Below are 56,458 nucleotides of genomic sequence, written 5' to 3' on the forward strand. Positions count from 1 at the left end.
ACCGCCATCTTCCAATACATCAACGGCTTCTATAACCCGCGCCGTCGGCACTCAGCATTGGGAGGCAAAAGCCCCTTGGCCTTCGAACGTCAAGTGGCCTAAACGAGGACTGGGAGCGGCACAAATACGTGACAAGACCACTTCATATTCGGCCGCACACAGGGCGCGGGCGATCTGGCGCCATTCGTCCGAGCCGATCTGTGCAGTCAGGTTCCCGGACCTGCGAAAGCGCTCTATGCTTGTCCCTCTAAGCCCTGACAGTTCTTCGTCGTTCAACCTGCCCGCCATCGCCTCGCGCAGGCTCTGCACGTGCATGTCGTCTACAGAGCCAGTCGAATACCGAACGTCATTCCGCAGTTCATCATCGAAGGTAAGGCGCTGGCGGTAATGGCTCAGTGCGATCTGATCAGGGGCCAATGGATAGCGGGCTGGGGCGGCTGGTATGTTCGACGGGGATGCCTTGCGCTCAGCTTGGGCGATCTGGTGCTGTAGCTGTGCCACCGCGCCGGGCAGCAACTTGATGGCAGTCCTGCGGTCGGGGCCAAGAGGTGCCCTTAGCTCAGACTTGCCCACTACGCAGCGCAGGTCTTTCGGCACCACCAGCCGGGCAAAGAATCTACCATCGCGGTTCAAGAGGTAACGTTGTGCGCCAGCCATAACAGACCTGTTTTGTAACAGCAGAACGTAATTGCCCCAGCAAAACAAGGCGTTTCTTTATTTTGCTGGGGAATAGATGGTGGGCGATAACGGATTTGAACCGCTGACATCTTCGATGTGAACGAAGCGCTCTACCGCTGAGCTAATCGCCCCATGGCAGCGTCTTAGACGGCTTCGTCCACCTCTGCAAGAGCCTCTTTTGGCTGTTTTGGCTTTGGCGTTCCGGTGCCGCGCACCTTGAGCGTCATCATCGAGCGGCCTTCCCGGTCGACCGATTTTGCCACCCGCACCTTGCCCACGCCCGGCAGGTTCAGCTCTTGCCCCTTGGCCAGCGCATCGCCCAGGGCGGTCAGGGTTGCCTCGACGATTTCCTTCACGCCCTTTTTCTTGCCGCCTGTCGTCTCGGTCACCCGGGTGACCAGTTCGCGCAGTTTCAGCGCGGCGGCACGGTCTGTGCCGCTGTCGCTGGCGTGGGCCATTTCCACGGCAGGGGCGATGTCGTTGGCGGCCTGCGCAGGCTTTGGCGCGAGTTTTGGTTTTGGCGCAGGAATGCCCTTCGGACCCGGTTTGGCGGTGGGCGTGCTGGACATAGAAAACTCCCGTCTGACAGATGTGCCTATTGATTTTGTCTCAGATTAGCCATGTTCGGATGCGGATGTCACTGACAAACGCGCGCAGCCCGCTGGGCATCCGCCAAATGCCCCGCTGGCACTAAAAAAGCGCCCCCGTCCGGGGGCGCTTTGATGTGTCAGTGGCAGAGTTCAGCGCTTAATGCGCGGTCTGCGCCGGATGAGGCAATTCCCCTGCCCGGCGGGCCGCGGCGGCGGCTTCTTCTGCCGCCTCGTCCCATTCGATCGGTTCCGGCTGGCGCACCAGCGCCGCCGCCAGCACTTCGCGGACATGGCTGACGGGGATGATCTTCAGCCCCTGTTTCACATTGTCCGGGATCTCGGCCAGATCCTTTTCGTTTTCCTGCGGGATCAGCACGGTCTTGATGCCGCCGCGCAGGGCCGCCAGCAGTTTTTCTTTCAACCCGCCGATCGGCATCGCGTTGCCGCGCAAGGACACCTCACCCGTCATCGCAATGTCGCGCCGCACCGGAATGCCGGTCAGGACCGACACGATAGAGGTCACCATCGCCAGACCGGCCGATGGCCCGTCCTTCGGCGTGGCCCCGTCCGGGACGTGAACGTGAATGTCCATCGTCTCAAACTTCGGCGGCTTCACCCCGATCTGCGGGCTGATCGAGCGGACATAGGACGCCGCCGCGTCGATGGATTCCTTCATCACATCGCCCAGCTTGCCGGTGGTCTTCATCCGCCCTTTGCCGGGCAGTTTCAGCGCCTCGATGTGCAGCAGATCGCCGCCGACGCTGGTCCATGCCAGGCCTGTCACCACGCCGACCTGATCTTCCAGCTCGGCCAGACCATAGCGATGGCGCTGCACGCCCAGGTATTCTTCGACCTTGGCGGCATCCACGCTGACCGATTTGGTCTTGGCCTTCAGGATATCGGTCACCGCCTTGCGGGCGAGTTTCGCGATTTCCCGCTCAAGGCTGCGCACCCCGGCCTCGCGGGTGTAGTAGCGGATCACATGGGTCAGGGCTGCATCATCGACGCTGAACTCACCCTTTTTCAGCCCGTTGGCCGCGATCTGCTTGGGCAGCAAGTGCTGCCGCGCAATCTCGCGTTTTTCATCTTCGGTGTAGCCGGCCAGCGGAATGATCTCCATCCGGTCCATCAGCGGGCCGGGCATGTTGTAGCTGTTGGCTGTGGTGATGAACATGACGTTGGACAGGTCGTATTCCACCTCAAGATAGTGGTCGACGAAGGTGCCGTTCTGTTCCGGGTCCAGCACCTCCAGCAAGGCACTTGCCGGATCTCCCCGGAAATCCTGGCCCATCTTGTCAATTTCATCCAGCAGGATCAACGGGTTGTTGGTCTTGGCCTTTTTCAGGCTTTGGATGATCTTGCCCGGCATCGACCCGATATAGGTCCGCCGGTGGCCGCGGATTTCAGACTCGTCGCGCACGCCGCCCAAGGAAATGCGGATGAATTCGCGCCCCGTCGCCTTGGCCACCGACCGGCCAAGCGAAGTTTTGCCCACGCCCGGAGGGCCGACAAGGCACAGGATCGGGCCTTTCAGCTTGGTCGAGCGCGCCTGCACCGCCAGATATTCGACGATGCGCTCTTTGACCTTATCCAGCCCGTGGTGGTCGGCATCCAGCACCTTTTGCGCCGCGCCAAGGTCTTTCTTGACGCGCGATTTCACGCCCCATGGCACGCCAAGCAGCCAGTCCAGATAGTTGCGCACGACGGTCGCCTCGGCGCTCATCGGGCTCATGGATTTGAGCTTCTTGACCTCGGCATCGGCCTTTTCGCGGGCCTCTTTCGACAGTTTGGTGGCGGCGATCCGCGTCTCCAGTTCGGCGATCTCGTTCTGGCCTTCTTCGCCATCGCCCAGCTCGCGCTGAATCGCCTTCATCTGTTCGTTCAGGTAGTATTCGCGCTGCGTCTTTTCCATCTGGGTCTTGACGCGCGATTTGATCTTTTTCTCGACCTGCAGCACGCTCATTTCGCCCTGCATGTGGCCGTAGACCTTTTCCAGCCGCTCGGACACATCCAGCGTTTCCAAGAGCGCCTGTTTCTGGGCGACTTCCACCCCCAGATGGCCCGACACAAGGTCAGCCAGCCGTGCAGGTTCGCGGGTTTCCGAAACGGCGGACAGCGCCTCTTCGGGGATGTTTTTCTTGATCTTGGCGTAGCGCTCAAACTCATCCGCCACCGCGCGCAGCATCGCTTCCACCGCCGAGGCATCGCCGGGGGTTTCCGACAAAGGCGCGGCAGAGGCCTCAAAGAAGCTGGGGTTTTCGACAAATTCGGTGATCTTCACCCGGGTCTTGCCCTCAACAAGCACCTTCACGGTGCCATCGGGCAATTTCAGCAGTTGCAGCACATTGGCCAGCACCCCGACGCGGTAGATACCATCGGTCGACGGGTCATCGACGGTGGGATCGATCTGGCTGGACAGCAGGATCTGCTTGTCGTCCTGCATCACCTCTTCCAGCGCCCGCACGGATTTTTCGCGGCCGACAAACAGCGGCACGATCATATGCGGGAAGACCACGATATCGCGCAGCGGCAGAACCGGGTAGCTGGTGGAAAGTTGCTCGCTCATCTCATTATCCTTATCACGGCAGGAAGGTCACGGCCCCGTCCATCGGCAGCATCCCGACCTTCCCCTGGCTCCTCTATCTGGGGAGTCTGCGGGGGGGTGTCAACCAGGGCAGCCGTCTGGCCGGGACAGGCCATCCGTTTGCCGGGATGATGCGCCGTGCCGCCTGCGCGGGCAAGCCGAAATCCGAGTCCGATCCGCACGGTCAGCGTGCAGTTCTGCGGTGCGTTTCTGCGGTGCGGTCAGGTCTTTGTGATGCCCCCGGCTGGCTGGCTCAGGTGCGGCTGAACCCGGCTTTCAGGATCAGCTCGCCCACTTCGCCAGCCTCGGCCCCGTCCAGAATACCGGCAATCGCCAGCTCTATCCGGGTGATGCAGGACGGGCAGACCGTATAGCGGACCAGTGGCGGATGCCGGACGCCGGGCAGGGTCGGATCTATCCACGGTCCGTCCGGCGCATGCACCAGACCGCAGACCGAACATTTCCGGCTTTGCGCCGCCGGATCAAAGCTCCACGCCCCCATCGGCGGGTCCAGCCGGATCGCATCGCGCAGCTCGTGCACCATGATCACCCGGCCATCCTTCATTGGCTTGATCGTCAGGCGGAACCGGCGCAGCTCTTCCGGGCCGTCGCAGCGGTAATCCATCCGCAGGCTGCCCTGGGTGTCAATCACAGCCGCCACCATTTGCTGAACCGTGCCCGCCGTCGCGTTGTCGGTGATGTAATCGGTCAGCCGGGTTGCCAGAACATCATTGGCAAGGATCGACGTTCCCCCATTGCGCAGGGCAAAATCGTCCCAGTCCCCGCCTACCCAGAGGATGCGAAGCGACGAGTCGACCACGCAGAAACAATGCAGAAATTTCAAGCCACTTGTCCGTATTTGCAGGGCGCTGCACCGTTATCCTAGCAGCCTCCTGCAAAAAATGCGCGTGGAAGTTTACAGTTTGAGCACTTTTTGCATGCCATGGCATGCGGCCAGCCCGCTGGCTTTGCCGCCATCCGGTCAAAACAGTCAGACCGGGTCGATATCCCCCATCGCCCGCTGCGCGTGAAACTCCGCGACAAACCCTGAAAGCGTTCCGGCAGCAATTGCATCGCGCAGGCCCTGCATCAGCTCCTGATAATAATGCAGGTTGTGCCAGGTCAGCAGCATGCCCGAAATCATCTCCTGCGCCTTGAACACATGGTGCAGATAGGCCCGGCTGTAGCTGCGGCAGGCCGGGCAGGTGCAATCCTCGTCCAGCGGGCGCGGATCATCCATATGGCGCGCGTTCTTGATGTTGACCTGCCCGCGCCGGGTCCAGGCCTGCCCGGTGCGGCCCGAGCGGGAGGGCAGCACGCAATCCATCATGTCGATGCCGCGTTCCACAGCACCCACGATGTCATCGGGCTTGCCCACCCCCATCAGATAGCGCGGCTTGTCTTCGGGCAGGAACCCCGGCGCATAGTCGAGCACGCCGAACATCGCCTCCTGCCCCTCGCCCACCGCAAGGCCCCCGACGGCATAGCCATCAAACCCGATCGCCGTAAGCGCAGCTGCCGATTCCTCGCGCAGCGCGCGGGTAACCCCGCCCTGCATGATGCCGAACAGCGCATGGCCCGGCCGGTCGCCAAAGGCATCGCGTGACCGTTGCGCCCAGCGCATCGACAGCGCCATCGACTTTGCCACCTCGGCGTCCGTGGCGGGCAGGGCCGGACATTCGTCGAAACACATCACGATGTCAGAGCCCAGCAGCTTTTGAATCTCCATGCTGCGTTCGGGCGACAGCATATGTTTGGATCCGTCGATATGGCTGGAAAACCGCACGCCTTCTTCGGTGAGCTTGCGCAGGGAGGCAAGGCTCATCACCTGAAACCCGCCGGAATCGGTCAGGATCGGGCGCTCCCAGTTCATAAACTGGTGCAGCCCCCCCAGACGCGCAATCCGCTCTGCCGTGGGGCGCAGCATCAGGTGATAGGTGTTGCCCAGCACAATATCGGCCCCCGTCGCGCGCACCGAGTCGGGCAGCATCGCCTTGACCGTGGCCGCCGTGCCCACCGGCATGAAGGCGGGCGTGCGGATGTCGCCGCGCGGGGTGCTGATCACACCCTTGCGGGCCCTGCCATCGGTCGCCTCAACCGTAAATCCGAACTGCTGCGCCATAGCCCTGCCCATTCTGCCTGTGATCAGCGGCCCGAATACCCGATCCCTGCGGGAATCCAAGGGCCGGGTCTGTGACACGCAACGGCAAAGCCGAAAAATGGTGCGAATTTTAGCAATCGCAGCGCTGTTAAGACGACGGCAAGCCCGCTGGCGTTAAGTGCTTTCAACCGCCCGTGTACCCGGGATTAAATGGAGGATACCATGATGCGCCGTCTTGCCACCCTGCTCTGTGCCCTGCCCGTCTTTGCCCTGCCCGCTTATGCACTCGACTCCGGCTATCCCGAAGCCAAAGCCCGCGAGTTTGTTTCGGAAGCGTTGAAAACCTGGGCATCCCACCCGGTCCTGATCTCTGCCGTGCAGGCGCAGAACCAGCGCCACGCCACCATTACGCAAAGCGAAATTGATGCGCTGGACGCAACCTGGATGGCAGAACTTGGCAAATCGCTGCAACCCACCATCAGCGGGGTGCTGAACACGGATGCGTCAAAGCTTCTGCGCGATCAGGTCACCGAAGCGGGCGGCCAGATCACCGAGGTGTTCGTGATGGATGCAGTCGGCCTCAACGTCGCCGCATCCGACGCCACCTCTGATTATTGGCAGGGCGATGAAGCGAAGTTTCAGCAAACCTTTCCCAAGGGCCCCGACGCGATTCACATCAGCGATGTTGAATTCGACGAAAGCAGCCAGGTCTTTCAGGTTCAGATCTCGTTTCCGCTGACCGATCCTGTCGATGGCCGGGTCATCGGGGCCGTCACCGTCGCCCTGAACGCAGAACACCTCTGAACGCTGCCCCCAGATCTTTTCCTGTCGCCGCATCCAAGGATGGTCCCGATGCCCAAGACCTTTTCGCTTTCCACGCTGTTCCTTCTGCGGTCGATTTTCCTCAAGGCGACCGCAATCACCGCGCTGACCGTCGCAGTCGTTGTCACAAGCTCGATCTACAAAAGCACTCACGATAAAACGACGATGCTGCATGACGCGTTGCAGGAAATGGCGGGAACCGTCACCAATATGACCGGGCACAGCGCCGGCGGGGTTTTGCGGTTCAACAAACCCGAAGCGGCAAAGGTGATGGAACAGGAACTGTTCGATCTGGTCGGCGAAGATCTCCTGGAAATTGTCACCCTGCGGATGGATGGCAGCCTTTTCTCGCAAGCCATTCTGCCGGGCAGCGGCAGCCCCGATGATGCCACCGTCAGGCTTGGCAATGAGCTGCTGACGAAAATCAACCTCTGGACCGCGCAAAACCGTGATCCGACCCATGAAGAAGAGCTTCTGTTTGACCAAACGGGCCTGATCGCCGCGCACCCGGTCTATTTCGGGGCCGACTTGGACGTGGTCGGGGTGGTCGTCACCCGCTGGTCAAACGCAAAGCTGCTTGCCAACGTGGCGGCGACGACGCTGGACGGGATTGTCACCGGGGCAGTCATCTTTGCTGTCATGCTCGTCGTCGCCGCCCTCCTGTTCCGCCGCTTCATCTCTAGCCCGCTGCGCAACCTGAATGACGCGGTGGGCAAAGTCGCCGCCGGGACCTATGCGATCGACGTGCCGGGCCAGGGCGCTCAGGATGAAATCGGCGACATATCGCGCGCGCTTGAAAAGTTCCGTTCCGATCTGGCCGCCTCGGTCGACATCACGCGGGAGGGCATGTTCAAGGGATCGGGGTTTGAAGGGGCCTCTGCCGCGCTGATGATCACCGACGCCGATTTCCGGCTGTTGTTCGCCAATGCGGCCGCGCAAACCCTGATGACCACCCATCTGGCGGCGGGCACCGGCACCCTGCTGGGCCGCACCGCCACCAGCCTGGACCCCGCACTTTCCGGCCTGTCCGGCCTGTCCGCCGCTGGCTTGCCGCAACGCATCGGCTTTTCCCGCGGCCGTGAAATGTTTGAGGTCTCTGTCGCCGCCGTCCGCGATGCCGCCGGCACCCTGACCGGCTATGTGCTCGAATGGCGCGTCACCACACAAGACCGTCGCAACGCCGCCGTGCTCACCGCCATTGATGCCGGGCAATTGCGGGCTGAACTGTCCGGAAACGGCGTCATCGAATCCGCAAATGACCGCTTTGCCAGCCTGCTCTCGCACTCAACACAGTCGGTGGTCGGGCAGGATTGCCGGTCGATCCTTACGATGGATGACCCCACCGCCGGTGATCTCTGGGCGCGGCTCAAATCCGGCGAGACGCAGAACGGCCTGCTGCGCCTGTCGCTGCCCAATGGCACCAGCGCCTTGCTCAACACTAGGCTGACCCCGGTCAAGGATGACAAGGATAATGTGCAGTCCTACCTTCTGCTCGCCACCGATGTCACCCGCGAACTGACCAGTCAGCGCGAGGCGGAAACCCAGCGGCGCGTCATGGAAGCGGCCCAGACCCAGGTTGTCGATTCGCTGCGCGCAGCCCTTGCCCAACTGTCCAACGGTGACCTGACCGCCACCCTGGGCGACCGCTTTGATGAACGCTACGAAGGCCTGCGCGCCGATTTCAACGAAGCAACCGACCGCCTGCGCGCCGCGATGTCCGATGTGGTCGAAAGCTCGGCCGCCATCCGGGGCGAAGTGGGCGATATCAGCAGCGCCGCCGACAACCTCAGCCGCCGCACCGAGCAACAGGCCGCCACGCTGGAGGAAACCTCTGCCGCGCTGGATCAGATGACCTCATCGGTCAAATCCACCGCCGAAGTGGCGCGCCACGCCAACGCCAAGGTCGAAGAGGCCAAGCTCAACGCCGAAACCTCGGGCCGTGTGGTGCGCGAAGCGGTCTCGGCGATGGGCGAGATTGAACAAAGCTCGTCCAAGATTTCGCGCATCACCTCGGTGATCGATGAAATCGCGTTTCAGACCAATCTGCTGGCGCTCAACGCCGGGGTCGAAGCCGCCCGCGCAGGCGAAGCGGGGCGTGGCTTTGCCGTCGTCGCCTCGGAAGTGCGCGATCTGGCCCAACGCTCATCCGAGGCCGCCCGCGAAATCGCCGGGCTGATCACCGCCTCTTCCGATCAGGTCAAGCGCGGTGTCAGCCTGGTGGGAGAAGCGGGCCGCAGCCTGACCGGCATCCAGTCCGCAGTAGGAGAGGTGCACAGCCTGGTGTCAGAAATCGCAAGCTCGGCCAAGGAACAATCCAATGGCATCACCGAGTTGAACACCGCCGTCAAACATCTGGATCAGGTCACGCAGCAAAACGCCGCGATGTTTGAAGAAACCTCTGCTGCGTCGCAATCGCTGAACCGGGCTGCTGGTGCCCTGGCCGAAACCACCGCGCGCTTTACCCTGCACGCCGCCAACCGGCGCGACTCTTCCTCTGGTCAGATGGCAAGCCGCACGGCCCAATCCTGGGGCACGCCCCGGGCAGAAAGCAAACCTGCCCCGGGCACCTTCCAGTCCTCCCGCACCCCACCCGCGCGGGCATCCTCGCGTGCGGCACAAGGTGGCGCAGCCGCAGAGCGCGACAGCTGGGAAGACTTCTGACTCAAAAATGCCGGACCCGACCCCGGGTCCGGCATAATGCACCCGGCCCGCGCGGAGAACCGCGCAGGCACCAATGGGCGGCTTCGTCAGTCCTTGGCGCGACCGACATAGGAATAGTCATCGGTGTTGATCTCCACCCGCGTGCCCGCGCCGATATGCGGCGGCACCATGACCCGCAGGCCATTTGAACAGATCGCGGGCTTGTATGACGAAGATGCCGTCTGGCCCTTGACCACGGGTTCAGTCTCGGCAATCTCGACAATCACCCGCTGCGGCAGTTCGATGGCGATGCAGACGCCTTCATAGGTCCGCAGATAGACCTTGATGCCATCGGTCAGGAACACCTTGTCATCGCCAATCACATCCGGTGACACCGCGATCTGCTCAAACGTCGCGGGTTCCATGAAGTGATAGCCTTCGCCGTCTTCATACAGGAAATCATACTCACGCTCATCCACCGTGGCCTTTTCGACCATTTCGGTGGTGCGCCAACGTTCTGCGACCTTCACCCCATCCGAAATCCGGCGCATGTCGACGCTGGTGGTGGGCGTGCCTTTGCCGGGGTGGAAGTTTTCGGCCTTCAGAACGGCATAGAGCTTGCCATCCATTTCAACAACATTGCCCTTACGCAGCGAGGATGCGATGACTTTCACGGTCAGGATTTCCTTGTGATTTATGCGGCCGAAGGATAGCCCCGGCACCGATTGACTGCGCGCCTACCCCATCTGAACGCAAATTTCAACGCAAGGGGCGCAAAAAGACGGCAAGAGGGCCAAGCATGTCCGGTTCAGACACCTGGTGGTCCGCCACCCGCCACGCCGACCGCCGGCCGCTGCTGCTGGCGCGCAACCGGATTCAGGCGCAGATCCGCGGCCATCTGGCGGAGGATGGCTTTACAGAGGTGGACCCGGCCTGCCTGCAGACCAGCCCCGGAAATGAGACCCACCTGCACGCCTTTGGCACCAAAGCCATCGGTAACGATGGCGGCGCGCGCGCCATGTATCTGCACACCAGCCCGGAATTCGCGATGAAAAAGCTGCTGGCGGCGGGAGAGATGCGGATTCATGCCTTTGCCCATGTCTGGCGCAACCGCGAACGCGGGGCGCTGCACAGCCCGGAATTTTGTATGCTGGAATGGTACCGGGTGGGGCAGGAATATACGGCGCTGATGCACGATTGTACCGCTTTCCTGCGGCTGGCCGCACGGGCGGCGGGGGCGGAGCGTTTGCGGTTTCGCAATGCCACCTGCGACCCGTTCCTTGAGCCGGAGCGGTTGTCGGTGGCCGATGCGATGCAACGCCACGCGTCTGTCGATCTGCTGGGCACGCTGGCCCCCGATGGCAGCGCCGACCGCGATGCGCTTGCCGGTCAGGCGGTGGCCACGGGGGTACGCGTGGCGGCGGATGACACATGGTCTGACATTTTCAGCCGCCTGCTGTCCGACAAGGTCGAGCCGCATCTGGGCCATGGCCGCCCCACCCTGCTCGACCGTTATCCGGTGGCAGAGGCCGCGCTTGCCCGCCCCTGCGCCGACAACCCGCGCGAGGCGGAACGGTTTGAGCTTTATGCCTGCGGCGTCGAACTTGCCAATGGCTTTGGCGAGCTGACCGACCCCGTTGAACAGCGCCGCCGTTTTGCCGCCGAGATGGATGAAAAGGCCCGCATCTATGGCGAGCGCTACCCTTTGGATGAAGATTTCCTTGCCGCCCTCGCCCATATGCCGCCCGCCAGCGGCTGCGCTTTGGGCTTTGACCGGCTGGTGATGCTGGCCACCGGCGCCCCGCGTATTGACGATGTGCTCTGGGTGCCGGTGGGGTAGCACCGCCTCAGATCACGCCGATCCCACGCAGGATCACCGTTTTCACCGTCTCGGTCGCCTCGTGCCATTGCGCATCGCTCAGGGGCCTGCCGCCGTTCAGCGTCTCGATCTGATGGCCGAAATCGGCGTAATGCTGGGTCATCGCCCAGAGCATATAGAGCAGATGGCGCGGATCGACCGGGGCCATTTTGCCCTGATCCACCCAAGCTTGGATCACCGCCATCCGCCCCTCCGTCCAATCGCGCAGCGTGGTTTCCAGATAATCCTGAATGACCGGCGCACCATGCATCACCTCGGACGCCCAGACCTTGGAGCCGAACGGATGGCGGCGCGAGATCGCCATCTTGGCCTCGATATAGCCGCCGATGCCTTCTACCGGGCCGGGGGCATCGTCAAAGGTGTCGGCGGCATGCAGCCAGATCTCGAAGATATTGCGCACCACCTGCCGGTACAGCGCCTCTTTGGTGGGGAAGTAGTAATGCAGATTGGCCTTGGGCAGCCCGGCCATATCGGCGATCAGCTGCATCGTCGCCCCGCCATAGCCTGCTTCGGCAAACACCTTTTCTGCCGCATCCAATATCACACGCTCATTCTCGCGCCGGATTTCGGTGCGTTTGGCCCTTGGAATGTGCGAAACTTGTGCGTTCGGTGTCATCGTCCCGTTGGAAATTATGTTGACCGGATGGTCAGGTTGTGGTGCGCTTGAGCTTGACCATACGGTCGGACAACGAGTCGCGGCAAGGGTGCAAAGACACCTTCGCAAACAGGGAGAGCCAGCTGATGCCAGCACCCGGAGAAAACCTCCGCATCAATTCCGAACGGCTGTGGGACAGCCTGATGCAGATGGCGCAAATCGGCCCCGGCATCGCGGGGGGCAACAACCGCCAGACCCTGACCGACGCTGATAACGAAGGCCGCCACCTGTTTGCCGGGTGGTGCAAGGCTGCCGGAATGACCATGGGCGTGGATACCATGGGCAATATGTTTGCCACCCGTGCAGGCACTGACGACGCGGCCCTGCCCGTCTATATGGGCAGCCATCTGGATACCCAGCCAACGGGCGGCAAATACGATGGTGTGCTGGGCGTGCTGGGTGCGCTGGAGGTGGTGCGCACGATGAACGATCTGGGGATCAAGACCCGCCACCCGATCGTGGTCACCAACTGGACGAATGAGGAAGGCACCCGCTTTGCCCCCGCCATGCTGGCCTCTGGCGTCTTTGCCGGGATGCACAGCCAGGATTACGCCTATGCCCGCACGGATGCCGACGGCAAGGCGTTCGGCGACGAGCTGGCCCGCATCGGCTGGGTCGGCGACGAGCCGGTTGGCGCACGCAAGATGCACGCCATGCTGGAACTGCACATCGAGCAAGGCCCGATTCTGGAGGCGGAGGGCAAGCAGGTCGGCGTGGTCACCCATGGGCAAGGCCTGTGGTGGCTGGAAATCACCCTGACCGGGCGCGATGCCCATACCGGCAGCACGCCGATGGCGATGCGGGTCAACGCGGGCCTTGGCATGGCGCGGATCACCGAACGGGTGCATCAGATTGCGATGAGCCACCAGCCGAATGCCGTGGGGGCGGTCGGGCATTGCAATCTGTACCCGAATTCCCGCAACGTGATCCCCGGAAAAGCAGTGTTCACCGTCGATATCCGCAGCCCCGATCAGGCCAAGCTGGATGCGATGAAGGCCGAGGTGATGCGCGCGGCGCAATCGGTCGCGGCAGAGCTGGGTCTGGGCTGTGAGATCGGGGATGTCGGCCATTTCGACCCGGTCACCTTTGATGCCGGGCTGGTGACGACGGTCCGGCAAGCGGCGGAAAAGCTTGGCTATTCCCACATGGATATCGTCTCGGGTGCCGGGCATGATGCCTGCTGGATCAACCGGGTGGCCCCGACGGTGATGATCATGTGCCCCTGTGTCGACGGGCTGTCGCATAATGAGGCGGAAGAGATTTCGCCGGACTGGGCGGCAGCGGGGACGGACGTGCTGCTGCATGCGGTACTTGAGGTGGCTGAGGTGGTATCCTGAGGCTGGCCCCGGGACTCTGCCCCGGACCCCCGCGGGATATTTTTGGACTGAAAATGTGAGGAGCGGAGCGATGGCGTCGACGGTGATCAAGGGCGGGACGGTGGTGACGGCGGATCTGTCTTACGCGGCGGATGTGTTGGTCGAAGGCGGCGTGATTGTCGAGATCGGCCAAGGGCTTGTGGGTGATACCGTGCTCGACGCCACCGGCTGCTATGTCATGCCGGGCGGGATTGATCCGCATACCCATCTGGAAATGCCCTTCATGGGCACCTATTCGGCGGATGATTTTGAAAGCGGCACGCGCGCGGCACTGGCGGGCGGCACCACGATGGTAGTCGATTTCGTGCTGCCGGGTCAGGGTCAGGGCTTGATGGACGCGGCCAAGGTGTGGAGCAACAAATCCACGCGCGCGCATTGCGATTACTCCTACCACATGGCGGTGACATGGTGGGGCGAGAAGGTATGGGAGGGGATGGAAGACAGCGTCAAGGCCGGGATCACCAGCTTCAAGCACTTTCTGGCCTACAAAGGCGCGCTGATGGTCAATGATGACGAGCTGTTTTCCAGCTTTCGCCGCATTGGTGAGCTGGGCGGGCTGGCCATGGTCCATGCCGAGAATGGCGATGTTGTGGCGGAACTGACCGCCAAGCTGCTGGCCGAGGGCAATACCGGGCCGGAGGGGCATGCCTATTCCCGCCCGCCGCAGGTGGAGGGGGAGGCGACCAACCGCGCCATCATGATCGCCGATATGGCCGGTGTGCCGCTCTATGTTGTGCATGTGTCCTGCGAGGACAGCCATGAGGCGATCCGCCGGGCGCGGCAGCAGGGCAAGCGGGTGTGGGGGGAGCCGTTGATCCAGCATCTGACGCTGGACGAGTCGGAATATTTCCACCCCGACTGGGACCATGCCGCGCGGCGGGTGATGAGCCCGCCCTTCCGCAACAAGGCGCATCAGGACAGTCTTTGGGCCGGGTTGATGTCGGGGTCTCTGTCGGTGGTGGCGACCGACCATTGCGCCTTTACCACCGAGCAGAAACGCTTTGGCAAGGGGGATTTTTCCAAAATTCCCAATGGCACCGGGGGGTTGGAGGACCGCTTGCCGATGTTGTGGACGCATGGCGTGGGCACCGGGCGGATGACGCCGAATGAGTTTGTGGCGGTGACCAGCACCAATATCGCCAAGATCCTGAACTGCTATCCGAAAAAGGGCGCGGTTCTGGTCGGCGCGGATGCCGATCTGATCGTCTGGGACCCGGAGAAAGAGAAGACCATCACCGCAGCCGCGCAGCAATCTGCCATTGATTACAACGTGTTCGAGGGGCAAAAGGTCAAGGGCCTGCCCCGGTTTACCCTGACCCGTGGCCATGTCGCTGTGACCGAAGGCACCATGTCCAGCCGCGAGGGCCATGGCCAGTTTGTGGCGCGCGAGGCGCGTTCCCCGGTCAACCGGGCGCTGAGCCAGTGGAAAGACCTGACCGCACCGCGCCCGGTGGTCCGGTCCGGCGTGCCGGTCACGGGCGTCTGAGCCGCATGAAGGACACCACACATACGGGCGTGCCGGTGATAGAGGCGCGCGGGCTGGACCTGACATTTCAGACCGGCGACGGCCCGGTTCATGCGCTGCGCGACGTGACCCTGACCATCAACAAGGGCGATTTTGTCAGTTTCATCGGGCCTTCGGGCTGTGGCAAGACCACATTTCTGCGCTGTATCGCAGCGCTTGAACACCCCACCGGGGGCACTTTGACGGTCAACGGTCTGACCCCGGATGAGGCGCGAAAGCGCCGCGCCTATGGCTATGTGTTTCAGGCAGCGGGCTTGTATCCGTGGCGCACGATTGCGGGAAATGTGAAACTCCCGCTGGAAATCATGGGGTTTTCAAAGGCCGATCAGGAAGCTCGTGTTCGAAAAGTGCTAGAGCTGGTGGAGCTGTCGGGCTTTGGCGGCAAGTTCCCCTGGCAGCTTTCGGGTGGCATGCAGCAGCGCGCCAGCATCGCCCGGGCCCTGGCCTTTGACGCCGATATCCTGCTGATGGATGAACCCTTTGGCGCGTTGGATGAAATCGTGCGCGACCGGCTGAATGAAGAGTTGCTCAAGCTCTGGGCGCGGACCGGCAAGACCATCGGCTTTGTCACCCATTCGATTCCCGAGGCGGTGTATCTGTCGACCAAGATCGTCGTCATGTCGCCGCGCCCCGGCCGGATCACCGACATCATCGACTCCCCCCTGCCAAAGGATCGCCCGCTGGAGATCCGCGACAGCGCCGCGTTCATCGAGATTGCCCACCGGGTGCGTGAGGGGTTGCGGGCGGGGCATCTGGATGACTGAGCCGCGCAGATCCACCGCCAGCCTGCGTCTGGCCTGCGTATGGTTTGCGTATGGTAAACGTAGGGCTGTGGGTGCGCGGCCCTGTGGGGGCGGTCATGGGTAAGGCCGCGCCGGTTCTGACCGTTCTGGGCGCGATCTTCGCGCTGTGGTATCTGGCCGCGATCTGGATGAACGCGACATGGGTCTATGATCAGGCGACCCGCGCCGGCACCACCGTGACGCTGGCAGAAGTGATCCCGCAGACCATGGCGCAGGCGCGCCCGCTGCTGCCGCCGCCGCATCAGGTGGCACAGGTTTTGTGGGACGGGGTGACCGGGCAGGCCGTGACCTCGAAACGCAGTCTGGTCTATCACGGCTATGTCACGCTGCGCGGCACGATGATGGGCTTTGCGCTTGGCATTGTGCTGGGCGTGGCGCTGGCCATGGCCATTGTGCGGTTCCGGGTGATGGAGCTGAGCGTGATGCCCTGGGCCATCATCAGCCAGACCATTCCCATCGTGGCACTGGCCCCGATGATCCTGACCGTTTCCAACCAGATCGGAATCGACAACCGCGAGGTGCCGAAAGCCATCATCGCGGCGTATCTGTCGTTCTTTCCGGTGCTGGTCAGCATGGTCAAGGGGCTGCGCAGCCCGGATCAGATGCAGCTGGACCTGCTCTCGACCTATGGTGCATCCGAGGGGCAGACCTTTTTCAAACTGCGGCTGCCGGCGTCCCTGCCCTATTTCTTCGCCTCGCTGAAAGTGGGGATCGCGGCGGCGCTGGTGGGCACCATCATTGGCGAATTGCCGACCGGCGCGGTTGAGGGGTTGGGCGCGCGGATGCTGATCGGATCGCAGTTCGGCGAGCCGTTGATCATGTGGGCGGCGCTGTTTGCGGCAGCGATACTGGCGGGTGGGCTGATCCTGATTGTCGGGCTGGTCGAGCGGATGGCCCGGGCGCGGATGGGGGTGCCGGCATGATCTGGCTGATAGGGGCGATTATGTTCTGGCTGGCGGCATGGGCGCTGAATGTGCGGCTGGCGGCCAGCCGCTTTGGCGCAACACGGGCCGGGCAGATCACGGTGGCGGCGTTGTTCGGCATCACGCTTCTGGTGCTGTGGGAAGGGCTGGTGCGCGGCTTTGCGGTGCCGACCGTCATCCTGCCGGGGCCATCGGTGATCGGGCCGAAGATCCTGTCGTCGCTTCCGGTCCTGTGGGCCGATTTCGTGCAGACCGTGATCCGGGGCGCGCTGTCGGGTTTTGCCATCGGCACGGTGGCGGCCTTTGTCACCGCCATTGCCATCGATCGTTCGCCCTTTCTGCAAAAGGGATTGCTGCCGGTGGGCAACTTCGTCTCTGCCCTGCCCATCGTCGGCCTCGCGCCCGTGCTGGTGATGTGGTTCGGCTTTGACTGGCAGTCAAAGGCGGCGGTGGTGGTGGTGATGGTGTTCTTTCCGCTGCTGGTGAACATGGTGGCGGGATTGCAGGCGAGCGACCGGCTGCAGCGTGACCTGATGGACACCTATTCCGCCACCTATACCCAGCGCCTGCTGAAACTGCGTCTGCCCGCCGCCCTGCCCTTCATCTTCAACGGGCTGAAAATCGCCGCCACGCTGGCGCTGATCGGGGCCATTGTTGCCGAGTTTTTCGGCAGCCCGGTCACCGGCATGGGCTTCCGGATCTCGACCGAGGTCGGAAAACTGGCGCTCGATATGGTCTGGGCCACAATTGCTGTGGCGGCGCTGTCGGGATCGGTTCTCTATGGGCTGATTGCCTGGGTCGAATCCAGACTAACCTTCTGGCACCCAAGCCAACGAAAATAACAACAGCGAAACCGCCCCCGCGAGAGGGGCATAACACGGAGGTCGACACATGAAGAAACTTCTCAGCGCTGCCATTCTGGCCAGCCTTGCCACCGGAGCGCAGGCCGAAGACGTCACATTGCAGCTGAAATGGGTGACGCAGGCGCAGTTCGCCGGTTACTATGTGGCCAAGGACAAAGGGTTTTATGAAGAAGAGGGCCTGAACGTCACCATCAAACCGGGCGGCCCCGATATTGCCCCTGAACAGGTGATCGCAGGCGGCGGTGCCGACATCATCACCACATGGATGCCGGCAGCGCTTGCCGCGCGGGAGCGTGGCTTGCCGCTGGTGAACATCGCGCAACCCTTTGCCGATGGCGGGCTGAAGTTCACCTGCCTGAAGGAATCGGGCGTGACCACCACCGCCGATTTTCCAGGCCGCACGCTGGGCGTCTGGTTCTTTGGCAATGAATACCCTTTTTATGCCTGGATGGCGAAGCTGGGTCTTGCGACCGACGGGTCCGAGGGTGGCGTCACGGTGCTGAAACAGGCCTTCAACGTCGATGCGCTGCTGCAAAAGCAGGCCGACTGCATCTCGGTGATGTCGTATAACGAATACGGTCAGGTGATCGACGCAGGGATCGCAGAGGATCAGCTGGTGACCTTCACCTATGCCGATGAAGGCGTGGGTGTGCTGGAAGACGGGCTTTACGTGCTGGAAGACCGGCTGGCCGACCCGGCCTTTGTCGAGACCATGGCAAAGTTCGTGCGCGCCTCGATGAAGGGCTGGAAATACGCCGAAGCCAATCCGGATGAGGCGGCGCAGATCATCGTCGACAATGACGACTCCGGTGCGCAGCGGCTGGAGCATCAGCAATACATGATGTCGGAAGTCGCCAAGCTGACCGCGGGCAGCGATGGCAAGCTGGACCCGGCCGCTTATGAGGAAACCGTGGCCACCCTGCTCGCCGCCGTGTCGCCCGACAACCCGGCGATCACCAAGGCACCGGAAGGCATGGCCTGGACCCATGCGGTGACGGACCTCGCGCTGGAATAAGCGCGCTTTTGCAAAGGCAGCGCCCGGGAAAACCGGGCGGTGCCACCTTTGGCTTCTGCGGACTGGGGGCCAGCCCCCAGACCCCGGAGTATTTTCCAAAGGTGCAAGCCAACAGAGGCACGCCCCTGTGATTTGCACCTTTCCCAAATACTCCCGCGCGGAGCGCATCCGACATTTGCCGCCGGTGCCGTCAGTCCAGATGATGGCGGATCCGGCGCACCATCAGCCAGACGCCCAGCAGAACCACTGGCGTCAGCACCGCAAGGCCCATGCCCTTTGACACGCCTGCGGCCTCGGTCGCCGGATAGATCACATAGCTGGCCAGATTGATCGCGTAATAGCTGATCGCGACCGTCGACAGCCCCTCGACCGTGCGCTGCAGGCGCAGTTGCACATCAGCGCGGCGGTCCATCGATTCCAGCAGCTTCTGGTTCTGGGCCGAGCGGTCGACATCGACCCGGGTGCTGAGCAGTTCGGCGGCGCGGGCGGCGCGTTCGGCCATGCTGCGCAGCCGGCTTTCCGATGATTTCACCGTGCGCATTGCCGGATCATAGCGGCGCATCATGAATTCGGCGAAGGTCTGGCGACCGCCCAGGCGGATCTCGCGCATCACCTCGATCCGCTGGTTCACGATTGCCTCATAGGCCGCCGTCGCGCCGAAGCGGAAGGTGTATTTCACCGACAGGCTTTCCAGTTCTGCCGAAATCGCCAGCAGATCGTGCAGCATCAGTTCCGCGCTGCGCTCGGTTCCATCAAGCGCAGAGACCAGACCCGACAGGCGCGGGTCGAGCGTGTTGAGCCGCGCGTTCAGGTGCCGCACCCGGGGCAAGGCCAGCATCGACATGGCGCGGTAGGTTTCCACCTCGCACAGCCGCTGCACGATGCGGCCGACCCGGCGCTGTGAGGTGCCCGGCCGCACGAAGACCGCAAAGCGCATATGGCCCGCCGCATCGATGCGGAAATCGCCCGCAACCAGCGCCGCGCCATCCACCACTTTGGACACGGCAAGGCTTTCGCCGACGAACCAGTCCTCCAGCCGCGCCAGCGCCTCGGATTCATCCTCGGGCATATGCTCGATACGGATCAGCACTGAACACAGCCGCTTGCCCGGGGCCTGCGCCAGCCAGTCTTCGGGGAACACCGCCGCCTCTGCCGGGTCAAACGGGCGGCTGGCCACGCCTTTGCCGAACACCGAATAGGTCACGAATTCGGTATGGCTTTCCCATTTCAGCTGGTTGCGGCCGATTTCGCCAAAGAAATGCGTGGCCTCGGGCTGCGGATGGGCACCGCCGTTGCGGTCCAGAAGGTCCAGCAGATGGCGGCGGTCACGGGTGCGGTCGCGGTTGGCGGCATCGTCGGGTTCCTTGATCGCCAGATAGACCGCGGTGCCCGGCACCTCGATGGCGGGAAAGGGCCGCGCGTGCAGCTCGTTCACGATGGTATAGCGCTGCGGGTGGTCGGCGAATGTGGTCATGCGGAGGGCCCGGGACAAAGAGGTGTATGGGCTGACTTAGGGCGCGCACGGCATTCGGGGAAAGGGAATTGCCGGAATACCGGGGTATGCCGCAGGTCTGTTGCGCGAATGCCAAAGGCCCAGGCATGTGCCGGGGCCTTTGCGCAGGTTTCGCCGTGAATCGGGCGGTCAGTCGATCAGCGGCAAGAGCGCGTCGAGCGACTTTTTCGCATCGCCATAGAACATCCGGGTGTTGTCCTTGTAGAACAGCGGGTTCTCGATGCCGGAATAGCCGGTGCCCTGCCCGCGTTTGGACACAAACACCTGTTTCGCCTTCCAGCATTCCAGCACCGGCATGCCGGCGATGGGGCTGTTGGGGTCTTCCTGTGCGGCGGGGTTCACGATGTCATTGCTGCCGATCACGATGGCCACGTCGGTGGTGGGGAAATCGTCGTTGATTTCGTCCATTTCCAGCACGATGTCGTAGGGCACCTTGGCCTCGGCCAAGAGCACGTTCATGTGGCCGGGCAGACGCCCCGCCACCGGGTGGATGGCAAAGCGCACGGTCTTGCCCTTAGCGCGCAGCTTGCGGGTCAGTTCCGACACCGATTGCTGCGCCTGCGCCACCGCCATGCCGTATCCGGGGATGATGATGATGCTGTCGGCATCGTTCAGCGCGGCTGCGACGCCTTCAGTATCGATGGCAATCTGTTCGCCGGTGACTTCCATCTGCGGGCCGGAGGAGCCGCCAAAGCCGCCAAGGATCACAGAAATGAACGAGCGGTTCATTGCCTTGCACATGATATAGCTCAGGATCGCGCCGGAAGAGCCGACCAGCGCGCCGACCACGATGAGGAGGTCATTGCCAAGCGAGAAGCCAATCGCCGCCGCCGCCCAGCCGGAATAGCTGTTCAGCATCGACACCACCACCGGCATGTCGGCGCCGCCGATGCCCATGATCAGGTGATAGCCGATGAAAAACGCCAGCAGCGTCATCGCGATCAGCGCGAGGATTCCGCCATCGTTGAAGTAGACGACGCCAAGGATCACCGACCCCAGCGCCGCGCCCGCGTTCAGCATATGCCCGCCCGGCAGTTTCTTGGCGGTGGTATCCACCTTGCCCGCCAGCTTGCCAAAGGCCACGACCGAGCCGGTAAAGGTCACCGCCCCGATGAAGACGCCGAGGAAGACCTCAACCCGCAGGATCGAGAGTTCGACGGCGGTTTTCTTGGCCAGCAGCGCGGCAAAGCCTTCCAGCCCCACCCGCGCGGCGGGTTCCATCGCCAGCACGCGGCTCAGTTCCAGATCGGCGTTGAAGCCGACGAAAACTGCCGCGAGGCCGACAAGCGAGTGCATCGCCGCCACAAGCTGCGGCATTTCGGTCATCTGCACCCGTTGTGCCACGACATAACCGATGCCGCCGCCGATGGCGATCATGACCAGCGAGGCAAACCAGTTGCCCGCGCCCGGCCCCATCAGGGTGGCGACAATTGCCAAGGCCATGCCGACAATGCCGTACCAGACCGCGCGCTTGGCGCTTTCCTGCCCGGACAGACCGCCCAGCGACAGGATGAACAGAATGGCCGCAACAACATAGGCGGCCGTGGTGAATCCGTATTCCATCTTGCCTCCTCCCTTACGATTTCTGGAACATGGCAAGCATGCGCCGGGTGACAAGGAAGCCGCCGAAGATATTGATTCCGGCCATGAAAATCGAAAGCGCTGCCAGCAGCATCACCAGCCAGGAGCCAGAGCCGATCTGCATCAGCGCGCCGAGGATGATGATCGACGAGATTGCGTTGGTGATCGCCATCAACGGCGTGTGCAGGCTGTGCGAGACGTTCCAGATCACCTGGAAGCCGACGAAGACCGCCAGCACGAAGACGATGAAGTGCTGCATGAAGCTGGCCGGGGCCACGAGGCCGAGGGCCAGCAGCAGGATTGCGCCGATGGCCAGCAGCCCGACCTGATTGCGGGTCTGGGTCTTGAACGCGGCAACCTCTTGCGCGCGTTTTTCCACCGGGGTCAGTTCCACCGCTTTGGGCTTTGGCTTGGCGGCGGCGATTGCCGCGATTTTGGGCGGTGGTGGCGGATAGGTCACCGCGCCCTGATGGGTGACGGTGGCACCACGGATCACGTCATCGTCCATGTTATGCGCGATCACACCGTCTTTCTTTGGTGTCAGATCGGCCAGCATGTGACGGATATTGTTGGAATAAAGCGTGGAGGACTGCGCCGCCATCCGGCTGGGGAAATCGGTATAGCCGACGATTGTCACGCCATTGTCGCTGACGATCTTCTGATCCGGCACCGTCAGGTCACAGTTGCCGCCGCGTTCGGCGGCCAAATCGATGACCACCGAACCGGGTTTCATCATCGCAACCATATCCGCCGTCCACAGCTTGGGCGCGGGGCGCCCCGGGATCAGGGCGGTGGTGATGACGATGTCCATCTCTGGCGCGAGTTCGCGGAACTTGGCCAGCTGCTTGGCGGCAAAGGCGGGGCTCGACGGGGCGGCATAACCGCCGGTGGCCGCACCATCGGGCAGTTCCGATGCGTCAAATTCCAGAAACACGAAATTCGCGCCCATCGATTCGATCTGTTCGGCCACTTCGGGCCGCACGTCAAAGGCCAGCACGATGGCCCCAAGGCTGGTCGCCGTGCCGATTGCGGCAAGGCCCGCCACACCGGCACCGACGATCAGCACCTTGGCCGGGGGCACCTTTCCCGCCGCCGTCACCTGCCCGGTGAAAAAGCGGCCAAAGTTGTTGCCAGCCTCGATCACCGCGCGGTAGCCCGCGATATTGGCCATCGACGACAGCGCGTCCATTTTCTGCGCGCGGCTGATGCGGGGCACCATATCCATGGCAATCGCAGTGGCCCCCTGCCCGGCGATCTGCGCCAGCAAGTCGGGGTTCTGGGCGGGCCAGAAGAAGGAAATCAGCGTCTGGCCCGATTTCAGCAGCCTTGCCTCTTCCGCCTCGGGTCCGCGCACTTTGACCACGACATCCGCCGCGTCATACAGTGCCTGTGCCGTTGGCACGACCTCGACCCCGGCAGTGGCATAGGTGGCGTCGGAAAATCCGGCCTTCGCCCCTGCCCCAGCCTGAATCACACAGGTATGGCCCAGCTTGATCAGCTGAAGTGCCGATTCCGGTGTCATGGCGACACGATTCTCGCCGTCGAATATCTCTTTCGGTGCCCCGATCTTCACAGTATCTCCCCCGATGTTCAGGTCAGCGCCGCGCGATGCGCGCAGGTCCGGTTCTCTATTGCGATCCAATTAGCACCGCGCAAGATTATTTCATAGACTTCTGCTCATTTGCGGCATTTCTATCGCAAACTGCGACCAAACCAGCGCCCGGTGCGGGCGGCCCAATGGTCAAATTCTGGGCCGAAGGTTGCCCTTAGCACGGTTTCTTCGCGCAGGATGAAGCGGTGCTGAATCAGGAACATGAAGCCGAACACCAGGGGCACCGCCACCGGCACATCCCACCACAGGATGGCACCTGACAGGATCAGCGCATCGGCCAGATAGATCGGGTTGCGCGACCAGGCAAACAGCCCGCCCGTCATCAGCACACGCGGCTGCCCGCGCGGTATAACGGTGGTGCGCGCGGCCAGCATCTGCCCCGCCGCCCCGGCCAGCAGGGCCAGCCCCGCCAGCATCAGCACCGCCCCAACCCCCGGCCCCGCCGGGCCGAACAGGCCCCAGGGCATCAGCTGATCAAACCCCCAGACCGCGCCGATGCACAGCGCCAGCCAGACCGGCGGCAGGTCGATCCATCGGGACAGGGTCTTTGGCATGGCGCTCTCCGGTCGGTGTGTCCTGCGACTATCTGCACTCTTGTCGCAAAGGCAACACGGAAGGGCGGTTGCGCGGCGGTCATGTCGCGCGGGTTTCGCCATTGTCGGCGGGCAAAAAAGAACGCACATCTGCGCAAGATGACTGCCACAGACACCAGAAAGGTCAGCCGATGCCCACCGATTTCGCCGCCACCCGCGCCCGGTTCCACCTGCCGCAGGGCGTGATCTATCTGGACGGCAATTCGCTGGGGCCTTTGCCGCGCGCCGCTGCGGCGCGGGTTGCCGCCTGTGTGACGGATGAATGGGGCGAGATGCTGATCCGGGGCTGGAATGCGGCGGGCTGGATGGACCAGCCGACGCGGCTGGGCGACCGCATCGGGCGGCTGATCGGGGCAGAGCCCGGGTCGGTGGTGCTGGGCGATACGCTGTCGATCAAGGTCTATCAGGCGCTTGCCTCGGCGCTGGAGCTTTCCCCGCAGCGCCGGGTGATTCTGTCCGATACCGGCAATTTCCCGTCAGACCTGTATATGGCCGAAGGGCTGTGCCGCACGCTGGGGGCCGAGTACCGTCTGGTGACGGTCGCGCCCGAAGATGTCGCGCAGGCGATCACAGAAGAGGTGGCGGTGCTGATGCTGACGGAAGTGGATTACCGCACGGGACGCAAGCATGACATGGCCACACTGACCGCGATGGCGCGCGCGCAGGGTGTGATCACGGTCTGGGATCTGGCGCATTCGGCGGGGGCCTTGCCGGTCGATCTGGCGGCGTGCCGCGCCGATTTTGCGGTGGGCTGCACCTATAAATACCTCAACTCCGGCCCCGGCGGCCCGGCGTTCATCTATGTGGCGCCCCGGCATCAGGATGTGGTGCGCCCGGCGCTGTCGGGCTGGCTGGGGCACGCCGCGCCCTTTGCCTTTGACCTGCACTACCGCCCCGGCGCGGGGATTGAGCGGATGCGGGTGGGCACCCCGCCGATCCTGCAACTGGCAGCCCTTGAGGCCAGTCTGGACATCTGGGATGACGTGGACATGCACGATCTGCGCACGCGCTCGGTTGATCTGTGCGAAGCGTTCATCGCGGGGGTCGAGGCCGCCTGCCCCGACCTGACGCTTGCCTCGCCGCGCGAGGCGGCTGCACGCGGATCGCAGGTCAGCTTCCGCCATGCCGAGGGCTATGCCATCATGCAGGCGCTGATCGCCCAAGGGGTGATCGGTGATTTCCGCGCGCCCGATATCCTGCGCTTTGGCTTTACGCCGCTGTACACGTCGGACGCCGATGTGCAGGGCGCGGTGGCGATACTGGCGCAGATCATGGCCAGCCGGTCCTGGGATCAGCCGCAGTTCAGAACCCGCGCCAGGGTGACATGATCTGCCTGCCCGCACGCGCCTGAAATCACAGTTTCGCGAGCGGAAGGGTGAATTGGCAACTGTCCGCGCAGGGGCTTTGACCTCTGCCGCGACCTCGGATAAGTTTATCGCCATATTGCCGGGGTTTGCGTCTTCGGTTCTGAATTTCTGACGGGATTTCCATATGTCATCACTTGCACTCCGGGCCTTGCTTGCCATCACCGTATCGGCAGGCCTTGCTGCCTGTGTGCCCGCCACCACGTCAGCGCCTGTTGTCGAAGTGCCAACCGAATCGATGTATCTGGCCACCAAGGACAATGGCATCAGCATTCCGGCGATTGATCCGGCCAAGGTGCCGGACCAGTTCAAACGGCAGGTCGTCAATTTCCCGTCGGACGAGGCACCGGGCACGGTGATCATCAACCCGGCGACCAAGCATCTGTATTTCATCACCGGCAAGAACAAGGCGATCCGCTATGGCATCGCGGTCGGGGCTGCGGGCTTTCAATGGTCGGGTCAGGCACTCGTGACCAACCGCCGCCAATGGCCGACCTGGACCCCGCCGAAAGAAATGATCGAGCGCAAGCCAGAGCTGTCGAAATGGGAAAACGGCCAACCCGGCGGGCCGACCAACCCGCTGGGGTCGCGCGCGCTGTATCTGACGACCAATGGCGTCGATTACGGCTACCGCATCCATGGCACGCCGGAATGGTGGTCGATCGGGCGCAATGCGTCTTCGGGCTGTATCCGGATGATCAATCAGGATGTGATTGACCTCTATAACCGGGTGCCGGACGGGGCCAAGGTCATCGTGCTGACCGCCAGCGGCCAGATGCCAAAGGGCCTGACCCTGCCGCCGCCCGCGCCGAAGAAGAAAAAGCCGGAAGAGGCTGTGGAACCGGCTGTTGCCACGGCGGCTGACGCAGATGCGGCAGCAACTCCGGCCACGGTGACCGGCCCGATGTCCACCGCGCCAACGGTCATGGGGCCAAGCCTGCCCACCCCCACCGCCGTGACCCCGGCCCCGGGTGTTGTCGCGCCGGCGGTGCCAGCGGTTCCCGCCCCGGCCACCCCGGCAGCAACCCCCGCCCCGGTGACCCCAATGGCACCCGCCGCTCCGGCAGCCCCCGCCGCTGTGACGCCCGCCGCCCCGGCAGGTGACACGCCCCCGGCCCCGGCCTGCGCCGTGCCGCTGGTGAACGGGCTTTGCCCGCAGGGCTGATCTGACCGGCAGCAAAACAAAACGCGCGCACCTGAAGGTGCGCGCGTTTTTTCATGCCCGGTGCGTGGCGGGTTCAGACAAGCCAGCGATCATAATCGCTGACCAGCAGATGGGTCGGGGCCACGTCTTCCTCGATCTCAGCGAAACGCCCGATGGGTTCGACAAAGATATTGTCGGTCAGGTCGTCATTCACCGTCGAGACCTCGCCGATCAGCACATCGCCGCCTTCGCCCCAGAACGCGTGCCAGTCACCCGGCATCAGCGTGACACTCTCACCCGGGGCCAGTTTCAGCTTGTCACCGGGGGCATAGGCGCGATCAAGCCCGTCGCAGCGCACGACGCCGCCCCGGTCGCGGGCAAAGCGGCCCTGATCATCGCTGCCATAGAGCTCGACCACCAGCGTGGCCCCGCCCCGGTTGATGATATCCTCGGCCTTGATGACGTGGGTGTGCATCGGCGACAGCTGATCCTGACGCGAAATCAGCAGCTTTTCGGCATAGCACATGCCGCCGCCGCGCTGCAGATCGGCCAGCGCGCCATTGCGCAGGGTGAACAGGAACAGCCCCATCTGGTCAAACCGGCCCTGCCCGTAATCGGTGATATCCCAGCCCATGCGCGAGGCGATGATGCGCCCGGCCTGCGCCTTTTGCGCCACGAACTGGTCGGGCGTCCAATAGGCAAAGGGCGGCAGCGCAAAGCCGTAGTGGCGGATCATCTCATCGGCCTGCGCCATGATGTCATTGATGCGCGAACGTGTCATGGAATGGGTCATGGCAGCCTCCCTGTATAACCGCTGCCGGTTATAGCCGATGCGTTAGCGCAAACAAGCGCCTAGGCGCTGCGCAGCGCCACCGGGCGACGGCCCGCCGCCCAATCGGCCACCGCCCGGCCAAAGGCCGCGAACAAGGGCCGCGACACCGGATCACCCGCCGCATTCCATTCCGGGTGCCACTGGACGGACAGGGTGAAGCCCGGCGCGCCCTGCACATAGATTGCCTCGGGCGTGCCATCGGGGGCGGTGCCGTCAATCACGATGCGGCTGCCGGGGCGGTTGATGCCCTGCCCGTGCAGCGTGTTGGTCATCACCTCCTGCGCGCCCAACAGCTGATGAAACACCCCGCCGGGGTTGAACTTCACCGGGTGGCGCAGCGCGAACTTTTCCTCCAGCGTGCCATCGGGCGGCATGCGGTGGTTCATCCGCCCCGGCAGATCGCGGATCTCGGGGTAAAGCGTGCCGCCCATGGCCACGTTCACCTCCTGAAAGCCACGGCAGATGCCGAACACCGGCTGGCCGCGTTCGACACAGGCGCGCACCAGCGGCAGGGTGATCGCATCGCGGCAACGGTCAAAACTGCCATGGGCGGGGGTTTCATCCTCGCCATATTCGCTGGGGTGCACGTTGGGGCGGCCGCCGGTCAGCAGGAAACCGTCGCACAGGTCCAGCAATTCCTCGACCACCACAAGGCGCGGGTCTGACGGGATGATGATCGGCAGGCAGCCCGAGACTTCGGCCACCGCTTCGGAATTCATCGTGCCCCCGGCGTGCACCGGATAGCTTTCATTCAGCAGGCTCATATTGCCGATGATGCCCACCACGGGGCGGCGCGCAGCAGGAGGAGTCATAGACGTGCAGCCATGATCATTTTTCATGCCTTAACAATAGGCGCAAACACGGGCTGGGCCAAGTCCGCACCCGCGCACAACCCAGCTGCAGCACCGGGCAGAAGGATTTCCTGCAGATCTGACGGCAAAACGGGCATCCGGCGCGCGCAAATGCGGCGCGCGGCGGATTTTTCGCAGAAAAATCGGGCCGCTCAGCCCGCCGCGATGACCTTTGTGGCGGCGTCGAGCGCGCCCGGCCCGTGCGGGATGTCCAGCGCGACCATCCCCGCCTCCATCACCGCCAGCGCCCCCAGCGTCATATGCGCATTCACATGCCCCATATGCGCCACCCGCAAAAACCCGTGCCAGGCCGGGTCCGATGGCTGCGCCATGCCAAGCCCGATGCCCAGCGTCACCCCGGCCTGCGCTTCGGTCCATTCGCGCAGGCGGGTGGCATCCGGTGCCCCCAGCCGCGCCGCCGTGACCGCGCGTGAGCGGTATTTCGGGTCCGTGACGTTCAGCCCGATGCGCGGATGGTCTGCGCCCCAGGCGTCGAACGCGGCCCAGACCGTGCGGGCCAGCACCTCATGCCGGGCCCAGACCCGTGGCATTCCTTCTTCGTGCAGCATGGCCAGCGCCTCGCGCAGGCCAAAGAGGTGATGCGTGGGCGCGGTGCCGGCCCAGTATTGCCAGAACTCCTCGGGCTCTGACCGCGCGCGCCAGTCCCAATAGGGGGTGCGCAGATCGGCCTGCGCGCCTGCCGCACGGGCTTTCTCGGAAAACCACAGGAAGGACATGCCCGGCGGGGTCATCAGCCCCTTCTGGCTGGCCGCCACGGTCAGATCGACGCCCCAGGCGTCCATGTGATATTCGTCACAACCCAGCGACGCGATGCAATCGACGCACAGCAGCGCCGGGTGCCCCGCCGCATCCATCGCCGCGCGCAAAGCCGGAATATCGGTCAGCACCGAGCTGGAGGTATCGACATGCGTGGTCAGCACTGCCTTGATCCGGCCCGCACTGTCCTGCCGCAGCCGCGCCTCGACCCTTGCCATATCGACCGGATCGCGGGTCCCGAAATCCATCACCTCAACCTCGACCCCCATCGCGCGCGCGCTTTCGGCCCAGCCCATGCCGAAGCGGCCGGTGGACAGCACCAGCACCTGATCGCCCCGGCTGAACAGGTTGGCATTCGCCGCTTCCCATGCGGCATGGCCGTTGCCGATATAGCCCGCCACATGCTGCGTGGTGCCCGCCACGGCGCGCAGATCGGGCCACATGGCCGCGACCATTTCCGTCAGATCGCCCGCGTAGATGTTGGGCGCCGCCCGGTGCATTGCCGCCAGCACCCGGTCGGGCATCACCGACGGGCCGGGAATGGCCAGATAGCTGCGCCCGCGGGACAGATCGGGTTTGGGGGAATTCTCTTGCGTCATCATGCGCCTCTGGCTGTCAATGCGCCAATGGCTAGGGCCAGTCCTTGCCAAGGTCAATCGGCCCTGCGCTGATTTGCGGGCCAGTCCTTGCGGCGGCACCGGGTTTGCCATTAGATCAGGCGCATGACGATGCAAGACGCCAGCCCCCGCGACCTGCCACCGCCCGATGCCCATGCCGGCGACGGCCCGCTGGTGCGCTGGTTCTGGGCGCAGTATCTGCGCCCGCAATCGGGGCTGCTGCTGATCGCCTTTCTGATCATGGTGATCGAGGGCAGCACGCTGGGCGCGCTGTCTTATATGCTGGAGCCGTTGTTTGACCGCGTGTTCGGCGGCGGCGGCACCGGGGCGCTGTGGCTGGTGGGCGGCGCGATCTTCGGCTTGTTTGCCCTGCGCGCCACCACGTCGCTGATCTCCAAAACCCTGCTGGCGCGTGTCTCGCAACGGGTGGCCGCACAGATGCAAAGCCGGCTTCTGGCGCATCTTTTGCGGCTGGACATGAAGTTCTTTCAGGACAATTCCCCCGGTGCGCTGATCGAACGGGTGCAGGGCGACACCATGGCGGTGCAGGGCATCTGGATCGCGCTGGTCTCGGGTATCGGGCGCGACGTGGTGGCGTTGATCGGGCTTTTGGTGGTGGCCATCACGATAGACCCGTGGTGGACGCTTGCCGCCCTGATCGCCACGCCGCTTTTGATCCTGCCCGCCGCCATTCTGCGCCGCTATCTGCGGCGCAAGGCCATTCACCTGCGCAATCAGGCGGGGGAGCGGGCGACGCGGCTGGATGAGATCTTTCACGGCATTCAGGCCGTCAAGCTCAACCGGATGGAGGCGCATCAGACCTCGCGCTTTGATGCGATCCTGTCCCGCATTGTCACCGCCGAGACCAAGGCGGCGTTTGGCCGCGCCGTGCTGCCCTCGCTGGTGGATCTGATCACCGGCTTCGGCTTTCTGGCGGTTCTGATCCTGGGCGGGCGTGAGGTGGCGGCGGGCACCCGCAGCACCGGCGAGTTCATGGCGTTCTTTTCCGCCATGGTGCTGACCTTCCAGCCGATCCGCCGTCTGGGCGACATGGCGGGGCTGTGGCAGATCGGGGCGGCCAGCCTGCACCGCATTGCCGCGCTGTTTGCGATGCAGCCGTCGCAGCGCCGCCCGGCTGTGGGCCAGACCCCTGCCACGCTGCCGCCTGCCCTCAGCTTCAGCGATGTGCATTTCGGCTATGGCGATCAGCCGGTGCTGCGCGGGCTGTCCTTCACCGCCGAGGCTGGCAAGCTGACCGCCCTTGTCGGCCCGTCGGGCGCGGGCAAATCCACCGTGTTCCACCTGCTGACCGGCCTGTCAGACCCGGCGCATGGCGTTGTGGCCATCGACGGCATCGCCACCACCGCCATGGTGCTGGACCACCAGCGCGCGCTGTTTGCCGCCGTCAGCCAGGATGCCGCGCTGTTTGACGAAAGCCTGCGCGACAACCTGACGCTGGGCCGCGCGGGGATCAGCGCGGCGCAGGTTGACGCCGCCCTTGCCACCGCACAGGCCGCAGGCTTCGTCGCCGCCCTGCCGAACGGGGCCGATACCGCCGCCGGGCCGCGTGGGTCCAACCTGTCGGGCGGGCAGCGCCAGCGCATCGCCATCGCCCGCGCCCTGCTGCGCGACACCCCGGTGCTGCTGCTGGACGAAGCCACCAGCGCGCTGGATTCCGTGTCCGAGGCCGCCCTTGCGACCGCGATGACCAAGGCTGCGCAGGGCCGCACCACGCTTGTGATCGCCCACCGTCTGGCCACCGTGCGCAAAGCGCATCGCATCATCGTCATGGATCAGGGCGTCGCGGTTGAAACCGGCACGCACAGCGAATTGCTGACGAAAGGCGGGCTTTATGCCAGCCTGCACGCGCTGCAGTTCAAGGATGAAGGAGACGCGGCATGAGCGGAGAGGTCGCCGCCGACCGGCAGGTCTGGACCATCAGCGGCAAGGACCGCTTCAGCTTTCTGCAAGGGCTGATCAGCAATGATATGCTGCCGCTGGAAAAAGCACCGGGGATGATCTGGGCCGCGCTGCTGACCGCGCAGGGCAAATATCTGGCCGATTTCTTCGTGATCCGGCCCATGGACGCTGACCATCTGCTGATCGACATCAAGGCCAGCATCGCCACCGACACCATGCGCCGTCTGTCGATGTACCGCCTGCGCGCCGATGTGCAGATTGCGGCCACAGAACTGACCGTGACCCGCGGTCTGGACAGCCCGCCGCCGGGGACATTTGCCGACCCGCGCCATCCGGCACTGGGCTGGCGCGGCTATGGGCTGCCCGGTCAGGCCCCGGTGATCGACTGGGATGCCCTCCGCGTGGCCCATTGCATTCCGGAAACCGGGATCGAGCTGATCGCCAATGATACTTATCTGCTGGAGGCCGGGTTTGACCGGCTGCATGGCGTCGATTTCCGCAAGGGCTGCTATGTCGGGCAAGAGGTGACGGCCCGGATGAAGCACAAAACCGAGCTGAAAAAGGGCCTGATCACCGTGGCCATCGACGGGGCGGCCCCGGTGGGCACGCCGGTGTTGTCGGGCGAAAAGGCGGCTGGCACGCTGTTCACCCAATCGGGCGGCAAGGCGATTGCCTGGCTGCGCTTTGACCGGATGCAGGATATGGTGGTAGGCACGGCCCGGCTGGCCGCCCTGCCCTGAGGCTTACGCGCGTTCGGAATATTCCATCAATTCAGTGTGCACGATGATCTCTTCATCCTGGCCGATGAAGGGCGGGATCATGATCCGCACGCCGTTGTCCAGAATTGCCGGCTTGAAGCTGTTGGCCGCCGTCTGGCCCTTGACCACCGGCTCGGTCTCGACGATCCGGCATTTCACCTTCTGCGGCAGCGTCACCGCCAGCGCTTCGTCGCCGTAATAGCGGATTGTTGCCGTCATCCCGTCCTGCAGGAAGGGGCGGCGGTCGCCCAGCAGCTCGGCATCCAGCTCGATCTGCTCATAGGTTTCCGAATCCATGAACACCAGGCGCCCGTCGGTTTCATACAGAAACTGCTGGTCCTTGTTTTCCAGCCGGACCTCTTCAATTTTATCTTCTGACCGGAAGCGTTCGTTCAGCTTGCGGCCATCGCGCAGGTTTTTCAGCTCGACCTGGGCAAAAGCCCCGCCTTTGCCGGGCTTTACATGGTTGGCCTTGACCGCAGCCCACAGGCCGCCATCATGTTCCAGCACCATTCCAGGCTTGATTTCATTACCGTTGATTTTGGGCATTTGTGGCCAAACCTTGACAAAAGGTTGAAGTCGAAAACGCCACACCTATATCTGGGTAGTCCGAAGGGGGCAAGCAGACTAAATACAGTATTCCTTTGCGTCAGCTATGCATCAGGCGCATGACAGGATTGCAAAACAGGTGATGCCGAATCGGTTTGAAACGTTTAGGTTCGCCCGACGCCAAGAAAGACAAGAGCAAGAATAAGGACTGCCAAAATGACTGGTTTCGTTGACAGCACCGCTTTCAATTACGAACAAGGCCAACGCGCGCGCAAGCTTTTTGCCGCCGTGGTGCTTGCTGCGCTGGACGATGCCATCGCAGATGACAAAAAATACGGCAACGGGCCTGAACAGATTGCACGTTGGGCACGCTCGCGCGACGGGCGCGAAGTTCTGTCCTGCGCCGGGATCGACCCGAACGAGCGGGTGGTCAAGGGCCTGATGGAATTCGTGTCCAAAGGCGTGCGCACATCCGTGGCCCTCAGCCGCGAAGAATCCGAACGCCGCCATGCGCTGGAATCGGAAATGGGCGAAGCCGCCTGATCCGTCCCCGGGTTCGCAGAATGCCAAAACGCGCCCCTCGGGGCGCGTTTTGCATGTCAGACCACCCGTTTCGCAGGGCTATTCGAATTCCCGCACCGCCAGCGCGCGGGCGATTTCGGCCCGCACCAGCTTGCGCACATTGCGGGTGATCCGCTCGCCCAGCGAACCGGCCAGCTCCTCGCGGATCAGGTCGCGGACCAGATCGCGCAACACCTCTTCGTCAAAGGCCATGTCCCCGGCCTGCGCATCATGAAGACCGGCGATCACCTCATCCTCGGCCACTTGCGCCAGATCGGCGTACACCGCCGCTTCGGCGGCATCGGCCCAATCGCTGCCATCATCCGGCGGCGACACTTCCTTGCGCTCAACCCGGCCCGGTGCGGCGGCGGGTTCAGCGGCCCCGGCCTCCGGCAGATCTTCCGGCTCCAGCTCTTCGGTATCCCCGAACTCGATCATCGGGGCTGGTTGAAACTCATCTTCCAGCCCAGCCCTGTCCAGCGTGACGCGGGGGCGCGCGACAAAGCCCGGAAGCGGACGCGTGGCGTCCCCTGACACAGGTTTCGCCTCGGCCTCAGCGGCACCCCAGATTTCGGGGTCGCCAAAGGGCGATTCCCATTCCTCTTCGGTCACCGCAGCCCCCAGACGGGCCACCACCTCATCGACCGGGCCGGCGACAGAGGCCGCCACAGGCGGTGTCGCCGCAAAGGTGCCGGCGGGCCACACAGCCTCGTCATCCCCGGCGGGGGGGATGGTTTCCGCAGCCTCGACCACCCGCAGTGCAGGGGTCAGCAGCAGTTTGTCACCCGCAACGGGCTCTGCCCCGGCCTGCGGCGGGCGGCTGCCCCCCGGGCGCAAATCTTCTGACACCAACCGGCGGATAGAGGACAAGACATCCTCGATTTCATTGCTGCTCATCGGTTCCGACATCGCGTTCCTGCCCGTAATCCTGCCGCATGTCCGGCTTGACCGGCGGCACCAAAAGGCCCGCCGCCTGCCGGTTCTTTACCCGAGTGTAATCGCGCTTTGCCCGCAGCACAAGAAAATGGCGCAGGTTTCGCAACAGCCCGGCGTGCCTTTGCCAGCGGTCTGCACCGGCAGGCCCGGCACGGTTTATTTCAGCTTTTGCAGAATGCGGTCCAGCTTCTTGCCTTGCGCCGAATGCACCGGCGCATTCTTCACCGCATTGTAATAGGCCGCCGGATCATAGGTCGGGATGCCCAGCTGCAGATGTTCCACCGACAGCAGCCCCATGGCCTGCAACAGCCGGTAGACCCCCAGATAGCGCTCGGCATCGGCCTGAATGCGGGTGACGCGGGCGTCGAGCAGTTCCTGCTCGGCGTTCAGCACATCCAGCGTGGTGCGTGCCCCAAGGCTCGCCTCTTCGCGCACGCCGTCAAAGGCGGTTTGCGCCGCACGGATCTGCTGATCCCCGGCCTGCACCTGCGCATTGGCAATGGTCAGCCCGGCCCAGGCATTGCCGACCGCTTCGGCAATCAGCACCCCGGCCTGCCCCAGATCGGCCCGCGCGCCATCACGCGCCGCAATCGACTGGCGCAGCAAGGAGGACTGGCTGCCACCGGAATAGACCCGCTGGTTCAGCGACAGGCCAAAGCTCTGGTTCTCTGCCCCGGCATCATTGATGCCCACCCCGGCGCGTGCAGACACCGTTGGCCGGAACCCGGCCTTCTGCAGCTCGACCCCCAGATCGTTGATGGTCACGCGGCGCTGCGCCCCCAGCACCGACGGATGGGTGCGCAAGGCCACGGCCCGTGCCGCCTCCATCGAAGAGGGCAGGCTGGGCGAGCGTGGCAAGGCCGCCAGCGTGCGCGGATAGGCCCCGACCGCCGCCTTGTAGGCTTCACGCGCGACCAGCAGATTGCCCTCGGCCGCCGCCAGACCGGCGCGCGCCGCTGCCAGCCGCGCCTCGGCGATCGACACATCGGTGCGGGTGATCTCCCCCACCTCGAACCGGTCCTGCGCGGCGCGCAACTCCTGCGTCACCAGCCGCGTGTTGGACTGGCGCAGCGCCAGCAGCTGCTGGTTGACCTGCACAGAGACATAGGCATCAACTGCGGCGAACAGCACATCCTGTTCGACCCCGCGCAGCAGTTCGCGCGTGGCCAGCACCGATTCCTTGGTGATTTCAATCCGCAGCGCGCGGCGCCCGAAATCCAGCAGCGTCAGCGAGGCCGACAGATCAAAGGTGGTGCGCACCCCGTCGACAAATGGCGCGCTCGATGTGGTCTGGCTGCGGGAATAGCCGCTGGACAGCGCGAAATCGACCACGGGCCGCAAGGTCGCCATCGCCTGCGCCACGTCTTCATCGGCGGCGCGCAAGGTCGCCGCCTGCTTGTCCAGCAAATTAGAGGTACGGTAGGCGGCGATGAACGCGTCTGTCAGCGTTTCCGCCTGGGCAACGGGTGCCGCCAAAACACTGACCGCCATCGCCGTTGCTGCAAAAAATCCACGCATATTCAGACTGCTCCTGAGACTGTCGCCCCGGTTACACGTGCCGGGGTCTGCTTTCCGTCGTCATAACCATCGCACCAAGACTTTACCAAATTCACCTCACCCTCAGCGGGTCAGAGCCGGAACCCGCCCGAGAGGGCAAAGCCCGGCAGAACCGGGGCCGAGGCGTTGAACACAAAGCGCCAGCTGACCTTGCCGTCGGATTTGTACCCGACCCGGGCCACACCAAGCGCGCCTTCCATGAACACGGCGGCAATCCGGCCGCCGTCTTTCAGCTGCGCCAGCAGTGCGGGCGGAATGACTTCCACCCCGCCCTGCACTGTAATCACGTCATAGGGCCCGTGCTTGGCCGCCCCTGCGGCCAGCGGCCCGACGATCACCGCCGCATTGTCGACCGAGGCCTGCGACAGCCGGTCCTGCGCCTCGGCTGCCATCGCCTCATCTTCCTCGACCGCGACCACGGCATCGGCCAGCCGCGCCAGCACGGCGGCCGAATAGCCAAGCCCGCAGCCCAGGTCGAGCACCATTTCATCGGGCTGAATGTCCAGCGCGTCCAGCAGTTTGGCCAGCGTGCGCGGTTCCAGCACCACCCGACCCTGCTGCAACACCAGATTTTCGCCCATATAGGCCGCCTCGCGTTTGTCACGCGGCACGAAAGCCTCGCGCGGCACGCTCAGCATGGCGTCGATGATGGGGAACTTGGTCACATCCGAAGGCCGCACCTGAGTGTCAACCATCATCACACGGCGGGCAGAGAAATCGGTCATCGGCTGAACTCATTGGTCTGGATCGGCTGAAATCTGTCTTGCCACATCTCCCCGGCGGGGGCAACGCCGCAGTCAGACCGCGCCCCGCAGAGCGGTGCGATTTTTACGCACCTGCGATCTTTGCGCCGCGCTGACTATTCCATATGCGTTTCAAGGATTTGCAAAGACGGCGCGATCACCGCAAAGGCCAGTTCTGCCGCTGCAGATACGTCAAATGTGCACAGATTACCCTGCGCCACCGCACGGCATGGCCCGGTTTCGCCCGTGATCCAGTCCAACGGATTGAGAAACCACACCGCCCCACCATCGCCTTCGACATCCTCGAAGAACACGGTCGACACTTCCGGGGCCAGGTCCCCGTCCCCCAGATCGGCGTGATAGGGCAGATCCACCGCCCAGCCCTGCGGCAGGGTCACCTGCAGCCCGGTCGCTGCATCCGCATAGTCGCAGCGTGGTTCGGTGCAGCGCAGCGCGACCTGCGGTTCAATCGCCAGCACCGGCACCTCGATCACCGTGGTCTGCGGTGTCACCTCGATGCTGATCTCATACAGGTCCGCCTCGGAGAAGCCGGAGATCACATAATCCCCAGGCTCCAGCATCACCTGCCACGGACCGTCCAGCGCGCCTTCGGTCATGATCATCGCCTCCAGCACATCCGCGCCCTCGGGCAGGTTCAGCGGCACCGCCGACCACGACACCGGCCCCGCCCCGGCCCCTTCGGGTGCCAGCGCCGTCACCTGCACCGCAACCGGCGCGGCCTGCGCGGCCCCCGGCAGCACCAGCATCAACGCCAGACCAATGGCCCTGCCGATCCCCATATCCCACATAAACCCGGTCCCGTCATTGCACACCACACCGGCGCCAGAGTGCTGTGCATTCGCCGCCAAGACAAGCCCGGACCGGACCAGCCGCGCCGCGCGACCCCTGCCCCCCACAATCGTCCAGCCGCTTGCACCTTTCAAAAATACTCCCGCGCGGAGCGCTCTGCCCCGTCCCGCCGCGATGCGCTCAGACCAGCCGCAGCCCCTTGCCTGCCGCCTCGCGGCGCAGCGCGCCCTGCGCGGTGGCGGCAATGTCGCGCGCAGTCAGCCCGGCCCAGTCGTACATCTGCGCAGGTGCCGCCTGATCAATGAAACGGTCGGGCAGCACCATGGTGCGGATCGCGCGGCCCTTTTCCAGCTGGCCCGAGCCTGCCAGATAATGCAGCACCAGCGCGCCAAAGCCGCCCGTACTGCCCTGCTCGACCGTGATGATCGCTGCGTGCCCGTCAATCAGGCTGTCGATCAGCGCCGTATCCAGCGGCTTGGCAAAGCGCGCATCGGCCACGGTCACGCTGATGCCATCCGCCTCCAGCAGGTCCGCCGCCGCCAGCACCTCTGACAGATGCGCGCCGAAGGACAGCAGCGCCACCTCGCGCCCCTGTTTCAGAACCCGGCCCTTGCCGATCTCCAGCGGGGTGCCGCGTTCGGGCATTTCGACCCCCATCCCCTCGCCGCGCGGATAGCGGAAGGCGATGGGGCCCGCATCATGCGCCACGGCCGTTGCGATCATGTGGCACAGGTCCGCCTCATCGCCGCAGGCCATCACCGTCATATTGGGCAGGTTGGCAAGGAAGGCCACATCGAAGGCCCCGGCATGGGTCGCCCCGTCCTGCCCCACCAACCCCGCCCGGTCGATGGCAAAGCGCACCGGCAGGTTTTGCAAGGCCACATCATGCACGATCTGGTCATAGCCGCGTTGCAGGAAACTGGAATAAATCGCGCAGAACGGCTTCATGCCGCTGGCCGCCAGACCGGCGGCAAAGGTCACGCCGTGCTGCTCTGCGATGCCCACATCGAACACCCGCGCCGGAAAGCGCCGCGCCATCACATCCAGCCCGGTGCCGCCCGGCATCGCGGCGGTGATGCCCACGATGCGCGGGTCGCGCGCGGCTTCTTCGGTCAGCTTTTGCCCGAACACCGCCGTATAGCTGGGCGCATTCGACTTCCCCTTGGCCTGTACCCCCGTCGCCACGTCGAATTTCGCCACCCCGTGGTATTTGTCATCCGCGCCCTCGGCGGGGGCATAACCCTTGCCCTTGACGGTGACCGTATGGATCAGCACCGGCCCGGTGGCCCGCGCCCGCGCGGCGCGCAAAGTGGCCAGCAGTGCGGGCATGTCATGCCCATCGACCGGGCCGATATAGGTAAAGCCGAACTCTTCAAACAGGGTCGCCCCCCCCGGCATCCCGGTCACCATCTGCCGCGCGCGGCGCGCGCCTTCGCGCACGGCACCGGGCAGATGCGCCTCGACCCCCTCGGCCACCGCTTTCAGCGTGGCCAGCGGCCCCTTGACCGCAATGTCGTTCAGATAGCGCTGCAAGGCCCCCACGGGAGGCGCAATGCTCATGTCATTGTCGTTCAGGATCACGAACATCCGGGTTTTCAGATGGCCCGCGTGGTTCATCGCCTCATAAGCCATGCCAGCGGTGATGGCACCGTCGCCGATCACCGCAATGGTATCGCCCACCGGCATCCCCATTTCGCGCCCCACCGCAAAGCCCAATGACGCAGAAATCGAGGTGCTGGAATGGGCCGCACCGAACGGGTCGTATTCCGACTCCGCCCGCTTGGTGAACCCCGAAAGCCCCCCCGCCTGCCGCAAGGTCAGCATCCGGTCGCGCCGCCCGGTCAAAATCTTGTGCGGATAGCATTGGTGGCCCACATCCCAGATCAGCTTGTCCAGGGGCGTGTTGAACACTGCATGAATCGCCACTGTCAGTTCGACGACCCCCAGCGATGACCCCAGATGCCCCCCGGTCTTGCTGACCACATCAATGGTCTCGCGCCGCAGCTCGCCAGCCAGTGCCGCAAGTTCGGCATCGGACAGCGCCTTGAGGTCAGCGGGGCCGGACACCTTGTCCAGCGTGGGGGTGTAAGAGATGTGCTCGCTCATGGTCGCGTCCTCCAAAGCGTGATCTTTCCCTCCCCTTAGAAAAGAAAAAAGTGCCGTATGGATCAGCTCCACACGGCACCAGGTCCCTGTCGCCAACAGGAAGGGAACCGGGCTGTGGTTGTGCCCCGGATCCGGACCGGCATTGATGGCCCGAATAAGGTCGGCACGGGCGGCACGCCGCCCGCGCGCAAGGTCAGGCCAGATCGTGCCCGGCAGGTGCCAGCGGCTGTTCAAGGCTTGACCGTGGCATCGGGTCGGGCGTCTGGCGGCTTTCTTCGGGCAGCAAGAGCCCGATGCCGTAGATCACAGCCAGAAAGATCCCGATGGCGGCCAGAAAGATCCCGGCCAGCAGCCCGCCCCACATCATCTGGCCAAAGATCCAGGTGCGCAGGCGGATGGTCGGGTTTTCATCCTGATAGTAAGGTTTGTCAGACATGGCTTTCCCCTTAATCAATCGGCGCGTAGCCGTGTTCCTGTGCCCAGACAAACCAGTTGTCCACCACAGTGCCGGTCAACAGGATACCAATGCCGCCGGTCAGCGTCACCAGCACCGCAAACCACCAGGCCCAGCGGTGAATCCCCTCCATCGTGGCGTTGAAGCCCATGGTCCAGCGCCAGAACAGCGCCGCCCGTTCCGAGGCCGTGCCACGGTCGACGATCTGCTCCAGCTCGCGGTCGCCGCCGAAACGGCTGACCGCCAGAATGGTCGCCCCGTGCATGGCGAACAGCAGGGCTGAGCCATACAGGAACACGATCGACAGCGCGTGGAACGGGTTATAGAACAGGTTGCCATAGGTCAGGCTGAACAGGTTGGTCCAGTCCAGATGGCTGAAGATGCCGTAAGGTACCGCATGGCTCCACGATCCCATCAGGATCGGACGGAACAGGCCCAGCACCAGAAACAACCAGATGGCAGAGGCAAAGGCCCAGGCCACATGCTTGCCCATCCCCAGCGCCTGTGCCCGCAGATAGGTGCGCACCCACCAGGCGCAGACCGATACCAGCAGAAAGAAGCTGGCAATGATCCAAAGGCCGCCTTCGGCAATCGGGGCAAAGCCCAGACCATATTCCTCGCTCGGTGGCTCAAGGCTGAACCAGAACAGGTCGCGCAGGAACACCGCCGGGTTCAGGCCCGCCTGATACCAGAACCACGCGCCCACCGTGAAGAACCAGATCGCCCCGGCCGCAAGTGAGATCACGCCCATGGTGCCCAGATAGATCGGCCCCAGCTGCGCGTTCCCGATCCAGCCTGCAAGGTTCGAGAACGTGGCACCCTTGGTGCGGTTGTGCAGTTCCACCCCTTCGACCAGACCGAGTTCGGGCTCGGCGCGGACCTGCACTTGCGTGAAGATGTTTTGATACTCAGCCATTGACGCCTCCCTCAATCCCGGCCCACCAGGGCAGGTTCAGCCACCAGTCCCACCAGACGATCCATTGATCGAACCAGATGGTGCCGGAAATCACGATACAGATCGCCGACCAGAACCCGGCATTCAGCGCCAGAAGCAGACCCACACGGTGAATGCCAAGCGTGCCGACCGAATAGCCGATCAGATCGCGGAAATAGGTATCCTCGTGATCGGGGGTGCGCATTTCCTTGCCCTTTTCAGGGTTGGCCGCCGACAGGATCAGCGCACCGTGCAAGGACAGCGCAAGCGCCGTGGTAAAAAAGAAACTCACCGCGATCATATGCGCCGGATTGTAGTGGAAGTTGCCATACTGGTAGCCGGTGTTCGACACCCAGTCGAGGTGGGTCCAGATCCCGTAGGGAAAGGCATAGCCCCAGGCCCCCATAAGAACCGGGCGGATCACCACCAGCGTGAGGTAGGCAAAGATCGCCACCCCGAAGGCCACCGGCACATGGTATCCCATGCCCAGCTTGCGGCAGATCTCCACCTCGCGCAGGGCCCAGGCGGTGAACGCTCCGGTCGCGCAGATGGTGATCACCTGCCACAACCCGCCTTCGCGCAACGGCGCTGCGGCAAGGCCCATTTCCACCGGGGGCGGCGCAATAGAGATCAGCCAGGGGTTCCATGTGCCCTGCAGGCTTGCGCCGTAAAATATCAGAATTGTGCCGAGGGCTGCAAAGAAGAAGCCCACGACTCCAAAGAAGCCGACGTAGAAAGGGCCGACCCAGAAGTCGAACAGATTCCCGCCGACAAGCGTGCCGCCCGGCACGCGGTATTTTCGTTCGAAGCTGAGCAGTGCCATGCTTCCCTCTCCGCGTTTATGGAGGCGGTCCCGTCATGGGCGGAATGCGCCATGCGAGGCCGACTTGAATTATTGGGGTATTTTCGCGGGCGGCCTGTCCTGCAGGCCGCCCGCGAGGGGGTCACGAATTATTCCGCAACCACAACGCGGTTGTACTTCACCGCTGCGATGTCGAGCCAGTTGTAGGACGGGGTCGACAGCAACACGAGGTGGATCATCGCCGCCAGCAGGAACAGGAAAACACCCTGTGCCACAAACACGCGGCGGGGATCGAAGATCAGCCAGATTTTGTAGAATTTTGACATTGTGTGATCCTCCTCAGAACCAAGGGCGCCAGATGTAGACTGCCAGATGAGCAACCACGGCAATCGCCGTGAAAAGCCAAAGGCCGCTCATGTAAACAGAATGCAATTCCTGCGCCTGCTCGTCGGTAAGACCTGTGAAGCTCAGGTCGGTTCTATCAGCCATAGTATCCTCCGGATTTGGAGACTGCGCCGCATACCCTGCGGCGGAGGTGACGGATCGGCGGACTGCCTTTCCGGGGTTTTCACCGGCCCGCGATGGTCTGCGGACAGGCGAAGCGTGGCTTCCGACGGGCGCGGCGGAAGGAAGGTCACAGGCCCCTGTGGGGCCAGAAGACTCCGGCCCCTTGGGGCCGGAAAGCGCTGGCCCCTCAGGGCCGGAAAATCGCGGGCGTGATCGCCTTGGCCTCCAGCCAGGCCCGGGCCAGCGGCCCATGCACCGGCAACCGCTGATGCCGGATCACGGCCCAGACCCATGCCCCAAGGGACAAGGGCACCGCGACCACGAAGATCAGCGTGAAATACAGGTAGAATTCGGTTTTTGGCGTGCGGTGCGCATGCCCGCCTGCGGTCTGGTCACTCATCACGTGCCTCCCTTGGTTTTCTGGGTCGCAGCTGGCCGGGCATCCCCGGTCAGTCCTTCGACAAATTCGACAATCACCCGCTCGGCCCCTTGGTCGAGCGCGGCCTTTTCCGCCGCATCCCGCAGGGATTTGGCGGCAGAAATCCGGGTCAGCACCGGATGTTCGGAAACAATGCGGTCAAGGGCTGCCTGCGCATCCAGATCCCACGGAAAATCGCGGCGCAGCGTGGTGGGCGTGGCGGCGGCACTGTCCATCTCGGTGCCCAGGGGCAGGATGTGGAACAACGCCTCGAACAGCCCGTTGCAGACTTCCTGCAAGATCCAGACAGCACCCGCATAGCCCATGAAGGGCGTGCCGGTGTGGCGGCGGATCGCAGCGCCGGGGAAACTTGCGGCGATGAAACTGGGGGCCGGACCGTGGCCGCCCTTCAGCTCTGCCAGATACATCTTCTCGTTGATCGACCCCATCACGATCAGGGGGCGGTGCTTTTTCAGATCGGCCCTTATCGCCTCGTTGTTGGTCTTCTTGCCTGCCACACGGGATACGGCAAAGGCGCAAGGCAGGCCCAGATCATCCTCAAGATAGGCCCGCACGCCGCGTGCATAGGTTTCATTGGCGACGATGGCGAAACTGGCCGTGGCAAAGAAATCCTGCGTGACCGATCGCCACAGATCCCACACCGGCTTCAGCGTGGAATGCTTTTCGCGCTCGATGAAAGGCTCCACGTCGAGGGTCAGCACCTCGCCCAGCGTGCGCAGGAACTTGGTGGTGGATTCAAGGCCAAAGGGGGCTTGCAGATAGGGTTTGCCCAGCACCTCGGCGAGGCCCCGGCCAAATTCGCGGTACATCACGATGTTGGCGTCAGCATTCACCAGATTGCGCATCTCGGCCAGATGGGCACCCAGCGGCATCACCATATTGACCTCGGCCCCGATGCCCTCAACCAGACGGCGAATCTCATAGAGGTCCGACGCCATGTTGAAGGTGCCGTACATCGGGCCAAGAATGTTGACCCGTGGCTTGTCGCCCGCTTCGCGCTTTTTCTCCTGCGGCATCCGGCCTTTGGTCATGCCGAACTCGGTGAAAATCCAGGTCATCGCGCGGTCGGCGCATTGCCATTGGTCTTCATCAATGGTGCGCGGCAGAAAGCGCTGGATATTGGTGCCCGCAGGGGTCACCCCGCCGCCGATCATCTCGGCGATGGACCCGGTGACCACCACCGCAGGCAGTGCGGGATCAAGCGTTTTCCACGCCCGCGCCATCGAGCTTTCCGTACCCGATGTCATCTCATCCTCACCCAACCCGGTGACGACGATGGGCAATTCATGTGGCGGCAGCGCGTCGGTGTAGTGCAGCACCGAAGTGACCGGCAGGTTCTCGCAGCCCACGGGGCCGTCGATCACCACCTGCAGGCCTTTGACGGCGCAGAAAGCGTAGATCGCGCCCCAATAACCGCCCGCCCGGTCATGATCCTGAATAAGCATCAGATCATCTCCTCCGCCTTGGCGGCGCGGGCCAGCTTGTCGATCTTCTTCTGATGCGCCGCCCGGAAGTCGGGGCGCAGGTTCGGCGCGCCCTCCCAGATGCCGGCAGTATCGGCTTTGCCCACGCCCTCAAAGAACGCCTTCATGCCCACCATCCGCGCCTTGTTGCCCATGGCGGCGTTGATCACCTGCGCCAGTGAACCAGCACCAGCCGGGCCCATCAGCGGGCGGGCCGAAATGAGGTTCGTGAAGTAAAGCGATGGAATCCCCAGCTCTTTCGCCTTTTGCACCACGGGCGTGGTGCCGATGGCAAGGTCAGGCTGAAAGCCTTCCATCGCGGCGCAATCATCCTCAAGGCTGGCGCGGAACTTCACTGCCACACCCTTGTCGACCAGCCAGGCACGGTCCGCCTCGCTCCACGCACTGCGGGCGCAGGCGGTGCCGACATAGGGCACATCCGCCCCGCTTTCGATCAGCAGGCGGGCGACCAGCAGTTCAGACCCTTCATAGCCCGACAGCGTGATCCGGCCCTTGATCGGGTTGGCGGCCAGTGCGACCTTGATCGCAGCGCCAAAGGCATTCTGCGCGGCAATGATCTTTTCTGCAGATACATCATAGGCTTCGCCGATGTTCTTCAACCAGTCCATCGTTCCGTCAAACCCCACCGGGCCTGATCCCACAACCGTGCGGCCCGCCGCTTGAAACTCGCGTACCGCTGCCGTGTAGAACGGATGGATCGCGGCCACGACCTTGCAGTCGAGCGCCGCATACAGCTCACGCCATTCGCGGCACGGCACGACCGGCCCCGCCGCCAGCCCCAGCGGGGCCAGCATCGCGCCGATCATCATCGGGTCGGCGGGGAACATTTCCCCCAGAAGCGCGACGGCAGGACGGTCAGACCGGCCCGCGGCGGGCGCTGCCACCGGCCCCGCCATGATTTCCGCCCGCGCATAGGCCAGCATGGCCCCGGCCAGCACATCCTTGGCCTCGGCATGGGTCGGCACGCCAAATCCCGGCACGTCGATGCCTACGATGCGCACGCCGTTGATTTCATTGGGCAACAGCCGCAGCGGCACGCCGCTTGCGGTTGGCACGCACAGGTTGGTCACCACCACCGCGTCATAGCGTTCGGGATCGGCCAGCTCGTGCACCGCGTCGCGGATGTCTTCGAACAGCTTGCCCGTCACCAGCGATTCCGAGTTAAAAGGCACATAGCCGACCGACCGCCGCGCGCCGTAGAAATGCGACACAAAGGTCAGCCCGTAGACACAACAGGCCGAGCCTGACAACACCGTCGCCACCCGCCGCATCCGCAAGCCCACACGCAAGGACCCAAAAGCCGGGCACATGGATTGTGGTTTGTCATGAGGGCCTTGCGGGTAATCCTTCGCGTAACGGTTCAACAAGTCCGAATTGCCCGCCGCCCGCGCCGCCTCGGCCATCTGACCGGCCCCGGCATGGCATCCTGTGCCATCCACGGATGGCACAGCCGCCTGATCAGGCGTCACATGGCGCAGGCCGGTCATTGCGCGCCCGCCTTGCGCTGCATCGCGCGCAGCGCTTCTTCGACCCGGGCAAGGGCTTCCAGATCAAACATTGTCATACACCACTTCGAGCGAGGCCTTCACCCCGGCATATTTGCCGCGCATGTCGGCATCGGTGGCCGGGGTCAGCACGAAATCGGCCCCGGTATGTTCGGCGCTGAACAGGCCAAGCAAGCCGTCCTGGGTCAGCGGTGCCGGGCGCACCGGGGGTGCCAGCCCCACTGCGGTGGCAAGGTCGGCAAACATCGGGCCCCATTGGCTTTCATAGCTGCCAACGATCTGATAATTGGCCGATTTCTTGCGCAGATCATCGTCCTGCGGAATGGCTGCCAGCACCGGGATCTTCACTTCTGCCGCGAAGGCCGCCGCCTCGCCGGTGCCGTCATCCTTGTTGATGACAAGCCCCGCCACACCGACATTGCCGCCCAGACGGCGGAAATATTCCACGGCCGAGCACACGTTGTTGGCCACATACAAAGACTGCAGGTCGTTCGACGCGACAAGGATCACCTTTTGCGCCATGTCGCGGGCGATCGGCAGGCCGAACCCGCCGCAGACCACATCGCCGAGGAAATCCAGCAGCACATAGTCAAAGTCCCAGTCGTGGAACCCCAGTTTTTCCAGCAGTTCAAACCCGTGGATGATCCCGCGCCCGCCGCAGCCACGGCCCACTTCCGGCCCGCCCAGCTCCATCGCGAACACGCCACCGCGCTTGAAGCACACGTCGCCGATCTTCACCTCTTCGCCCGCCAGTTTCTTGCGGGTCGAGGTCTCAATGATCGTGGGGCAAGCCTTGCCGCCGAAGAGCAGCGAAGTGGTATCCGATTTCGGGTCACAGCCGATCAGCAGCACCCGCTGGCCCATTTCGGCCATCATGTGCGACAGGTTGGCCAGCGTGAAAGATTTGCCGATGCCGCCCTTGCCATAGATCGCGATGATCTGGGTGTTCTTGGTGGGCGCGCCTTGCGGGATCTCCAGCGTCGGCTCTTCATGCGCCTCATCGCGCAGGCGGGCGTCAAAATCCTTGAGGTTCGGGATATCCAGGGTCATGCGGTGCCGCTCCAATCAAGAATCATTTTCAGGCAATCCGCGTCTTCAAAGGCCGTTTGGTAGGCCCCCGTTGCATCGGCTGCCGGTCGGGTGTGGGTAATCAGGCCCGACAGCGACAACGCGCCGCTTTCGATCAGGGCCCGGGTGGCTGTCAGGTCGTCGGCATTCCATTCACTGGCAATCCGGAAGCGCGCCTCTTTCATGAAGGCGGGCGGAAAGGCGAAGGCGACAGGCTCGGTATAGAACCCCGCCAGCACGATTTCGCCGCCCTTGGCCAGACGCGTGACCAGCTGGTCCAGCAGGCCCTTGGCGCCGCTGGCATCGTAAATCGCCTTGTAATCGCGGCGGGTATCGTCGGCGGGGTCGATCACCTCATATCCGACGGCACCGTCGCGGCGGGCGGGGTTCACCTCCCAAACAGTGGGCGCGGGCGCACCGGCGGCAATCGTCAGCCGTGCCAGCAACCGGCCCAGCGTGCCGTGCCCGATGATCAACTCCGGCAATGCCGTGTTGAAGCCGGCAAGCGCATGGCGGGCGGTTGCGGCCAGTGCCAGCAGCGCGCCTTCGGCCCCCATGCTGCGGTCCATCCGGGCAACGCGGGCGGCGGGTGTCACCAGATGGCGCGACGCACCCCCGAACAGCCCGCGCACATTGTCAGCGTAGCAATTCGCGCCGGGCACAAACACATGCTCGCCCACCCGGAAGCCGCTTTCGGGGGCGGCTTCCACCACCTCGCCGAATGATTCGTAGCCGGGCACCAGCGGATAGCCCATGCCGGGAAACGGCGGCATCGTGCCGGACCAGAACAGCTTTTCCGTGCCGGTTGAGATGCCGGAATGCGACACCTCGACCACCAGATCGCCCGCCGCCGGGGCCTGCAGGCCCAATGTCCCAAGCCCCAGATCGCGCGGGCCAGACAGAATAACGGCAGTTGTTCTCACGCGGTCGTCCTCCCCTTCCCGAAAGTCGCGACACAGAGTCGCAGGTCATCGGGTCTTCGCTCTTAAGTGTAAGTTTAGACTTACAATCGGATGTGTCAATTTAATTGGACAGTTTTTTGCAAGATAACTGTGCCGTCGGGCTGACAGCCCCGCCACGGCCCTTAGCCGGCAGGCTTTTGCGCTGTGATAACCGAGGTGACAAAGGGTCGTGCCCCCGCCTGCGGGCGGATCGTAGCAAAGCCTGACGCCGCCAGAAGCGCCGATATCTCATCCGCCGACCGGGTCCGCCCGGTCTGCATCGCCAGCGTGTAGACCGCGAAATAGACATCCGTCGCCGGGTCTGGCCGCGCCCCGCCCGACATCGGTTCCGATATCAACAGTCGCCCGCCGGGCGGCAGGGCGCGGAACGCCGCCCCCAGCAGCGCCGCCACCGTGGCGTCGGTATGGTCATAAAGCACCCGGATCAGACTGATCATATCCGCGCCTTGCGGCAGCGGATCATCCCGGAAACTGCCCGCCTGCACGGTCAGGTTCGGCAACGGGGCCGCCCCCGCCACCACGGCAGGCAGGTCAAACAACGTCAGCCGCAGGCCCGGATACTCCGCCGCCACGCTGCGCAGAAACGCGCCCGTGCCGCCGCCCACATCCATCAGATGGTTTGTACCACTAAGGCTGACCAGCCGCAGCGTGTCTGCCGCCACCAGCGCCTGACTGTCCGCCATCAACCGGCTGTAGCGCGCGGCAAGGGCCGGGTCCGCAGCCCCCCCCGCACCGAAGACGTAGGGCCAGAACCCGGCCAGCTGCGGCTGCGTCTGGCCACGGAAAAACGCCACCGGATCGGACAGGTCGCGGTAGAGCACATCATGGTGCCGCACCATCGCCTCCAGCCCCGGCACGGTCAGGAACGCCCCGCCGCGCGGGGTCAGGTGCCACAGCCCGCGCGCGTGGCGCAGCAGCCTCATGGCCGCGCCCGCCTGCAACAGAATGGCCATCCTGTCGGTTGGAACCTCCGCGCCGTGGGCCAGTGCCGCCGTGCCCAAAGGCCCCTCAGCCAGCCGGTGCAGCACCTGCAATTCCACCAGCGCCAGCAGCGCCTGCGATTGCACAAAGCCCTGCACCACATCAAAAAGCGCGCGCCCCTCGGCGCGCGATTTCAGCCTAAGGCCCGGAATACGTTCGGCAATCGTATGAAAACGCGGCGACATCGCTATACGGGTCAGCCACCCCGGCCCCGGCCTGCGCGCACGCTCCGGCCCGGTCACCGGCAGATCGGCCATGGCTCAGCCCTTCGCGGCGGTCAGCCGCGCCGGGGTCATTTTCTCGGCGTAAGCCCGCACCATCTGCGCCAGCATCGCCTCTCCGGGGCAGGACGGGATCGAGGCAATCGCCCCGCCCAGGATGTCACGCAGATGCGCCACAGCGCCCGAAACGCCCAGTTCGGCCACCGCAGACGGGCGGCCATGCGCCGCATCCTGCCCCGCGGGTTTGCCGGTCTCCTCGACCCCCATCAGCGCGTCTTTCAGATCATCGGCCACCTGAAACGCCGCCCCGATCCGCGCGCCCAGTTCTTCCCACGGCTCGGCATCCTGCCCCGCCGCAAGCGCGCCCATCTGGGTGGCGGCGATGAACAAGGCCCCGGTCTTGGCGCGGTGATAGGCGCCCAGATCGATCTGCGCCTCACTCTCCCAACCCTGCCCCGCGCAGATGCCATGCGGCATCCCCGTGCGCTGCGCCAAAGCGCTCACCAGTCGCAAGGCGCGCTCCGGCGCATCCGTGCCCCCGCGCGCCAGCACCTCAAACGCCAGCACGATCAGAGAGTCGCCGGCCAGCACCGCCAGCGGCTCGCCAAAGGCGCGGTGCACCGTGGCCTTGCCGCGCCGCACATCGGCATCGTCAAAGGCGGGCAGGTCATCATGCACAAGACTGGCGCAATGGATCAGCTCCAGCGCCACCGCCGCCGCATCGGTAAGGACAGGCCGGTCATCGCCGCAGGCCAGTGCCACCGACATCAGAATCGTCGGCCTGATCCGCGCGCCGCCCGGAAACACCGCATAGGGCAGCGCCGCTGCCAGCCGCGACGGGGCCGCCCCCGATTGCGCCAGAGCGATGCCGTTCAGCATCGCCGCCTCGATCCGTCCGTCCAGTGCCATGTGCCGCCCTTTTGCCGACGTTTACCCGGCCATCGTGGCAGCCTGCGCGGCATGTGTAAACTAAAACTTACACATTACTGTAATTCCCTATGGACAACTGCCGCCGTCCGGCCAGAATACCCGTATGACGCTGCAACACTCTTCTCTTGACACAGCCATCGTGATCGGTGCCGGTTTTGGCGGCCTCGCCACGGCAATCCGGCTTGCGGCGATGGGGCTGGCGGTTACGGTCATCGAATCGTCCGACAGCCCCGGCGGCAAGGCCCGCGCGATTGCCTCGCCCGCTGGCCCGGTGGATACCGGCCCCACCGTCCTGACGATGCGCGGCGAATTCGACGCGCTGTTCGCGCTGGCAGGCCAGCGCATCGACGACCACATCCGCCTGATCCCGCAACCCATTCTCGCCCGCCACTGGTGGCGGGGCAGCCCCACGCTCGACCTGTTCCCGGAAACCGAGGCGAACATCGAAGCCATCCACGCCTTCGCCGGGCCGCGCGAGGCCGCGGCCTTCGCCCGCTTTGACCGCCTCGCGCATGACCTGCTTGCCGCCTTCGACGCCCCGGTGATGCGCGCGGCCAAACCGAACCTTGCGCAGATCGCCCGCACCGCCGCGACGCAGCCCCGGCTCTGGCCCGCGCTGCTGCCCGGCATCTCGCTCGAACGGCTGCTGAGCCTGCATTTCCGCGACCCCCGCCTGATTCAGCTGTTCGCGCGCTACGCCACATACGTCGGCGGCAGACCGCGCCATGCCCCCGGTGTGCTCGCCCTGATCTGGCGGGCCGAGGCGGAAGGAGTCTGGGCGGTCGAGGGCGGGATGCACAGTCTGGCCGCCGCCCTTGCGCGGCTGGCCGACTCCATGGGCGTGCGCTTCCACTACGCCACGAAAGCCCGCCGCATCGTTGCCCAAAATGGCCGCATCAGCGCCGTCGAAACCGAAGGCGGCCACACCCTGCCCTGCCATACCTGCGTCTTCAACGGCGACCCTGCCGCGCTGACCGATGGCCTGCTTGGCCCCGACGCCCAGCGCGCCATTCCCAAGGGCAAAACCACCCCCCGCAGCCTGTCGGCCCATGTCTGGGCCTTCGCAGCCACGCCCCAAGGTGCCGACCTCACCCATCACAACGTCTTCTTCACCGATGACCCGAAGGCCGAATTCGGCCCCATCGGCATGGGCCAGCCGCCTGAACAACCTACTCTTTATGTCTGCGCCCAAAGTCGCACCCCCACCGCGCCCCCCGGCCCGGAACGGTTCGAGATCATCCTGAACGCCCCCGCCAACCTTGCCCCCAGCACAGATGAGGAACCCCGATGCCGCCAGCGCACCTTCCCCCGGCTGAAGGCCTTCGGCCTGACCTTCTCGCCCGACCCGGCCCCCTCGGCCCTGACCACCCCCAGCCATCTGGCCAGCCTTTATCCGGCGTCACAGGGCGCGATCTACGGCCGCTCGCCCGAGGGGATGCTGGCGGCGTTCCAGCGCCCGGTGGCGCAAACCCGCCTGCCGGGCCTCTTTCTCACGGGGGGCGGGGCACATCCGGGGGCGGGGGTGCCGATGGCAGCCCTCTCCGCCCGGCACGCGGCCGCGGCGATCAGGCAGGACCGGATTTCCGGGTACAGGTCGACGCCAACGGCTATGCATGGTGGTATATCGACGGGGTCAGCACCGACGGCACCCGTGCCGTCTCGGTCATCGCCTTCATAGGCTCGGTATTCTCGCCATGGTACGGCTGGTCGGGGCGGCGAGAGCCGGAAAACCACTGCTGCATCAATGTCGCCACCTACGGCCCCGGCAGCCGCTTCACCATGACAGACCGTGGCCGCAGCGCCTTGCGCCGGTCCGCCGACACGTTCGAGGTCGGCCCCAGCCGGTTGCACTGGACAGGCACCCAGCTGATCATCGACATCGATGAATGGGGTGCGCCGCCGATGGTCACCCCCGTGCGCGGCCAGATCATCCTGACGCCGCAGGCGGTGACGGAAACCGAGGTTATGCTGACCCCCGACGCCGCCCATATCTGGCGCCCCTTCGCCCCCAGTTGCCACATCGCGGTGAACCTGACGCAAGGCCACGCATGGGAAGGCCACGGCTATTGCGACGCCAATTTCGGCAGCCGCGCGCTGGAGGCGGATTTCGATTTCTGGACATGGGGCCGCTTTCCGATGAAAGACCGCGCGCTGTGCATCTATGACGCCACCCGGCGCGACGGCAGCACGCTCGATCTGGCGGTCGAGATCGACAGCACAGGGGCCGTGCGTGAGACCACCGCCCCGCCCCGCACCCGCTTTGCCCGCAGCCTGTGGCAAGTCAAACGCGAAACCCGCGCCGACCCCGGCACCCTGCCGCGCCAGCGGCTGAACATGCTCGACGCGCCGTTCTACAGCCGCAGCCTTGTGGAAACCCGGATCAACGGCGAGGCAACGACCGGCGTGCATGAGGCGCTCGACCTGCGCCGCTTCCGCCAGCCGCTGCTGAAACCCATGCTCGCCGTCCGCGTCCCCCGCCGCGCCGGCTGGACGTTCAAGGATTGAACCACCAGCCACCTGCTCCCCTTGGTCACCCTTGGGAGCTGCCTGCCCTCAAGCCATATGGTCTGTTGAACCAATGGCGAAACCAGTTGGCTTGCCCCGAGAGTATTTGGAAAAGCGGCAAAGCCAAAGGGCTTGGGCTTTCATCCTGGCACAAATACTCCCGCCGGAGGCACCTGTCCGAAAACACGGGCGCGCCCTCACAGACCCGCCACACCGCTTTGAACCTTTCGAAAATACTTCCGCGCGGAGCGCAGCCGCAGCCTCAGCCCGCCGCCACATCCGGATTGCGCATCCAGACCGAGGCATTCAGCGCGCCCGCAATCGTGACCCACACCAGATAGGGCGCAAACAGCCAGCCCGCGACCGGATCAATCCGCCAGAACACCAGCATCGTCGCCGCCACCGCCACCCACAACAGGCTCAGCACCACCAGCCCGGCCCGGATGCGCCGCAATCCGAAAAACACCGGCGTCCACAGCGTGTTCAGCGCAATCTGTACCGCCCAGAGCGCCAGCCCCTGCCCCACCAGCGGATCAAACCCGGCCTGCATCGCCACCCGCATCGCGGCAAGCGCTATACAGATATACAGGATCGTCCAAGCCACCGGGAACATCCAGTCCTTTGGCGTCCACCACGGCTTGGACAGGCCCTTGTACCAGTCGCCGGGCTGAAACATCGCCCCGGTCGCCGCCGCCGCCCCGCAGGCTGCCAGAAAGGTGAAAAACAGCGTGAAATCCATGGCAGGGCCCCTTGGGTAATGTGCCCCTTCTATCTAACCCGGATCGCCCGAAGCGCAACCCAAAGCGAAGACGGCCGTCAGGCCGGAAGAGCGCCCGGCCATGATCTGCCCACCCCCAGAACCCGGGGCAGCCGGGAAAAATATTGACGGCCGGTCAAATCGGCACTCCTAACCCCTTGATTTCAAACGACCCTACAACCTGTATCGCAGGGGGAGCCGTGGACAGCCTGACCCGCCGCCCCCGCCCCCCGGCTCACGCCATTCCGCGTGAGCGGGCTTCCAGCTGCGACAGCACCTCGAACAGCGCCTCTGAGCGGCCCCGCGCGTCCGCCTTGCGGGCGGCGGCATCGACCAGAAACGCCACCTCTGCCGCAGGCTTTGCATGCAGCACCGCCGGGCGCGGCAGCAAGGGCGAGGCGGCGGCCCGCAGCCCCGCCAGCATCAGCCAGCCCAGCTTCTGCCCCTTGCCGGTCCGCGCGCGGACCGTCACCGAATCATGCCCCGCCCGCGCCACTTCGGTGCCGATCCCGGCATAGATATGCCGGGCGGCAAATATCCCCGGACGACAGGCCAGCGGCAGCGCCGCCACCCCGGCCTCAGACCGCTGATACAGCCGGTCCGCCTCACGCAGCAGCCGTGCCGTCACCCGGCGCACGCCGGCGCAAGCGGCGGGGACGGCCAGAAAGCGGGGCAGCTCCACCCCCTCTTCCGCCAGCCAGTCCAGCGGCAGAAACACCCGCCCCGCCCGCGCATCCTCACCCACATCGCGGCTGATGTTGGTCAGCTGCATCGCCAGCCCCAGATCGCAGGCCCGTGCGAGCGCGTCCGCCTCGCGCACCCGCATCAGCACGCACATCATCGCCCCCACCGCCGCCGCCACCCGGGCGGAATAGTCGAGCACGCCCGACAGCGTGTCATAGCGCCGCCCCATCGCATCCCAGGCAAGGCCCTCCAGCAACGCCTCGGGCAGCGCACGCGGCATGTCGTAGTCTTCGACGACTGAGGCAAAGGCCCGGTCGGCAAAGCCATCACGTGGGCGGCCCTGATAGACCAGATCCAGCCGGTCGCGCAGCCGCAGCACGGCACCCGCCTTGTCGGCACCCTCATCCACCTCATCATCCGCCACCCGGCAAAAGGCATAGAGCGCCAAGGCCGGGTCACGCACCCGCGCGGGCAGCACGCGGGATGCGGCGTGGAACGACAGGCTGCCGGTGCGGATCGCGGCGCGGCAGGCCGCCATATCGGCGGGCGCGATCATTCTGCGGCCATCCGCTGCGCAGGCGGCACCGCGTGGCGCACCTTCGGGTCCGGCACAAGTTTTCCCAGCACCTCGGCGGTGCCGATCACCCCCGGCAACCCCGCCCCCGGATGCGTGCCCGCCCCGGCCAGATACAGGCCCGGCAGTTCCTCGCTCACGTTATGTGGCCTGAACCACGCCGATTGCAGGATGCGCGGCTCGATCGAGAACCCTGCACCGAAGGGCGACAGATAGCGGTCGCGGAAGGTTTCGGGCGTGAAGGTCAGGCTTTCCGTGATCCGGTCGGTCAGCCCCGGCAACAGCCGGTCCTCCAGCACCTTGAGCATCTTCGCGCGGTAAGGTTCCGCCTCTGCCGCCCAGTCCACACCGTTGTCGTGGCCCAGATGCGGCACCGGCGACAGCACGTAAAACGTGTCATCGCCCGCGGGTGCGCAGGACGGGTCGGTGACCGAAGGACGGTGGACATAAAGGCTCATGTCATCGGCCAGCTTGCCGCGAATGAAGATATCCTTGATATGCTCGCGATATCGCGGGCCGACGACGATGGAGTGGTGGCCGACATCGCCCCACATCCCCGCAGTGCCCTTGGTCCCGAAATACCACACATAGAGGCCCATGGACCACCGCGCGCGCTTCAGCTTCGCAGGTGTCCAGCGCTTTTTCGGCGCGTTGCGCAGCAGCCGGTCGTAGGTGTGGCCCGCGTCAGCGTTGGACACGACGACCGAAGCGGCCAGCACCTCACCCGACACCATCCGCACGCCCGATGCGCGACCGCCGGAAATGCTGATCTCATCCACCTCGGCACCCTGCACCACTTCGCCGCCCTGCGCCTCGATCACGCGCACCATCGCATCGGCGATGGCCTGCACTCCGCCCATGGCGTAATGCACGCCAAACGCCTTTTCCAGATGGCTGACAAGGATGTACATCGAGGTGACGTTGAACGGATCGCCACCAATGAACAGCGGATGAAAGGACAGCGCAAAGCGCAGGTGTTCGTCCTTCACCCGCGCGGCGGCATGGGCATAGACCGAGCGGTCGGCGCGCATGCGGGCAAAGGTCGGAATCGCCTTGATCGTGTCCCAGATCCGGTGCATCGGCTTGCGGCCCATGTCTTCATAGCCGAACCAATAGCGCGCCTCGGAATCCTTGAGGAACTTCGCGTACCCCTTTGAATCACTGGGGGAAATCCGCGCCACTTCGGCTTTGATCGCCGCATCGTCCTGCCGGGCGGTGAAGGTTTCGCCATCGGCAAAGCGGATCTCGTAGAACGGGTCCATCGGTTTGAGCGCGACATCGGCATCGAAATCCCGCCCGCAGGCCGCCCAAAGGTCGCGCAAGCCCTGTGGCACCGTCACAATCGTCGGTCCAAGGTCGAATCGGTGGCCACCTAGGGCAATCGACGACCCGCGCCCGCCCGCCCGGTCCAGCCGGTCGAGCACCGTGACCCGATAGCCCTTAGCGCCAAGGCGCATGGCCGACGCAAGGCCGCCAAGCCCGGCACCGATAACGATCGCCTGATCGGCAGGGAAAGACGAAGCGGAGGGGGATGAAGCGTTTTGCATGGGAATGATGATAGCCTGTCCAGTTTAATTTACAACAATAGGCTTTCTGTTCAGAAATCCAGAGTTGATCCTTTCTCTTGCAGTCAAATAATGTCAGACTAAGTTTACACAATCGTGCGGAGGACCAACCCATTTCCATAGCCACCCTCAGCCTGTTCCGCTTTGACGGGGTTCTGCCCCGGCTCTGGGTGCTTGGCCAGATGGGCGCGGCGCGGCTGCGGCTGCGCGGGGAGCGACGGGCGGAGTTCTGGAAACTGTGCGGATCGGGCACCGGACAGGGGTTCACGCCCCGGCCCAACTGGGGCGTCTGGGCTATTCTGGCGACCTGGCCGGATGAGGTGACCGCGCGCGATGCGGTGGCGACCAGCCCGGTCTTTGCCCGCTGGCGCGCACGGGCGGCGGAAAGCTGGACGTTGTTTCTGGCCCCCACATCCTCACGCGGGGCGTGGGGCGGGGTGAACCCGTTCACAGCCACCAGCCAGGGCCAATCCGCCGGGCCGATCATCGCCCTGACCCGTGCCACCATCCGCCCTGCCCGCGCCCTGCGGTTCTGGAACCGGGTGCCTGATATCTCCGCCGTCATCGGGGCCGATCCCAATGTGATCTTCAAGATCGGCATCGGCGAGGTGCCCTTGCTGCATCAGGTCACCTTTTCGGTCTGGCCCGATGCCGCCAGCATGGCCAATTTTGCGCGCGGCAGCGGCCCGCATGGCCGCGCCATCGACGCTGTGCGCAGCGGCGACTGGTTTGCCGAGGAACTTTATGCCCGCTTTGCCCTGTCGGGCACGGTGGGCAGCTGGGAGGGCGGCGATCCGCTGGCCCGGTA

Annotated in this window: 53 protein-coding genes, 1 tRNA gene and 1 pseudogene (1 of these 55 cut by a window edge); 18 read left to right on the plus strand and 37 right to left on the minus strand. The window is 64.4% G+C overall.

What is annotated here, in order from left to right; translation table 11 throughout:
- A partial coding sequence (locus Q7J44_RS23345) for an IS3 family transposase (protein WP_370692967.1) occupies window positions 1–102 on the plus strand: 102 nt, incomplete at its 5' end.
- Window positions 103–477: 375 nt separating this feature from the next.
- On the opposite strand, the pseudogene Q7J44_RS23350 reads toward Q7J44_RS23345, so the two are convergent.
- From Q7J44_RS23350 to tgt, 6 genes and pseudogenes are all read right to left on the minus strand, one after another.
- Window positions 478–657, minus strand: a pseudogene (locus Q7J44_RS23350) (DUF6538 domain-containing protein); the annotation flags it as partial.
- A 77-nt stretch (window positions 658–734) separates the two neighbouring features.
- Window positions 735–809, minus strand: a tRNA-Val gene (locus Q7J44_RS17900).
- Window positions 810–821: 12 nt separating this feature from the next.
- Window positions 822–1,247 (minus strand): HU family DNA-binding protein, encoded by a 426-nt coding sequence (locus Q7J44_RS17905; protein WP_304882250.1) that lies wholly within the window; start codon window positions 1,245–1,247, stop codon window positions 822–824.
- A gap of 178 nt (window positions 1,248–1,425) precedes the next feature.
- On the minus strand, window positions 1,426–3,834 hold the full coding sequence (gene lon / locus Q7J44_RS17910; protein WP_304882252.1) for an endopeptidase La: 2,409 nt from the start codon (window positions 3,832–3,834) through the stop codon (window positions 1,426–1,428).
- A gap of 271 nt (window positions 3,835–4,105) precedes the next feature.
- Window positions 4,106–4,696, minus strand: coding sequence for a hypothetical protein (locus tag Q7J44_RS17915; protein ID WP_304882254.1), 591 nt, complete (start codon window positions 4,694–4,696; stop codon window positions 4,106–4,108).
- Between the two features lie 147 nt (window positions 4,697–4,843).
- Entirely contained in the window at window positions 4,844–5,974 is a 1,131-nt protein-coding gene (tgt, locus tag Q7J44_RS17920) for a tRNA guanosine(34) transglycosylase Tgt (RefSeq protein WP_304882256.1), read from the minus strand.
- Window positions 5,975–6,175: 201 nt separating this feature from the next.
- Between tgt and Q7J44_RS17925 the strand changes: the two genes are divergently transcribed.
- Both Q7J44_RS17925 and Q7J44_RS17930 read left to right on the plus strand, forming a co-directional pair.
- Entirely contained in the window at window positions 6,176–6,757 is a 582-nt protein-coding gene (locus Q7J44_RS17925) for a PDC sensor domain-containing protein (protein WP_304882257.1), read from the plus strand.
- Between the two features lie 48 nt (window positions 6,758–6,805).
- Window positions 6,806–9,436 (plus strand): methyl-accepting chemotaxis protein, encoded by a 2,631-nt coding sequence (locus Q7J44_RS17930; protein WP_304882259.1) that lies wholly within the window; start codon window positions 6,806–6,808, stop codon window positions 9,434–9,436.
- An 86-nt stretch (window positions 9,437–9,522) separates the two neighbouring features.
- Here the strand turns inward: Q7J44_RS17930 and efp (Q7J44_RS17935) are convergent, their stop codons facing one another.
- Entirely contained in the window at window positions 9,523–10,089 is a 567-nt protein-coding gene (efp, locus tag Q7J44_RS17935; protein WP_304882261.1) for an elongation factor P, read from the minus strand.
- 125 nt (window positions 10,090–10,214) lie between these two features.
- Here efp (Q7J44_RS17935) and epmA point away from each other — a divergent pair, with 125 nt between their 5' ends.
- Complete coding sequence (gene epmA / locus Q7J44_RS17940) at window positions 10,215–11,255, plus strand: EF-P lysine aminoacylase EpmA (protein ID WP_304882263.1); 1,041 nt, start codon at window positions 10,215–10,217, stop codon at window positions 11,253–11,255.
- Window positions 11,256–11,262: 7 nt separating this feature from the next.
- Here the strand turns inward: epmA and Q7J44_RS17945 are convergent, their stop codons facing one another.
- On the minus strand, window positions 11,263–11,910 hold the full coding sequence (locus Q7J44_RS17945; RefSeq protein ID WP_304882264.1) for a TetR/AcrR family transcriptional regulator: 648 nt from the start codon (window positions 11,908–11,910) through the stop codon (window positions 11,263–11,265).
- Window positions 11,911–12,035: 125 nt separating this feature from the next.
- On the opposite strand from Q7J44_RS17945, the gene Q7J44_RS17950 reads away from it, so the two are divergent.
- The 6 genes from Q7J44_RS17950 (at window position 12,036) to Q7J44_RS17975 (ending at window position 18,454) form a co-directional block, all read left to right on the plus strand.
- Window positions 12,036–13,286, plus strand: a complete 1,251-nt coding sequence (locus tag Q7J44_RS17950) for a Zn-dependent hydrolase (RefSeq protein ID WP_304882266.1) — start codon at window positions 12,036–12,038, stop codon at window positions 13,284–13,286.
- Between the two features lie 70 nt (window positions 13,287–13,356).
- On the plus strand, window positions 13,357–14,811 hold the full coding sequence (gene hydA, locus Q7J44_RS17955; protein WP_304882268.1) for a dihydropyrimidinase: 1,455 nt from the start codon (window positions 13,357–13,359) through the stop codon (window positions 14,809–14,811).
- A 5-nt stretch (window positions 14,812–14,816) separates the two neighbouring features.
- On the plus strand, window positions 14,817–15,614 hold the full coding sequence (locus Q7J44_RS17960; RefSeq protein ID WP_304882270.1) for an ABC transporter ATP-binding protein: 798 nt from the start codon (window positions 14,817–14,819) through the stop codon (window positions 15,612–15,614).
- 95 nt (window positions 15,615–15,709) lie between these two features.
- Window positions 15,710–16,576 (plus strand): ABC transporter permease, encoded by an 867-nt coding sequence (locus Q7J44_RS17965; protein ID WP_304882272.1) that lies wholly within the window; start codon window positions 15,710–15,712, stop codon window positions 16,574–16,576.
- Entirely contained in the window at window positions 16,573–17,418 is an 846-nt protein-coding gene (locus tag Q7J44_RS17970) for an ABC transporter permease (RefSeq protein WP_304882274.1), read from the plus strand. Before Q7J44_RS17965 ends, Q7J44_RS17970 begins: the two co-directional genes overlap by 4 nt.
- A gap of 49 nt (window positions 17,419–17,467) precedes the next feature.
- Complete coding sequence (locus Q7J44_RS17975; protein ID WP_304882276.1) at window positions 17,468–18,454, plus strand: ABC transporter substrate-binding protein; 987 nt, start codon at window positions 17,468–17,470, stop codon at window positions 18,452–18,454.
- Between the two features lie 190 nt (window positions 18,455–18,644).
- Here the strand turns inward: Q7J44_RS17975 and Q7J44_RS17980 are convergent, their stop codons facing one another.
- The 4 genes from Q7J44_RS17980 to Q7J44_RS17995 form a co-directional block, all read right to left on the minus strand.
- Window positions 18,645–19,928 carry a DUF3422 family protein gene (locus Q7J44_RS17980; RefSeq protein WP_304882278.1) on the minus strand — a complete coding sequence of 428 codons (1,284 nt, stop codon included), beginning with the start codon at window positions 19,926–19,928 and terminating at the stop codon, window positions 18,645–18,647.
- A 168-nt stretch (window positions 19,929–20,096) separates the two neighbouring features.
- On the minus strand, window positions 20,097–21,530 hold the full coding sequence (locus Q7J44_RS17985) for an NAD(P)(+) transhydrogenase (Re/Si-specific) subunit beta (protein ID WP_304882280.1): 1,434 nt from the start codon (window positions 21,528–21,530) through the stop codon (window positions 20,097–20,099).
- Window positions 21,531–21,543: 13 nt separating this feature from the next.
- A complete protein-coding gene (locus Q7J44_RS17990) occupies window positions 21,544–23,121 on the minus strand; it encodes a Re/Si-specific NAD(P)(+) transhydrogenase subunit alpha (protein WP_304882282.1) in 1,578 nt (525 codons plus the stop codon).
- Between the two features lie 119 nt (window positions 23,122–23,240).
- Window positions 23,241–23,714 (minus strand): isoprenylcysteine carboxylmethyltransferase family protein, encoded by a 474-nt coding sequence (locus Q7J44_RS17995; RefSeq protein WP_304882284.1) that lies wholly within the window; start codon window positions 23,712–23,714, stop codon window positions 23,241–23,243.
- 170 nt (window positions 23,715–23,884) lie between these two features.
- Between Q7J44_RS17995 and kynU the strand changes: the two genes are divergently transcribed.
- Window positions 23,885–25,081 carry a kynureninase gene (gene kynU / locus Q7J44_RS18000; RefSeq protein WP_304882286.1) on the plus strand — a complete coding sequence of 399 codons (1,197 nt, stop codon included), beginning with the start codon at window positions 23,885–23,887 and terminating at the stop codon, window positions 25,079–25,081.
- A gap of 163 nt (window positions 25,082–25,244) precedes the next feature.
- Window positions 25,245–26,282, plus strand: coding sequence for a L,D-transpeptidase (locus Q7J44_RS18005; protein WP_304882288.1), 1,038 nt, complete (start codon window positions 25,245–25,247; stop codon window positions 26,280–26,282).
- A 73-nt stretch (window positions 26,283–26,355) separates the two neighbouring features.
- Here the strand turns inward: Q7J44_RS18005 and Q7J44_RS18010 are convergent, their stop codons facing one another.
- The 3 genes from Q7J44_RS18010 to Q7J44_RS18020 form a co-directional block, all read right to left on the minus strand.
- On the minus strand, window positions 26,356–27,042 hold the full coding sequence (locus Q7J44_RS18010; protein ID WP_304882565.1) for a D-lyxose/D-mannose family sugar isomerase: 687 nt from the start codon (window positions 27,040–27,042) through the stop codon (window positions 26,356–26,358).
- Between the two features lie 71 nt (window positions 27,043–27,113).
- The gene (locus Q7J44_RS18015) at window positions 27,114–27,905 is read right to left on the minus strand and encodes a gamma-glutamyl-gamma-aminobutyrate hydrolase family protein (RefSeq protein ID WP_304882290.1); all 792 of its coding nucleotides are present in this window, start codon (window positions 27,903–27,905) and stop codon (window positions 27,114–27,116) included.
- Window positions 27,906–28,096: 191 nt separating this feature from the next.
- Window positions 28,097–29,320, minus strand: a complete 1,224-nt coding sequence (locus tag Q7J44_RS18020) for an alanine--glyoxylate aminotransferase family protein (protein ID WP_304882292.1) — start codon at window positions 29,318–29,320, stop codon at window positions 28,097–28,099.
- Window positions 29,321–29,449: 129 nt separating this feature from the next.
- On the opposite strand from Q7J44_RS18020, the gene Q7J44_RS18025 reads away from it, so the two are divergent.
- Entirely contained in the window at window positions 29,450–31,240 is a 1,791-nt protein-coding gene (locus Q7J44_RS18025; protein ID WP_304882293.1) for an ABC transporter ATP-binding protein, read from the plus strand.
- Window positions 31,237–31,998, plus strand: a complete 762-nt coding sequence (locus tag Q7J44_RS18030; RefSeq protein WP_304882295.1) for a folate-binding protein YgfZ — start codon at window positions 31,237–31,239, stop codon at window positions 31,996–31,998. Before Q7J44_RS18025 ends, Q7J44_RS18030 begins: the two co-directional genes overlap by 4 nt.
- Window positions 31,999–32,001: 3 nt before the next feature.
- On the opposite strand, the gene efp (Q7J44_RS18035) is transcribed toward Q7J44_RS18030, so the two are convergent.
- Window positions 32,002–32,565: an elongation factor P gene (gene efp, locus Q7J44_RS18035; RefSeq protein WP_304882297.1), complete on the minus strand. Its 564-nt coding sequence runs from the start codon at window positions 32,563–32,565 to the stop codon at window positions 32,002–32,004.
- Window positions 32,566–32,781: 216 nt separating this feature from the next.
- On the opposite strand from efp (Q7J44_RS18035), the gene Q7J44_RS18040 reads away from it, so the two are divergent.
- Complete coding sequence (locus tag Q7J44_RS18040; RefSeq protein ID WP_103333163.1) at window positions 32,782–33,108, plus strand: DUF6280 family protein; 327 nt, start codon at window positions 32,782–32,784, stop codon at window positions 33,106–33,108.
- Window positions 33,109–33,186: 78 nt separating this feature from the next.
- Here Q7J44_RS18040 and Q7J44_RS18045 read toward each other — a convergent pair whose 3' ends face one another.
- From Q7J44_RS18045 to Q7J44_RS18130, 18 genes are all read right to left on the minus strand, one after another.
- On the minus strand, window positions 33,187–34,035 hold the full coding sequence (locus tag Q7J44_RS18045) for a hypothetical protein (protein ID WP_304882299.1): 849 nt from the start codon (window positions 34,033–34,035) through the stop codon (window positions 33,187–33,189).
- Entirely contained in the window at window positions 34,010–34,168 is a 159-nt protein-coding gene (locus tag Q7J44_RS18050; RefSeq protein ID WP_304882301.1) for a hypothetical protein, read from the minus strand. The genes Q7J44_RS18045 and Q7J44_RS18050 overlap by 26 nt, the downstream gene beginning before the upstream one ends.
- A 50-nt stretch (window positions 34,169–34,218) precedes the next feature.
- On the minus strand, window positions 34,219–35,580 hold the full coding sequence (locus Q7J44_RS18055) for a TolC family outer membrane protein (protein ID WP_304882303.1): 1,362 nt from the start codon (window positions 35,578–35,580) through the stop codon (window positions 34,219–34,221).
- Between the two features lie 110 nt (window positions 35,581–35,690).
- Window positions 35,691–36,344 carry a protein-L-isoaspartate O-methyltransferase gene (locus tag Q7J44_RS18060; protein ID WP_304882305.1) on the minus strand — a complete coding sequence of 218 codons (654 nt, stop codon included), beginning with the start codon at window positions 36,342–36,344 and terminating at the stop codon, window positions 35,691–35,693.
- Between the two features lie 134 nt (window positions 36,345–36,478).
- Complete coding sequence (locus Q7J44_RS18065; protein ID WP_304882307.1) at window positions 36,479–37,306, minus strand: hypothetical protein; 828 nt, start codon at window positions 37,304–37,306, stop codon at window positions 36,479–36,481.
- Window positions 37,307–37,352: 46 nt separating this feature from the next.
- Entirely contained in the window at window positions 37,353–39,278 is a 1,926-nt protein-coding gene (gene dxs, locus Q7J44_RS18070; RefSeq protein WP_304882309.1) for a 1-deoxy-D-xylulose-5-phosphate synthase, read from the minus strand.
- Between the two features lie 193 nt (window positions 39,279–39,471).
- On the minus strand, window positions 39,472–39,714 hold the full coding sequence (gene pufX / locus Q7J44_RS18075) for an RC-LH1 core complex protein PufX (protein WP_304882311.1): 243 nt from the start codon (window positions 39,712–39,714) through the stop codon (window positions 39,472–39,474).
- 10 nt (window positions 39,715–39,724) lie between these two features.
- Entirely contained in the window at window positions 39,725–40,648 is a 924-nt protein-coding gene (gene pufM, locus Q7J44_RS18080) for a photosynthetic reaction center subunit M (RefSeq protein WP_304882313.1), read from the minus strand.
- A complete protein-coding gene (gene pufL, locus Q7J44_RS18085) occupies window positions 40,641–41,489 on the minus strand; it encodes a photosynthetic reaction center subunit L (protein WP_304882314.1) in 849 nt (282 codons plus the stop codon). The genes pufM and pufL overlap by 8 nt, the downstream gene beginning before the upstream one ends.
- Window positions 41,490–41,617: 128 nt before the next feature.
- A complete protein-coding gene (gene pufA / locus Q7J44_RS18090) occupies window positions 41,618–41,794 on the minus strand; it encodes a light-harvesting antenna LH1, alpha subunit (protein WP_304882315.1) in 177 nt (58 codons plus the stop codon).
- A gap of 13 nt (window positions 41,795–41,807) precedes the next feature.
- Window positions 41,808–41,957, minus strand: coding sequence for a light-harvesting antenna LH1, beta subunit (pufB, locus tag Q7J44_RS18095; protein ID WP_100198094.1), 150 nt, complete (start codon window positions 41,955–41,957; stop codon window positions 41,808–41,810).
- A 205-nt stretch (window positions 41,958–42,162) separates the two neighbouring features.
- Window positions 42,163–42,375 carry a cytochrome PufQ gene (pufQ, locus tag Q7J44_RS18100; RefSeq protein ID WP_304882317.1) on the minus strand — a complete coding sequence of 71 codons (213 nt, stop codon included), beginning with the start codon at window positions 42,373–42,375 and terminating at the stop codon, window positions 42,163–42,165.
- Entirely contained in the window at window positions 42,375–43,859 is a 1,485-nt protein-coding gene (bchZ, locus tag Q7J44_RS18105) for a chlorophyllide a reductase subunit Z (protein WP_304882319.1), read from the minus strand. Before bchZ ends, pufQ begins: the two co-directional genes overlap by 1 nt.
- The gene (gene bchY, locus Q7J44_RS18110; protein ID WP_304882320.1) at window positions 43,859–45,385 is read right to left on the minus strand and encodes a chlorophyllide a reductase subunit Y; all 1,527 of its coding nucleotides are present in this window, start codon (window positions 45,383–45,385) and stop codon (window positions 43,859–43,861) included. The genes bchZ and bchY overlap by 1 nt, the downstream gene beginning before the upstream one ends.
- Window positions 45,386–45,448: 63 nt before the next feature.
- Window positions 45,449–46,453 carry a chlorophyllide a reductase iron protein subunit X gene (locus tag Q7J44_RS18115; protein WP_304882322.1) on the minus strand — a complete coding sequence of 335 codons (1,005 nt, stop codon included), beginning with the start codon at window positions 46,451–46,453 and terminating at the stop codon, window positions 45,449–45,451.
- A complete protein-coding gene (gene bchC / locus Q7J44_RS18120; RefSeq protein WP_304882324.1) occupies window positions 46,450–47,394 on the minus strand; it encodes a chlorophyll synthesis pathway protein BchC in 945 nt (314 codons plus the stop codon). Before bchC ends, Q7J44_RS18115 begins: the two co-directional genes overlap by 4 nt.
- Before the next feature lie 161 nt (window positions 47,395–47,555).
- Complete coding sequence (locus Q7J44_RS18125) at window positions 47,556–48,671, minus strand: methyltransferase (RefSeq protein ID WP_370693036.1); 1,116 nt, start codon at window positions 48,669–48,671, stop codon at window positions 47,556–47,558.
- A gap of 3 nt (window positions 48,672–48,674) precedes the next feature.
- On the minus strand, window positions 48,675–49,544 hold the full coding sequence (locus Q7J44_RS18130; RefSeq protein ID WP_304882326.1) for a polyprenyl synthetase family protein: 870 nt from the start codon (window positions 49,542–49,544) through the stop codon (window positions 48,675–48,677).
- A 124-nt stretch (window positions 49,545–49,668) separates the two neighbouring features.
- On the opposite strand from Q7J44_RS18130, the gene crtD reads away from it, so the two are divergent.
- Complete coding sequence (crtD, locus tag Q7J44_RS18135; protein WP_304882327.1) at window positions 49,669–51,243, plus strand: 1-hydroxycarotenoid 3,4-desaturase CrtD; 1,575 nt, start codon at window positions 49,669–49,671, stop codon at window positions 51,241–51,243.
- On the plus strand, window positions 51,189–52,070 hold the full coding sequence (crtC, locus tag Q7J44_RS18140; protein ID WP_304882569.1) for a carotenoid 1,2-hydratase: 882 nt from the start codon (window positions 51,189–51,191) through the stop codon (window positions 52,068–52,070). The genes crtD and crtC overlap by 55 nt, the downstream gene beginning before the upstream one ends.
- Window positions 52,071–52,332: 262 nt before the next feature.
- Here the strand turns inward: crtC and Q7J44_RS18145 are convergent, their stop codons facing one another.
- From Q7J44_RS18145 to Q7J44_RS18155, 3 genes are all read right to left on the minus strand, one after another.
- Window positions 52,333–52,809: a TspO/MBR family protein gene (locus Q7J44_RS18145; protein WP_304882329.1), complete on the minus strand. Its 477-nt coding sequence runs from the start codon at window positions 52,807–52,809 to the stop codon at window positions 52,333–52,335.
- A 253-nt stretch (window positions 52,810–53,062) separates the two neighbouring features.
- The gene (gene crtB, locus Q7J44_RS18150) at window positions 53,063–54,067 is read right to left on the minus strand and encodes a 15-cis-phytoene synthase (RefSeq protein WP_304882330.1); all 1,005 of its coding nucleotides are present in this window, start codon (window positions 54,065–54,067) and stop codon (window positions 53,063–53,065) included.
- Complete coding sequence (locus Q7J44_RS18155; protein ID WP_304882332.1) at window positions 54,064–55,632, minus strand: phytoene desaturase; 1,569 nt, start codon at window positions 55,630–55,632, stop codon at window positions 54,064–54,066. The genes crtB and Q7J44_RS18155 overlap by 4 nt, the downstream gene beginning before the upstream one ends.
- Window positions 55,633–55,709: 77 nt before the next feature.
- On the opposite strand from Q7J44_RS18155, the gene crtA reads away from it, so the two are divergent.
- Window positions 55,710–56,458, plus strand: partial view of a spheroidene monooxygenase gene (gene crtA, locus Q7J44_RS18160; RefSeq protein WP_304882333.1) — the 5' portion only. It continues 25 nt past the right edge of the window; 749 of the gene's 774 nt are visible here — the first part of the coding sequence; it begins with the start codon at window positions 55,710–55,712; its stop codon lies off the right edge, out of view.

It is taken from the genome of Pseudotabrizicola sp., from assembly GCF_030656345.1.
Classification (GTDB): Bacteria; Pseudomonadota; Alphaproteobacteria; order Rhodobacterales; family Rhodobacteraceae; genus Pseudotabrizicola.

What these genes read in the sequence shown, in the direction of transcription:
- Q7J44_RS18010 (WP_304882565.1), bottom strand. Translation starts at nt 27,042, where the DNA reads ATGACACGTTCGCGCATCAATGACATCATGGCGCAGGCCGATGAGATG.
- dxs (WP_304882309.1), bottom strand. Translation starts at nt 39,278, where the DNA reads ATGAGCGAGCACATCTCTTACACCCCCACGCTGGACAAGGTGTCCGGC.
- Q7J44_RS17985 (WP_304882280.1), bottom strand. Translation starts at nt 21,530, where the DNA reads ATGGAATACGGATTCACCACGGCCGCCTATGTTGTTGCGGCCATTCTG.
- Q7J44_RS18115 (WP_304882322.1), bottom strand. Translation starts at nt 46,453, where the DNA reads ATGACCCTGGATATCCCGAACCTCAAGGATTTTGACGCCCGCCTGCGC.
- pufM (WP_304882313.1), bottom strand. Translation starts at nt 40,648, where the DNA reads ATGGCTGAGTATCAAAACATCTTCACGCAAGTGCAGGTCCGCGCCGAG.
- Q7J44_RS17905 (WP_304882250.1), bottom strand. Translation starts at nt 1,247, where the DNA reads ATGTCCAGCACGCCCACCGCCAAACCGGGTCCGAAGGGCATTCCTGCG.
- pufB (WP_100198094.1), bottom strand. Translation starts at nt 41,957, where the DNA reads ATGGCTGATAGAACCGACCTGAGCTTCACAGGTCTTACCGACGAGCAG.
- Q7J44_RS17975 (WP_304882276.1), top strand. Translation starts at nt 17,468, where the DNA reads ATGAAGAAACTTCTCAGCGCTGCCATTCTGGCCAGCCTTGCCACCGGA.
- bchZ (WP_304882319.1), bottom strand. Translation starts at nt 43,859, where the DNA reads ATGCTTATTCAGGATCATGACCGGGCGGGCGGTTATTGGGGCGCGATC.
- Q7J44_RS17950 (WP_304882266.1), top strand. Translation starts at nt 12,036, where the DNA reads ATGCCAGCACCCGGAGAAAACCTCCGCATCAATTCCGAACGGCTGTGG.
- efp (WP_304882297.1), bottom strand. Translation starts at nt 32,565, where the DNA reads ATGCCCAAAATCAACGGTAATGAAATCAAGCCTGGAATGGTGCTGGAA.
- Q7J44_RS18025 (WP_304882293.1), top strand. Translation starts at nt 29,450, where the DNA reads ATGCAAGACGCCAGCCCCCGCGACCTGCCACCGCCCGATGCCCATGCC.
- Q7J44_RS17980 (WP_304882278.1), bottom strand. Translation starts at nt 19,928, where the DNA reads ATGACCACATTCGCCGACCACCCGCAGCGCTATACCATCGTGAACGAG.
- Q7J44_RS18155 (WP_304882332.1), bottom strand. Translation starts at nt 55,632, where the DNA reads ATGCAAAACGCTTCATCCCCCTCCGCTTCGTCTTTCCCTGCCGATCAG.
- Q7J44_RS17960 (WP_304882270.1), top strand. Translation starts at nt 14,817, where the DNA reads ATGAAGGACACCACACATACGGGCGTGCCGGTGATAGAGGCGCGCGGG.
- pufQ (WP_304882317.1), bottom strand. Translation starts at nt 42,375, where the DNA reads ATGAGTGACCAGACCGCAGGCGGGCATGCGCACCGCACGCCAAAAACC.
- Q7J44_RS18045 (WP_304882299.1), bottom strand. Translation starts at nt 34,035, where the DNA reads ATGTCGGAACCGATGAGCAGCAATGAAATCGAGGATGTCTTGTCCTCT.
- hydA (WP_304882268.1), top strand. Translation starts at nt 13,357, where the DNA reads ATGGCGTCGACGGTGATCAAGGGCGGGACGGTGGTGACGGCGGATCTG.
- Q7J44_RS18005 (WP_304882288.1), top strand. Translation starts at nt 25,245, where the DNA reads ATGTCATCACTTGCACTCCGGGCCTTGCTTGCCATCACCGTATCGGCA.
- Q7J44_RS18030 (WP_304882295.1), top strand. Translation starts at nt 31,237, where the DNA reads ATGAGCGGAGAGGTCGCCGCCGACCGGCAGGTCTGGACCATCAGCGGC.
- pufA (WP_304882315.1), bottom strand. Translation starts at nt 41,794, where the DNA reads ATGTCAAAATTCTACAAAATCTGGCTGATCTTCGATCCCCGCCGCGTG.
- Q7J44_RS17965 (WP_304882272.1), top strand. Translation starts at nt 15,710, where the DNA reads ATGGGTAAGGCCGCGCCGGTTCTGACCGTTCTGGGCGCGATCTTCGCG.
- Q7J44_RS17925 (WP_304882257.1), top strand. Translation starts at nt 6,176, where the DNA reads ATGATGCGCCGTCTTGCCACCCTGCTCTGTGCCCTGCCCGTCTTTGCC.
- Q7J44_RS17995 (WP_304882284.1), bottom strand. Translation starts at nt 23,714, where the DNA reads ATGCCAAAGACCCTGTCCCGATGGATCGACCTGCCGCCGGTCTGGCTG.
- tgt (WP_304882256.1), bottom strand. Translation starts at nt 5,974, where the DNA reads ATGGCGCAGCAGTTCGGATTTACGGTTGAGGCGACCGATGGCAGGGCC.
- Q7J44_RS18040 (WP_103333163.1), top strand. Translation starts at nt 32,782, where the DNA reads ATGACTGGTTTCGTTGACAGCACCGCTTTCAATTACGAACAAGGCCAA.
- Q7J44_RS18060 (WP_304882305.1), bottom strand. Translation starts at nt 36,344, where the DNA reads ATGACCGATTTCTCTGCCCGCCGTGTGATGATGGTTGACACTCAGGTG.
- Q7J44_RS17930 (WP_304882259.1), top strand. Translation starts at nt 6,806, where the DNA reads ATGCCCAAGACCTTTTCGCTTTCCACGCTGTTCCTTCTGCGGTCGATT.
- lon (WP_304882252.1), bottom strand. Translation starts at nt 3,834, where the DNA reads ATGAGCGAGCAACTTTCCACCAGCTACCCGGTTCTGCCGCTGCGCGAT.
- pufX (WP_304882311.1), bottom strand. Translation starts at nt 39,714, where the DNA reads ATGTCTGACAAACCTTACTATCAGGATGAAAACCCGACCATCCGCCTG.
- Q7J44_RS18020 (WP_304882292.1), bottom strand. Translation starts at nt 29,320, where the DNA reads ATGACGCAAGAGAATTCCCCCAAACCCGATCTGTCCCGCGGGCGCAGC.
- Q7J44_RS17970 (WP_304882274.1), top strand. Translation starts at nt 16,573, where the DNA reads ATGATCTGGCTGATAGGGGCGATTATGTTCTGGCTGGCGGCATGGGCG.
- Q7J44_RS18145 (WP_304882329.1), bottom strand. Translation starts at nt 52,809, where the DNA reads ATGGATTTCACGCTGTTTTTCACCTTTCTGGCAGCCTGCGGGGCGGCG.
- crtD (WP_304882327.1), top strand. Translation starts at nt 49,669, where the DNA reads ATGACGCTGCAACACTCTTCTCTTGACACAGCCATCGTGATCGGTGCC.
- bchY (WP_304882320.1), bottom strand. Translation starts at nt 45,385, where the DNA reads ATGACCGGCCTGCGCCATGTGACGCCTGATCAGGCGGCTGTGCCATCC.
- pufL (WP_304882314.1), bottom strand. Translation starts at nt 41,489, where the DNA reads ATGGCACTGCTCAGCTTCGAACGAAAATACCGCGTGCCGGGCGGCACG.
- epmA (WP_304882263.1), top strand. Translation starts at nt 10,215, where the DNA reads ATGTCCGGTTCAGACACCTGGTGGTCCGCCACCCGCCACGCCGACCGC.
- Q7J44_RS18015 (WP_304882290.1), bottom strand. Translation starts at nt 27,905, where the DNA reads ATGACTCCTCCTGCTGCGCGCCGCCCCGTGGTGGGCATCATCGGCAAT.
- Q7J44_RS18055 (WP_304882303.1), bottom strand. Translation starts at nt 35,580, where the DNA reads ATGCGTGGATTTTTTGCAGCAACGGCGATGGCGGTCAGTGTTTTGGCG.
- crtB (WP_304882330.1), bottom strand. Translation starts at nt 54,067, where the DNA reads ATGATCGCGCCCGCCGATATGGCGGCCTGCCGCGCCGCGATCCGCACC.
- Q7J44_RS18125 (WP_370693036.1), bottom strand. Translation starts at nt 48,671, where the DNA reads ATGGCCGATCTGCCGGTGACCGGGCCGGAGCGTGCGCGCAGGCCGGGG.
- Q7J44_RS17945 (WP_304882264.1), bottom strand. Translation starts at nt 11,910, where the DNA reads ATGACACCGAACGCACAAGTTTCGCACATTCCAAGGGCCAAACGCACC.
- Q7J44_RS18130 (WP_304882326.1), bottom strand. Translation starts at nt 49,544, where the DNA reads ATGGCACTGGACGGACGGATCGAGGCGGCGATGCTGAACGGCATCGCT.
- kynU (WP_304882286.1), top strand. Translation starts at nt 23,885, where the DNA reads ATGCCCACCGATTTCGCCGCCACCCGCGCCCGGTTCCACCTGCCGCAG.